This is a genomic window from Paracoccus halophilus, assembly GCF_000763905.1.
GTDB lineage: Bacteria > Pseudomonadota > Alphaproteobacteria > Rhodobacterales > Rhodobacteraceae > Paracoccus > Paracoccus halophilus.
The window spans coordinates 1-57,671 of the sequence record NZ_JRKN01000011.1; the positions used below are offsets into that span (position 1 = coordinate 1).

Sequence of the window (57,671 nt, forward strand, 5' to 3'; positions counted from 1 at the left end):
GGCCCGGACGGCACAGCTCAAACCCGATCGCAACGCTGCGTAGAATACTGACTGTCACGCTGGCACGCAGATAGATGCGATGTCCATGCGGCACCCAGATTAACCCATCTCTTGTGACGCTGTAAGACAAGATGGCCGGGTCGAGCAAAACCCGCGAAACCTTTCGGGATAAGCCCGGAGGTTCACTTACGGCATGCTGTCGGGCGCAGAGCGCCCGGCAGCAGAGCGGTCGTAGCATCCGGCTTGCCGGATTACTGACCTGCCGGAGGCTCCTGCGGCACCACGCCCTCGGGCGTCTCGGCACCTTCGGGCGTCGTGCCCTCGCCCGCGGGCACCGCCAGCCGGTTGTCCTGCCATTCGCCCGAGGCGACCTCGCCCGTGGCATAGCGCATGACGCCGTCGCCCTGGCGTTTGCCCATCACGAAATGGCCGGTATAGACATCGCCATTGGCATAGGTCGCGACGCCTTCGCCGTCGATCTCGCCCTCTTTCCAGTTGCCCTCGTAGCGGAAACCGTCCGGCGCGATCAGCCGGCCGCGGCCGTGGCGCAGCCCGTCCACGAACGAGCCGTCATAGGTGGTGCCGTCGGCATAGGTCGCCTGCCCCTCGCCATGGCGCTGGCCGTCGCGCCAGGCGCCGTTATAGACGTAACCGTCGGGATAGGTCATGCGGCCCAGCCCCTCGTTCCGGCCGCGCTTGAAGCCGCCCTCATAGGTCAGGCCATTGGCGTATTTCGCCACGCCCTGTCCCTCGATCGCGCCGGCGAGCCATTCGCCGTCATAGCTGGAGCCGTCCGAATAGGTGATCAGCCCGCGCCCCTCGGGCAGGTCGTTGCGCAGCGCGCCCTCATAGACCGAGCCGTCGGGATAGGTGATCCGGCCAAGCCCCTCCATCCGGCCCTCGACCCAGTCGCCGGCATAGACATAGCCGTCCGTGCCGGTGAAGGTACCCACGCCCCAACGCTTGTCGGCGCGGAAATCGCCCTCGTAGCGGTCGCCATTGGCATAGGAGGCAATGCCGCGCCCCTCGCGCCGGCCATTGGCGAAACGGCCCTGATAGCTGTCGCCCGAGGGCTGGACCAGCTTGCCCTCGCCCGACATCTGGCCGGCGGCCCAGCCGCCCTCATAGCTCAGCCCGTCGGGCATGGTCAGCTTGCCCTGCCCGGCGCGCTGGTTGCCCTTCATCTGGCCGTCATAGGTGGCGCCGTCGGGATAGGTGATCCGGCCCGCGCCCTCCTTGACGCCCTGTACCCAGCCGCCTTCGTAGCGATAGCCGTTGGGCTGGGTCAGCACGCCGCGCCCGTCATGCAGCGCGTTCACGAAACCGCCCTCGTAGCTTGAGCCATTGGCGTAATGCGCGACGCCCTGGCCGGTGATCTGGCCCTCGAGCCAGTCGCCCTCATAGGTGCCGCCATCGGCATAGGTGATCTTGCCCTTGCCATGCGGCTTGCCGCCGGCAAAGCCCCCCTCATAGACCGAGCCGTTGGGGAATCTGGCTACGCCCTGGCCCAGGATCTCGCCCTCGACCCAGTCGCCGGTATATTCGTAACCCGAGGGCAGGCGATAGGTGCCGCGCCCGTGCTGCTTGCCGTTTCGGAACGTGCCCTCATAGACGCCGCCATCGTCATATTGCTTGGTCACGACGGCCTGCGCGCCGGCCATGCCCGCGCCGGCCAATATGACCGCGCAAGCGACAATGGCTGCTTTCATGGGTCCTGCCTCCGCCTTATCACGTCTTTTGCCAACGGGTTTACCGCAAGGGGATGACGGGCGCAAAGGGCGACTTTCCCTTGGCCGCTTCCTCGCCTATCACATGGGCGACATCCGGAAAAGGAGCGCGCCATGGCCGAAAAATTCCGCATCACGCTTGCCCAGCTGAACCCGACCGTCGGCGATCTGCCCGGCAATGCCGCCAAGGCGCGCGCGGCATGGGAACGGGCCCGCGATGCCGGTGCCGCGATGCTGGCCCTGCCCGAGATGTTCATCACCGGCTACCAGACCCAGGATCTGGTCCTGAAACGCGCCTTTACCGAAGATGCGATGGCCCGGATCGAAAGCCTGGCGCGCGATTGTGCCGATGGCCCGGCGATCGGCATCGGCGGCCCCTGGGCCTCGAGCGACAAGCTCTATAACGCCTGGTGGATCCTGCATCGGGGCCAGGTGGTGACGCGGGTGCTGAAACACGACCTGCCCCACAAGCAGTTGTTCGACGAATTGCGCCTGTTCGATCAGGGTCCGCTGCAGGGCCCCTACAGCATCGGCGGCATCCGCATCGGCAGCCCGATCTGCGAGGACGCCTGGTGGCCCGAGGTGGCCGAAACCCTGGCCGAGAGCGGCGCCGAGATCCTGATCGTCCCGAATGGCAGCCCCTACCATCGCAACAAGCTGGACCTGCGCATGGGCCACATGGTCGGGCGCGTCGTCGAGACGGGCCTGCCGCTGGTCTATCTGAACTCGGTCGGCGGGCAGGACGATCAGCTTTACGACGGCGCCAGCTTCGTGCTGAACCCCGGCGCGGACGGGGGCGCCGACAAGGTGGTGCAGCTGGCCCCCTTTGACGAGGTGATCGAGCATGTCGATTTCACCCGCAGCCCCGAGGGCTGGCGCGCCACGCCCGGCCGCATGGATCACCAGCCCGATGAATGGGAACAGGATTACCGCGCCATGACCGAGGGCTTGCGCGACTACATGCGCAAATCCGGGTTCAAGCGGGTGGTGCTGGGCCTGTCGGGCGGCATCGACTCGGCGCTGGTCGCGGCGATCGCCGGCGATGCCATCGGCCCCGACAACCTGCGCTGCGTGATGCTGCCCAGCGAATACACCTCGCAACCCAGTCTGGACGATGCCGCCGATTGCGCGACCCGGCTGGGCGCCCGGCTGGACACGGTCGGCATCGAGGGCCCCCGCGACGCCGTCACCCGGGCGCTGGCGCATCTGATGGCGGGCACGAAACCCGACACGACCGAGGAAAACATCCAGTCCCGCCTGCGCGGCGTCATGCTGATGGCGATTTCCAACAAGTTCGGCGAATTGCTGCTGACCACCGGCAACAAGTCCGAGATCGCGGTGGGTTATGCCACGATCTATGGCGACATGGCGGGCGGCTACAATCCGATCAAGGATCTGTACAAGACCCGCGTCTTTGAAACCTGCCGCTGGCGCAACGCCAACCATCGCGACTGGATGCTGGGCCGCAGGGGCGAGGTGATCCCGCCGCGGATCATCAGCAAGCCGCCCTCGGCCGAGCTGCGCCCCGACCAGAAGGATCAGGACAGCCTGCCCCCCTATGAGGTGCTGGACGCGATCCTTGAAGGGCTGGTGGAAAAGGACCTGGCGCTCAAGGATCTGGTCGCGCATGGCTTTGATGCCGACACGGTCAGGCAGGTCGAAAAGCTGCTCTATAACAGCGAATGGAAACGCTATCAGGCCGCCCCCGGGCCGCGGATTTCCCCCCGCGCCTTCTGGCTGGACCGGCGCTATCCGCTGGTCAATCGCTGGCGCGATCAACTCTAGATGGAGTAAGGCACCGGCCAGGGCCCGGAATCCCGGGTGATGCGAGGTCACCACGGAAAAGGTCATCTTATTGTTATCATTCTATAATTTCTTCAAATATGCAAAGAATACTATCTATTTAGGCAGGTTCATTTTCCGGTTTTGTAGCTTATGCTTGTCGGGCGGCGGTATAATTGAATCGTGCCGCAACCCGGCGCCGATGCGGCAGCCCTGCCGATGACAGCACCGGATACAGCCGATCTCTTTCCGCACCCTGCGGGGTAACCAGTAGTAAGGGTCTGAAATGCCGACTTCCACAGATGTCCGGGCGATCGCCCTGGGAACCCACCGCACACTTGACACCAATGAATTCCGGATCGGGGCGGAGCGCGCCGGCGAACTGGTCGGAATGACGTTCGGCAGCGTCGACGACCCGCTTGCCGTCAACATCTTTTCGACCACGCTCTACGATGGAAACGACGACGGCACGATCAGATTTGACGGTCCTTCCGGCCCGCGTCCCAATGAATACGCGGTCGTCGACGGGGATCCGCATTACATCGATACCGGCATCCTCTATGTCGGGACCGTCACCTATATGGACGGGACCAGCGCCAGCAACGTGCCGCTGCGCATCCTGCAGGATACGGACGGCAATCTTGCGCTTGCCCCGCCGCCCGCCAGCGCCTCGGCATATGAAATCGACTCGATGACGACCCTTCCCATCGAATCGATCACCATTACCGGCGTCCTGCAGAACAATTTCAACACGCTCGACAGTTCGCGTTACGGGCTTGAGGATGCGCCGACCTTTGTCTGTTTCCGCCGTGGCACGCTGATCCGGACCCCGCGCGGCGATGTCGCGGTCGAGGATCTGCAGCCGGGCGATCTGGTCATCACCCGCGATCACGGCCCGCAGCCGCTGCGCTGGATCGGCTCGAAACGGGTCGATTCCGCCTTGCTCCAGGCCTTCGCGACCATGCGCCCCGTGCGCATCGGCGCCGGCGCGCTTGGCAAGAACCTGCCCACGCGCGATCTCTATGTCTCGCAGCAGCACCGGGTTCTGGTCCATTCCCCAATCGCGCGCCGCATGCTTGGCGAGACCGAAGTGCTGATCGCCGCCAAGGAGCTGACCGGCCTTGACGGGATCGAGATCGACGACAGCAACGAGGCGCTGGAATATTTCCACCTGCTGTTCGACGCGCATGAAATCCTCTGCTCGGAGGGGGCGCTGACCGAGTCCCTGTTCACCGGCCCCGAAGCCCTGAAATCGGTCGGCGCGGAGGCACGCGCCGAAATGATGGCGCTGTTCCCGCAACTGTTTGACGACCGCGCGCCCGCGCGGCGGATCGGCAAGGGGGCAAAAGCGCGGCAACTCGTCCGGCGTCACGGCAAGAACCGGCGCGAGCTGCAGGAAATGGCGCTGTAAGCGCCTGCATTGTCAGACCCCGGACCACCACCATGCCGGGGTCTGACAGTCGCAGCCGGATGCCCCCTGCCCGCCGCAGGCCGGCATCAGACCAGCACTTCCATCCGTTCTTGCGCGCCGACACCGAAAACACGGCGATACCGTTCGATATCGGCCTGCGGGCCAGTGGCCTTTTCGGGATTGTCCGACAGCTTGACGGTCGGCCGGCCATTGGCCGCCACGGCCTTGCAGACCAGCGAAAACGGCGCCAGCCCGTCATCCGGCGCCAGATTTCGAAAGTCATTGGTCAGCAGCGTGCCCCAGCCAAAGCTGATCTTGGCGCGGCCGCGGAACTGCTGGAACAGTTCCCGGATCTTGTCCACATCCAGCCCGTCGGAAAAGATGATCAGCTTCTGCCGGGGATCCTCGCCGCGATCCTGCCACCAGCGGATCGCGATCTCGGCGCCTTGGGCGGGGTCGCCGCTGTCGACGCGGATGCCGGTCCAGCCCGCCAGCCAGTCCGGCGCACGGTCCAGAAACCCCTTGCTGCCATAGGTATCGGGCAGGATGATGCGCAGCATGCCGTCATGTTCCTCGTGCCAGTCGGCAAGCACGCGATAGGGCGCCTGGCGCAATTCCTCGTCGTTCTCGGCCAGCGCGGCATAGACCATGGGCAGCTCATGGGCATTGGTGCCGATCGCCTCGATGTCGCGGCGCATGGCGATCAGGCAGTTCGAGGTGCCGACGAAACGCCTGTCGCCCAGCCCCTCGACCATGGCCTGCACGCACCAGTCCTGCCACAGGAATCCGTGCCGCCGGCGGGTGCCGAAATCGGCAATGCGCAGATCGGGGCCAAGCTTGCGCAATTCCTCGATCTTTTCCCACAGCCGGGCCATGGCGCGGGCATAGAGCACCTGCAGCTCGAACCGCCCCATATCGCGCAGCACGGCGCGCGAGCGCAGTTCCATGATCACCGCCAGCGCCGGGATCTCCCACAGCATGACCTCGGGCCAGCTGCCCTCGAAGGTCAGTTCGTACTGGCCGTCCCGCTTTTCCAGATGATAGGCGGGCAGCCGCAGGTTTTCGAGGAACTCCATGAAATCGGGGCGAAACATCTGGCGCTTGCCGTAAAAGGTATTGCCCCGCATCCAGGTGCTTTCGCCGCGTGTCAGGCGCAGCCCGCGCACATGGTCCAGCTGCTCGCGCAGCTCGCCTTCGTCGATCAGCTCGGCCAGCCGGATGCGCCTGGTCCGGTTGATCAGGCTGAAGGTGACCTGCGTATCGCGCCGGTTGCGGAAAACCGACTGGCACATCAGCAGCTTGTAGAAATCGGTATCGATCAGAGAACGTATGATCGGGTCGATCTTCCAGTTATGGTTATAGACGCGCGTGGCGATATCAACCGTCTGGGTCATCATGCCAGGACCACCCCCGCCTCGCGCATGGTCGCGCGCGCCGCCTCGCGCGAGCCGTTCAGGTCGATGGCACGGGTCGCCTCTTCGATCACGATGGCACGGAAGCCCAGCCTGACCGCATCGACCGCCGACCAGGCAACGCAGAAATCATGCGCCAGCCCGACCAGGAACAGATCCGTCAAATCGCGGTCGCGCAGGTAACCGGCCAGCCCGGTCGGCGTCCGGTGGTCATTCTCGAAAAACGCCGAATAGCTGTCGATCTCGGCCCGGAACCCCTTGCGGATCACCAGATCGGCGCGATCCGCGGCCAGCTGCGGATGCAGCCCGGCGCCCGGGCTGCCGATCACGCAATGGGCAGGCCAGAGCACTTGCGGGCCATAGGGCATCTGGATGGTCGAAAAGGGCTCGGCCCCGGGGTGGTTCTCGGCAAAGCTGGCATGGTCCGGCGGATGCCAGTCCTGGGTCAGGACCACGGCGTCGAAATCGGCCATCATCTCGTTGATCGGGGCCACCAGCTCATCGCCCCCGGCGACGGCCAGCCGTCCGCCGGGGCAGAAATCCGGCTGCATGTCGATGACGATCAGGGCCTTTGCCATCAGCGCCTCCTTTTCCCGGCACGCGTGAGGGCCGACGGTAGGGCGCGGCGGCATATCCGTCAATGCCTGCAATCCCTTGCGACAATATGCGGGGCGCGCGTAAGCTGAAGACATATCATTCATTAAAGGGGCTCGTTTTGTCATGGCTGAGGAAAACCTTCCCGAAGACCTGCACCAGCAGGGCGAATTCGACGAATACGATACCGGCCCCGGGCGTCCGCCCGCCCTGCTCTGGGGGCTGCGCGCCGCCGGGCTGATCGTCGCGGCCCTGGTCTGGCTGCTGCTGGGCGCCTCCGAGGGGCTGTCCCCCGACGGCCGCGTGGTCGCCGCCATCGGCACGTTGATGGCGATCTGGTGGATGTCCGAGGCGATCCCGCTTTCGGCCACCTCGCTGCTGCCGATCGTGCTGATCCCCATGCTGACCGAGCGCACGGTCAGCGAAGCGACCGCACCCTATGCCAACCCCATCGTGTTTCTGTTTCTGGGCGGTTTCCTGATCGCCATCGCGATGGAGAAATGGAACCTGCATCGCCGCATCGCGCTGTTGACCCTGCGCCGCGTCGGTGTGCAGCCCAAGCGCATCATCCTGGGCATGATGCTGGCCACCGGCTTTCTGTCCATGTGGGTGTCGAACACCGCCACCACCCTGATGATGCTGCCGATCGGCCTGTCGGTCCTGACCCTCGTGGTCGAGCGCAGCCAGGGCGCCGCGCATGGCGCCAGGGTGGCCGAGCATCTGGCCTCGGGCGGCAATATCAGCGCCGTGGTCCAGGACGACAATATCCGCCGCTTCGGCATCTGTCTGGTGCTGGCCATCGCCTGGTCGGCGACCATCGGCGGGCTGGGCACATTGCTGGGCAGCCCGCCCAATGCCATCGTCGCGGGCTATGTCGCGGATGAGCTGGACCGCGAGATCGGCTTTCTGCAATGGATGCTGATCGGCGTGCCGCTGTCCCTGGTGTTCACCCTGATCGCATGGTTCCTGATGACCAATGTGCTTTACCGCTTCAAGCTGGACGAGGTGCCGGGCGGCCAGCGCATGATCGACGACGAGATCGCCGCGCTCGGCCAGGTCAGCCAGGGCGAACGCATGGTGCTGATCGTCTTTGGCTCGGCCGCCTTTCTCTGGGTGGTGCCGGGTCTGCTGACCAGTCTCACCGGCTCGAATCTGGGCTTTCTGGGCAGCCTGAACGACACCGCCATCGCCATTGCGGCGGGGATCGCGATGTTCATCCTGCCCGGTCGCGGCCGGACCGAGATGGTGCTGGACTGGAAAGACGCCGAGAACGGCCTGCCCTGGGGCGTGCTGCTGCTGTTCGGCGGCGGGCTCAGCCTCGCCAGCGCGGTCGCGGCCAGCGGGCTGGATCAGTGGTTCGGCCAGCAGGTCCAGGGGCTGGGATCGCTGACCCCGATCATGCTGATCGTCGCCGTCACCACGCTGATCCTGTTTTTGACCGAGATCACCTCGAACACCGCCACCGCCGCGACCTTCATCCCGATCCTGGGCGGTGTGGCCCTTGGCATCGGCGTCGATCCGATGGCGCTGCTGATCCCGGCCGCGTTCGCCGCGACCTGCGCCTTCATGCTGCCGGTCGGCACGCCGCCCAATGCCATCGTCTTCGGCACCGGCGCGGTGACCATCGGCCAGATGGCGCGCGGCGGCTTCGTGCTGAACATCGTCGGCATCATCCTGATCACCATGTTCATCTACCTGCTGGGCGGCTTTGCAATGGGGATCGCCTTCGGGTGATTTGACGCGAACCGGCGCGGCGGCTATGGCCAGCACATGCTGACCGTCGCCGCGCTTTACCATTTCACCCGCTTTCCCGACCCCGCCGCGATCAAGGGGCCGCTGGCCCGCATCGCCTGCGCCCATGGCGTGCGCGGCACGCTGCTGCTGGCGCCCGAGGGGATCAACGGCACCATCGCCGGCAGTCGCGCGGGCATCGACGCGGTGCTGGCCCATATCCGCGCCCTGCCCGGCTGCGCCGCGCTGGAATGGAAGGAAAGCACGGCCGAGACCATGCCCTTCGGCCGCATGAAGGTCCGCCTGAAACGCGAGATCGTCACCATGGGCCAGCCCGACGTGGACCCGACCGCCGCCACCGGCCGCTATGTCGAGCCGGGCGACTGGAACGCGCTGATCAGCGCCCCCGATGTCGCGGTGATCGACACCCGCAACGATTACGAGGTGCAGATCGGCACATTCGCCGGCGCCGTCGATCCCGGCACGGCCAGCTTTCGCGATTTCCCCGCCTGGTGGCGCGAGAACGCGCATCGCTTTCACAACAAGCGCATCGCGATGTTCTGCACCGGCGGCATCCGCTGCGAGAAATCCACCAATTTCCTGCTGGGCGAAGGCGTGCCCGAGGTCTTTCACCTCAAGGGCGGCATCCTGAAATACCTCGAGGAGGTGCCCGAGCAGGACAGCCTCTGGCAGGGCGAATGTTTCGTTTTCGACAAGCGTGTCAGCCTGGGCCATGGCCTGCGCCCGGGCGATCACGTCCTTTGCCACGCCTGCCGCCGCCCGCTGGCGCCCGGGGATCGCGACCGCCCCGAATACGAAGAGGGCGTGTCCTGCCACCGCTGCGCCGGAGAATATTCAGATGCCGACCGCGCGCGCTTTCGCGAGCGTCAGCGACAGGTCAGGCGGGGCGAGTGCTTCGGCGAAGGATAGCAGGCCCCTGCCCCCCGGGCGGGATCAGGCCCCCTTTGGCAGCGGGAAAACCTGATCATAGACCCAGTTGAAGACAAAGGCATAGATCACGTAGAAGACCACAAAGGCCACATCCAGCACGAAGGCCTGCCACAGCCCGATCTGAAGATACCAGGCAAAGAAGGGCAGCGTGAACACAAGCAAACCCAGTTCGAACAGCACCGCATGCGCGGCGCGAATGGGCATGGTCTTGTGAACGGTTCCCCGCCAGCGCTTCATCGCCCGGTCGAAACCCAGATTATAGAGATAGTTCCACAGCGTCGCGATGGTCGCACCAAAGATGACGACGACGCCCATGTCCTGGACATGCATGCCGAACCCCATCGCCCCCAGGGGTACAAGGATCAGGATGCCGATAATCTCGAAGCTGATGGCATGACGGATACGGTCGCCGGAGGTGCGCATTGATTTCCCCAATTGTCAATCGGGTCGTCCCGTAAACTGCTTGCCCCGGTCAGGGGTGAGGTCGTCCTCACCGCCGCCATATAGGAAATCCGCGGCCCCCTGTCCATGTCGGGGGCGCAGTTTCGGCAAATGGTTGCCGGCCGGCTGGCACGGCACATCAGGGTTGGCCATGATAGGATTACCCGGTTGGATCGGGGAATTGGCGAAAAATGGCGTATTTAGGTCATGTTGACAAAAGGGATTCCACTGGCGCGCAACCTGATATCCGACGACGCGTGGGCATTCGTCGGAAGCTTCATCCGTGCTGTCCGGCATCCGAACGGGCGCAAGCCTTCGGATCATCGTCTTGTTCTGGATGGGATTTTCTGGATTGCGCGCACCGGCGCACCTTCGCGTGACCTGCCGGAAGAGTTCGACAAGTGGTCGTCGGTCTACCGTCAGTTCCGCCGCTGGACGCTCGCGGGGCTATGAGAGGACATCCTGGACGCGCTGAACAACGCCGGGGTTGCCCCCAACAAGCTCCAGATGGTCGACATGAAGCCGGTAAGCGCCACCGGTTCGAGCGAACCGGCAAGGGTGATCCGCGTCCACCTCCATGCGGCGGGCGCTGTTTGAGGCAAAAAACCTGTGGTAGAGGTTTCGACCCGAAAACGGCGACTCCGAAAGAGGCTCATGGCCGTTCGAGAGGTGGGCTCTCGACCACGATCCAGCTCCGCGTCAACGGTGCTGGCCTCCCGATCAGGACCGAAATCACGCCCGGCCGGGATTCCGACTATACCGGCTATGATCTGGTGATGGCCGACAACCTCCCGCAACCGGCGGTTCTGTCGCTGACCGAGGCTATGGCTCTGATAAAATTGGCGAAGATATCGAGAGCCGCAACGCAGTGCCGATGATACCGATGCGCAAGAACCGAAAGGTGCGCAAGGTTGTCGACATGACCATCCACACCCTGCGCAACATGGTCGAGCGTTGTTGCAACAAGCTGAAGAACAGCCGTCGGCTGGCAACCCGCTACGATCAAACCGCAGACAGTTTCTTGGGCTTCGTCGACATCGCCTGCGTCAGGCTATGGCTGCGCCATTTGTCAGCATGACCTAGCAACTGTATCCGCCACGCGCCTTGAGGGTCCCATACTTTGCGGGTTCTGCCTGGAGCGTCAGCGATGGTGACGAGCCTGCGGGCGACAGCAGTGATGATGGCCTTGTGCGGTTTTCCAGCGTCGCGCAATCGCTGTGCGAATGCCTTGGGCATGGGGTTGCGATGTGCGGCGACGAGCGCCGCCTGGAACAGGACATGCCGCAAAGCGCGCCGTCCTCCAGCGATCGTCCGTTTGCCGCGCGAGGCACGCCACCTGGGCACGACCCGCCTGTGCCTTCGGCAAACGAAGGCGCTTCCCATCGGGCAGGAAACAGATGTCCAGCCAGTCGCGCGAAACGTCTGTGCCGATGACCTGTTCGGATGACACCGTGTTCAGGCTCTCGTCCTTCTGCTTCGGGGTCCTTGTCGGCCGCATTCAACTGTCCGGGATAATGAAAGAGAGACGGTGCCAGATCGCTGGCAAACCGGGTCAGGCCACAAGGCCCAGACGCCATACCCCCCCGTCACCAACCTCGGCCAAGGAAGGTGACCGGGACGGAATGGCAAAGCCGAGATACAGAAGGGTCAGGACTCGTTCTCGGGTGATGACCAGAACAGAACGGTTGCGGCGAGTGCGATGGCGGAAAAGAATGTCACGGGGCAGCGGTCGTATCTGGTGGCGACGCGCCTCCAGTCCTTGAAGCGGCCGAACATGATCTCGATGCGGTTGCGCTGTTTGTCGTATCTGATAGCCTTCCTGCGAGACTTCCGGCCGGGGATACAGACCTTTATCGCCTTGTCTTTCAACGCTTCTCTGAACCAATCGGCGTCACGGCCCTGTCGGCCAACAGCCAGGCCGCCTTCGGCAGGCTGCCCATCAGAGCCGCCGTGCCGGTGTAATGGCTGACCTGGCCAGCCGACATGAAGAACCCGATCGGCCGCCCCCTGGCATCGGCGACGGCGTGGAGCCTGGTGTTCATGCTGCCTCATGCCGCCTTTGGTTCGCCCGATCCGGCGCCCGCGCCCCCCCTTTTTTACCCGCAGGTTCGATGTCGTGCGGTACGCCCTGAGACAGGTCGCGTCGATCATGATTGTCTTGTGCTCGGCGCTCTTGGCGGCCAGCCGTTTTGCGCTTACGCCATTTGGCCACCGTCTTGGGATTGACCCCAAATTCCCGGCTCAACTCCGCGATCTAAGCTTGCAATCGCTGCATGTGAGCTCGGATAGCGTGCGTGGTCGAGGCGCTGTCATGACGAATTTGTCCCATAGCGCTTCCTTCCATTCTTGCGAAGGGATCACACCATCAAACCGTGGGATCAAACACCTACTGCCTGACGGAGCCGGCATTGTGATCGGGCCGGGGGCGCGTTGTTCCGGTCCAGCAGATCCGCGATCCGATGCCGCGTTCCGGTCCATATCCGGGGCGGCAGCGCCATGAAGGGGTTCAGGATGCCGGACCGAAACACCTCCGCATCGCCGCCGGGACGCAACAGGCCCTGCCGCTCCAGCACGGTCAGATCGAGGATCTGCCTGCCGATGGCGACGCCGATATGGACCGGGCCGCCCGCGACCGAGAAAGCGCCAAAGGGCAGGTTCTGGATCGGGAAATCGCCGCCGGCATCATCGGCGCCCTTGATCCAGCTGCGGCGGGTCGGGTCATGGCTGGCATCTGCCCCGGTCATGTCGGGATCATTCGCCATTCCAGACCGGGCGGTCACGGTCGAAATGATTGCGCAGCGGCTTCCAGACATCGGGATATCTGACCTGCAGCGTCGGCAGCCCGGCGGCATAGCGGGTCAGTTGCTGCGGGAAACGCGTCTCGAACATGAAAGCGATGGTGTTGTCCAGCTTCTCGGGGCGCAGTTCCTTGAGCGAGGCGGCATAGAAGGCATCGGCATCCGGACCGTGCGGCAGCATCATATTGTGGATCGACATGCCCCCGGGAACAAAGCCCTCGGGCTTGGCGTCATAGACCCCCTCGATCAGGCCCATGAATTCGGACATGATGTTCATGTGATACCAGGGCGGGCGAAAGCTGTTTTCGGCCACCAGCCAGCGCGGCGGAAAGATCACGAAGTCAATATTCGCCGTTCCCGGCTCGCCCGAAGGGGCGGTCAGCACGGTAAAGATCGAAGGATCCGCATGATCGTTACGGACCGGCCCGACCGGCGAGTAATGGCGCAGATTGTACTTGTAGGGCGCGTAATTGCCGTGCCAGGCCACCACGTCCAGCGGCGAATGGTTGATCTCGCAGGCATGGAACTGGCCGCACCATTTCACCGTCATCCTATGCGGCACGCCGTCCCTTTGCTCATAGGCCGCGACCGGGGTCAGGAAATCGCGCGGATTGGCCATGCAATTGGCGCCGATCGGGCCGCGTTCGGGCAGGCTGAAGGCGCCGCCGTAATTCTCGCAGATATAGCCGCGTGCCTTGTCGTCGCCGTTCAGCAGGACCTTGTATTTCAGCCCGCGCGGGATCACGACGATCTCACCCGGAGCTGCGTCGATCACGCCCATCTCCGTGAAGAAGCGCAGCTTCCCCACCTCGGGCACGATCAGCATTTCGCCGTCGGCATTATAGAACAGTTCGGTCTCCATGCTTTCCGTCACCGCATAGGTGTGGATCGCGTAGCCCACCTGGGTCAGCACATCGCCGCCGGTGGCAATCGTGCGGATACCCGCGAGCCAGTTGCCGGCATCGTCGGGGATCGGCGCCGGATCCCACCGCATCGGCGCCAGCGGCAGCCCGCTTTCACCCGCCGTCGGGGCCGAGCGGAAATGCGGCAGATCAATCCGCGCCATGTCCGAGATATGCTGCACGCTCGGGCGCATCCGGTAAAGCCAGGTGCGCTCGTTCGAGGCCCGCGGCGCGGTGAAGGGCGTGCCGGACAACTGTTCCGCATACAGCCCGTAGGGGCAGCGCTGCGGCGAGTTCTGGCCGATCGGCAGCGCGCTCTCCTCGGCCTCGGTCTCGAAATCATTGCCGAAGCCGGGCATGTAGCCTTCGTTGTATTTCGCCCGGCTGCGGGCGACGATGAAATCGGTTTGCGGCCTGTTCATTGCATCACCCCTCGGCCTTCAAGACGCCGCGCTGGATCTGGTCCGCTTCGATGGATTCGAACAGCGCCCGGAAATTGCCCTCGCCGAAACCGTCATCGCCCTTGCGCTGGATGAATTCGAAAAAGATCGGCCCGATCACGGTTTTCGAGAATATCTGCAGAAGAATCCGCGTCGTGCCGCCATCAACGACCCCCTCGCCATCGATCAGGATGCCGTGCTTCTGCATCCGCTCCAGCGGCTCTTCATGGCCCTGCACCCGCTTGTGCAACATGGCGTAATAGGTGGCGGGCGGCGGCGGCATGAAGTCAATGCCGTTCTCGTGGATCTGATCGACCGAGTCATAGATGTTTTCGGTCGCCACCGCGATGTGCTGGATGCCCTCACCCTTGTACTCCTGCAGATATTCCTCGATCTGGCTGTTGTCGTCGGCGCTTTCGTTGATCGGGATGCGGATCTTGCCATCGGGCGAGGTCAGCGCGCGGCTGAACAGCCCGGTCTGCTTGCCCTTGATGTCGAAAAAGCGGATCTCGCGGAAATTGAACGCCTTGGCGTAGAAATCGTACCAGGTCGACATGTTGCCGCGCTCGACATTATGCGTCAGGTGGTCGAGGTAATAGAAGCCCGCGCCCTTGGGCCGGGGATCGGGCTCGCCCAGCCATTCATATTCGTCCTCGTAGCAGGAGCCCGCCTCGCCGTATTTCTCGACGAAATAGAGAAGCGAGCCGCCGATGCCCTCGACGGCCGGCACGTCCAGCGACTTGTCGTCGCCGGTATATTCCGTGGCGCCGTAATCCAGCGCGCATTTCAGCGCATGCCGGGCATCGACGACGCGCCAGGCCATCGCCGGCGCGCAGGGGCCGTGCTGTTCGACAAAGCGCGCGGCATGGCTGTCCGGTTCGCGATTGACGACATAATTGATGTCGCCCTGACGATAGAGCGAGATGTTCTTGGTCTTGTGCCGCGCGACCTCCTTGTAGCCCATGCTTTCTAACAGGGCTTCCAGCACGCCGGGTTCGGGATGGGCGAATTCGACGAATTCGAACCCGTCCGTACCGGCCACGTTCACATCGTCGATCTTTGCCTTGGGGGCGTCATGCGGAAACGGACCCATGGTCTTTCCTCCTCGGATACTGGGCGTGCCTCTCGTGCCCTTCACGCCCCGATCAATCGCCCCGGCCCGCGGGGATGATGCGATCAGAATAGCGAACCATCGGGCATCTGAGAATGACAGTGTTTCCAGCGGATCGTTCCTGAAAACAGAACGCATGCCGCGCGAACCGATCTTGCGCCTTTGCAGGCGGTCGGTCGCCGATCGCGCCCGGGAATGCACAGATGCCCATGCAGCGCCGATCTTAGCAAAATCGGCGCGTCCGGGCCAGCCGGGCGCGCCGAAGCGCTATTTACCCTTGGGCCGAAAGGCCTTGATCCGCGCCGGATCGGTGTCGATCCAGGCCGCTCCGATCAGGTCGAGGCAATAGGGCACGGCGGCAAAGACCGCGTTCAGGCAGGTCGCGATGGCCGAGGGCTTTCCGGGGATGGTGATCATCAGCGTCTGGCCGCGAATGCCCGCCGTCTGGCGCGAGAGGATCGCGGTCGGCACCTCGCGCAGGCTGGCGCGGCGCATCTCCTCGCCAAAGCCGGGCAGTTCCTTGTCCATCACCTCGGCCATCGCCTCGGGCGTCAGGTCGCGGGGCGCGGGGCCGGTGCCGCCGGTGATCAGGATCAGGTCGGCGCCCTGCTTGTCGCAAAGATCGCGCAGGGTATCGGCGACCGTCTGGCGGCCATCGGGGATGATGCTGCGGGTGACGCGCATCGGCGTGGTGATGGTGGCGCGCAGCCATTCCTCGGCGCCGGGGCCGCCCTTGTCCTCGTATTCGCCACGGCTGGCGCGGTCAGAGACGGTGACGATGGCGATATGGGCGGGTCGGGACATGGCGGGCCTTTCGATCGATGCGCCGCCATTCTGGGCCGGAAGGCGGGCAAAGAAAAGCCGGGAGCAGGCGCGGGGGCCGCGGGAAACACCCCCGCAGCCCCGGCGATAGCTGACCTTCAGGCTATTTGAACCGGGCGTTGCGGTTCGCGAGCAGTTTCAGACGCAGCGCGTTCAGCCGGATAAAGCCTGCCGCGTCCTTCTGGTCATAGGCGCCGGCATCGTCCTCGAAGGTCACATGCGCTTCGCTGTAAAGCGAATGTTCCGACCAGCGGCCGACGCAATTCACGCTACCCTTGTAAAGTTTCAGGCGCACGGTGCCGGTGACATGTTCCTGGCTCTTGTCGATCGCGGCCTGCAGCATCTCGCGCTCGGGGCTGAACCAGAAGCCGTTATAGATCAGTTCGGCATAGCGCGGCATCAGGCTGTCCTTGAGATGGCCGGCGCCGCTGTCCAGGGTGATCTGCTCGATTCCGCGATGCGCCTCCAGCAGGATGGTGCCGCCCGGCGTTTCATAGATGCCGCGCGACTTCATGCCGACAAAGCGGTTTTCCACGAAATCCAGCCGGCCGATGCCGTGCCTGCGGCCATATTCGTTCAGATCGGTCAGGATGCTGGCCGGCGACAGCGTCACGCCGTTGATTGCCACGGCATCGCCCCGCTCGAATGTCACCTCGATATATTCGGGCGTATCGGGCGCCTCCTCGGGGCTGACGGTGCGCTGATAGACATGCGCGCCGGCTTCCTCGGCCGGGTTTTCCAGCGCCTTGCCCTCGCTCGAGGTGTGCAGCAGGTTGGCATCCACGCTAAAGGGCGCCTCGCCGCGCTTGTCCTTGGCGATCGGGATCTGGTTCGCCTCGGCGAATTCCAGCAGCTTCGTGCGGCTGGTCAGGTCCCATTCCCGCCATGGCGCAATCACCTTGATCGCCGGGTCCAGCGCATAGGCCGAAAGCTCGAACCGCACCTGGTCATTGCCCTTGCCGGTGGCGCCATGGGCCACGGCATCGGCGCCGTGCTGATGCGCAAGCTCGACCAGCCGCTGCGAGATCAGCGGCCGCGCGATCGAGGTGCCCAGCAGGTACATCCCCTCATAGAGCGCATTGGCGCGGAACATCGGAAAGACGAAATCGCGCACGAATTCCTCGCGCAGATCCTCGATATGGATATTCTCGGGCCGGATGCCCAGCAGTTCGGCCTTTCTGCGCGCCGGCTCCAGTTCCTCGCCCTGCCCCAGATCGGCGGTAAAGGTGATGACCTCGCAGCCGTATTCGGTCTGCAGCCATTTCAGGATGATCGAGGTGTCGAGCCCGCCCGAATAGGCAAGGACGACTTTTTTCGGCGCGTCGGACATGCGGTTGGCCCCTTGTGAGATTTCGCGCAGGGATAGGATCATTCGCAGGCTGTCACAAGGGGCGCGCCAAAGATAGTTGGGCGAAACGGCCGCCCATGGCAGGCAGCCGCGCCACTGAACGCTTGCCAAGCCGCGCATTTCGCGCGATGGGCAGAACATGGAAAACTTTGCCGCCTCTGTCCGCCAGGCAGAGGTCGCGTTGCGCGACCTCTTCGAGCCGACCCCGCTCCAGAAGAACGATCACCTGTCGGCCAAATACGGCGCCGAGATCTGGCTGAAACGCGAGGACCTGACGCCGGTGCGCAGCTACAAGCTGCGCGGCGCCTTCAACGCGATGCGCAAGGTCGCGGACGGGGCCAGCGGGCATTTCGTCTGCGCCAGCGCCGGCAATCACGCGCAGGGCATGGCCTTTGCCTGCCGCCATTTCGGTACGCGCGGGACGATCTTCATGCCGGTCACCACGCCGCGGCAGAAGATCGACAAGACGCGCATCTTTGGCGGCGGCGCGGTCGAAATCGTGCTGACCGGCGATTATTTCGACCAGACGCTGGCGGCGGCGCAGGAGTTCGCCACGGCGCAGCGGGCGAATTTCCTGTCGCCCTTTGACGATCCCGACATCATCGAGGGGCAGGCCACGGTCGGGCTGGAATGCCTGAACCAACTTGGCGGCGCGCCCGATCTGGTGGTGCTGCCGGTCGGCGGCGGCGGGCTTGCCGCCGGCGTCACCCGGCTGCTGGGCGAACTGGCCCCGGCGACCGGAGTGGCCTTTGCCGAACCCATGGGCGGCGACAGCCTGCGCGCGGCACTGGCCGCCGGTCAGCCGGTCACCCTGAACAAGATCGACAATTTCGTCGATGGCGCCGCCGTGGCGCGGATCGGCGAGCTGCCTTTCGGCGCGCTGCGCCGGTTCAAGCCGGAACAGGTGCTACTGGCGCCCGAGGATCGTATCTGCGCCACCATGCTGGAGATGCTGAACATCGAGGGCATCGTGCTGGAACCCGCCGGGGCGTTGGCCATCGACGTGCTACAGGATATCCCCGACCTGGCCGGAAAGCGCGTGGTCTGTATATGTTCCGGTGGCAATTTCGACTTTGAACGCCTGCCCGAGGTCAAGGAACGCGCGCAGCGTTTTTCCGGTCTCAAACGCTATTTCATCCTGCGCATGCCGCAACGCCCCGGCGCATTGCGCGACTTCCTGCAGCTTCTGGGCCCCGATGACGACGTCGCCCGCTTCGAGTATCTCAAGAAATCGGCGCGCAATTTCGGCTCGATCCTGATCGGCATCGAAACCAGCCAGCCCGAAAACCTGGACCGGCTTCGCGACAAGCTCGAGCAGAACGGGATCGGCTATCGCGACATCACACGCGACCCGGTGCTGGCGGAATTCCTGATCTGACCCCTTTCGCTACTGTGCCCTGCGGGCCGGATGCAGCGCCGCGTCCAGCCCCTGCATCATCACCTTCTTGGATTCGGAATAGGACCCGAGCAGATCCTTGATGATGACGCCGGCGGCATTGCCGTCATGGACCGATCGCTCACCCAGATCGCAAAGCGCGCCAAAGGCCGAAAAGCCCAGATTCCACGCACATCCCTTGAGGAAATGCAGATCCGTTTCCAGTTGCGCCGGATCGTCATGCGACAGGCGCATCATCACGCCCTCGACCTCGTCAAGGAACAGCTCCAGAATCAGCCGGAATTCGTCCTCGCCGACTTCCCCCAGCAATTCCTCGATTCGGCTCCAATCCAGCATATGCGGCCTTCGACAGTTTCGCCGCGCGAGCATAGCAGCGGATTCCCCAAGAACGCGTTAATCGCAAAAATTGTATCTATTAACGGAAGCTTCAATCAGGACGCGATAAACAGCCTGTATGAAGATTGTCGACAGCCAGAGCGTGAAATCCGTGCCGCGAAGCGCGCGGCTGGTTCTGCTTGTCGATGACAGCCGCGCCCAGCGGCGTACCCTGGCCGTGCAGCTGATCCGCGCCGGCTACCACGTGATCGAGGCATCGAGCGGGGACCAGGCGATGACCATCTGCATCGAGCGCCGACCCGACATCGTCATATCGGACTGGATGATGCCGGGCCAGACCGGGCTGGAATTCTGCCAATGGTTCCGCAACATGCAGGCGGATCGCTATGGCTATTTCATCCTGCTGACCTCGCGAAACGACAAGAAGGACATCGCCGCCGGGCTGCGCGCGGGGGCGGATGAATTCCTGACCAAGCCGGTTTCCGGCGCCGAACTGCTGGCCCGCCTGTCAGCCAGCGAGCGCATCCTGCGGATGGAACAAAGCCTGCGCGAAACCAATGCCCAACTCAATGACACCCTGGCCAAGCTGCGCGAAACACAGGCAGCCATCGACCGCGACCTGCGCGAGGCGCGGCGCCTGCAGCAAAGCCTGACGCGCGAACGAAACGGCCGCTTTGGCGAATTCGACCTGTCGCTGGTGATGCGACCGGCCGGGCATATCGGCGGCGACCTGGTCGGGTTCTTCCCGATAAATTCCACGCGGTTGGGCCTGTTCGCGCTGGATGTCGCGGGCCACGGCATCGCCGCCGCGCTGCTCAGCGCCAGGTTGGCGGCATTGCTGTCGGGGCCGACCGACCACAATATCGCGATGAGACTGACCGATAGCGGCCATTACGAGGCCCGCCCCCCGGCCGAGATCCTGCGTCATCTGAACAGCCTGATTCTGGACGAGTTGCGCACCGACACCTATTTCACCATGGTCTATGCCGATCTGGACTACCTGAACGGCGATCTGCGGCTGGCGCAGGCGGGCCATCCCCATCCGCTGGTGCAGCGGGCCGATGGCGGGATCGAACAGATCGGCCATGGCGGGCTGCCGGTGGGCGTCTTCGCCGATGCCGAATTCGAGGAGGTGCAACTGACGCTGCATGCCGGCGACCGGCTCTTCATCACCTCGGACGGGCTGACCGAGACCGAAAACAGGCACGGCGGGACACTGGGAAACGAGGGGTTGCAGGCGATCCTGCGCACCAATGCGACCCTGCATGGCGATGCGCTGCTGGAATCCATCTGCTGGTCCGCCGCCCATTATGCCGAGGGACGGCTGAACGACGATGTCTCGGCCGTGCTGGTCGAACGACGACCGCCCTCGCCACCCGCGGCGCAGACGGGCTGCTAGTCACGCGCGCGACGGACCGCGCGCAGAAAGGCGCGCGCGCCGGGCTCGGCCAGCACCGCCTCGGCACGGGCCAGCGAAAGCCAATGCGCCTCATGTCCCGGCTCGCTCGGCGGACCGATACGGGAAACCGGGCGGGCAAGCCAGATCGTGCACAGTTTTTCCGCCCAGAAGCCATATTCCGGCATATAGCAATAGCGCCGGTACACCCCCAGCCGCCGCGCCCCGCCGATGCTCCAGCCGGTTTCCTCGCGTACTTCGCGATGCAGGGCGGCCAGAAAGGATTCGCCGGGATCGACGCCGCCGCCGGGCAGCTGGAACTCGGGCTCGGGCTGTTGCTGAAAGGTCAGCAGCGCCCGCCCGTCACGGATCAGCACCGCATAGGCGCCGGGGCGCGCGCGATAGGCATGCCGTCCCGGTGGCGGTCCAAAACGTGGAATCATGCTGGCCCCCCCCACCTTATCGCCTTTGGCCGACCGGCACGGCAATGCAACGCCTGACTGCCGGTTACCCGCCCAATCCGCCCGCCGCAACGTCTGGAACAGCGCGCGAAAATGACAGAAGCCGCGCATCCCCGAAAGGTCGCGCGGCTTCCTGCCGAACAATGGTGCCCAGGAGAGGACTCGAACCTCCACGCCTTGCGGCACACGGACCTGAACCGTGCGCGTCTACCAATTCCGCCACCTGGGCAGGTCGCGTGAGCGGGGTGATTAAGCCCAGCCGCGGGGAGTGTCAACGGGGTTCGGAAAGAATTTCGCAGCCCGCAGGTTTTTCCCGACGCTCCGGATTTCCGCCACTCCTGCCCCGATGCGCAAGGCAAGCTGTATATTCGTCGAGCTTGCCGCGAACCATGCGGCGGGTTTATAACTTCCGAAGGGTCAACCTGTTGTTATGAGTTTCCTTTAGACTGGATTTCCATGGATGATTTAACTTCCCGCGAATGGGATGCCATCGTGATCGGAACCGGTGTCGGGGGTGGGTCCGTCGGTCGCAGCCTTGCCGAGGCCGGCCTTTCGGTCCTGTTTGTCGAAAAGGGGCCCGATCTGGGTGACGAGCCGCCGATGGCGCTGGAGATCGGCGACAGCGATCCCGCCCACCGCCTTGCCCGCGGGGCATGGCCGCGTCTGCTTGAATTCGAACTGGACGGCAGGCAGATCGAAACCGATGGCATGGTCGGCGCCGCCGTCGGCGGCACCTCTATATACTATGCCGCCACGCTGGAGCGCCCCGAACGCCACGACCTCGAGCCGGTCGAGGGGCGACCGCATCCGACGGGCGGCTGGGTCGTCGGCCATGACGCCTTTCGCCCATGGTTCGAGGCGGCCGAGCGGAATTTCCACATCAATGGCGAGATCGATCCGCTGGCCTCGGAGCGGGGCGAGTTGCCGCCGCCGCTAGAACCCCTGCCCGCCTCGGACGCCGCGCTGATCGCCGATCTGCGCCGCACCGGCATGCACCCCTATCGCACGCATATGGCGACGCGGCTGGCACCCGCCAGCGACGGCGCCGCGCCGCAGGTGCAGAAGATGCACGGGCGCTCGGCCGGGGTGACCCCGGCGCTGAAGACCGGGCGCGCGGCACTGATCGACCGCTGCACCGTCACCCGGATCGAGGCCGATGGCCGGGCGGTCACCGGCCTGACCTGCCTGCGCGACGGGCAAAGCCTGACCCTGCGCGCCCGGCGCTATGTCCTGTCGGCCGGCGGGCTGGGCTCGCCCACGCTGATGCTGCGTTCGGCCAGCGAATATTGGCCCGGAGGGCTGGGCAACCGCCATGATCTGGTCGGGCGCAACCTGATGTTCCACCTGAGCGAGATCCTGGCGCTGTGGACCCGCGACGCGCACAGGGACCTGACCGCGATGCGCTCGATCAGCATGCGCGATCTGTACTACATGCATGGCCAGCGTTTCGGCACGGTGCAATCCATGGGGCTGACGGCGGGCTACGGCGAAATCCTCTATGCGATGCAGAAGCGTTTCGACCTGTCATCGCTGCGCCGGGTCCGCATGCTGCGGCACGGGCTGCGCATCCCGGCCGTGGTCGCGACCCGGGCCATGGGCAAGGCGAAACTGTTCGTCGGCGTGCTCGAGGACCTGCCCTACAGCCATAACCGCGTCCTGCCCGACCCTGACGATGGCGAACGGCTGCGCTTTCACTATCACATCGCCGATGAACTGCATCAGCGGCGCGCGGCCTTTCGCGCCGCCTTGCGGCGGGCCTTCCAGCCGCATCGCGCAATGTTTACCACCACCGCCCCGGAGCTGAACTTCGCCCATCCCTGCGGCACGCTGCGCTTTGGCAAGGATGAGAAGGCCAGCGTTCTCGATGCCGATTGCAGGGTGCACGGGCTGGAGAACCTGTATGTGGCGGACAGTTCGTTCATGCCGACCTCGAACGGGGTCAATCCCAGCCTGACCATCGCCGCGAATGCGCTGCGCGTGGGCGCACGCATTGCCGCCGAGATGCAGCCGCGACTTGCCGCTGTCAGCAGCCTTGGCTATTGAACGGACGATCACCGCAACAGGGAACGACCGCCATGTCTGCAGCCAAGCTTGTGACCATCTACGGGGGATCGGGGTTCCTGGGCCGACAGATCGCGCGCATATTCGCCGCGCAGGGCTGGCGCGTCCGTGTCGCCGTCCGCCGCCCGAACCAGGCCGGCGTGGTGCGCACCTATGGCGTTCCTGGCCAGATCGAGCCGGTGCCCTGCAATATCCGCGACGATCTGTCGGTGACCGCCGCCATGGCGGGCGCCGATGCGGTGATCAACTGCGTCGGCATCCTGGTGCGCGAAGGCAGGAACACCTTCGACGCCATCCACGAAGAGGCTGCCGGCCGGATCGCGCGCATCGCCGCAGAGACCGGCGTCAGGCGGTTCGTCCATGTCTCGGCGCTTGGCGCGGACCCGGAATCGGACAGCCGCTATGCCGCCTCGAAAGGCCGGGGCGAGGCGCTCGTGCTGGCGCACCGCCCCGATGCGGTGATCCTGCGCCCCTCGGTCATCTTCGGCCCGGACGACAATTTCTACAACCGCCTCGGCGCCATGACCCGGTTCGGGCCGATCCTGCTTGTGCCCGGTGCCGAGACGCAGATGCAGCCGGTCTATGTGATGGATGTCGCCCAGGCGGCCTATCTGGCGGGCTCGGGTCAGGCGGAACCGGGTATCTATGAACTGGGCGGCCCCGATGTGCTGACCATGCGCGACATCGCGCGGCAGGTGCTGAAAGCGACCGGCCGCCGCCGCGCCATCATCGGCATGCCGCATTGGCTGGCCGGCGCCATGGGCCTGGTTCTGGATGCGGGACAGACGGTGACCGGCGGCTTGCTGACCAACCGCGTCATGACGCGCGATCAGGCCCGCACGCTGCGCGCGCCCAACCGCGTGACCGGGGAGGTCAGGACATTCGCCGATCTGGGGATCGCGCCCATCGCGGCGGCCGCAGTGATCGACGAATATCTCTGGCGCTTCCGGCCCTCGGGCCAATACGAGGCGATCACCGCATCGGCAAAGAACCTGCGCGACGACTGATGGACCGCAATACCCTTGTCGCCGCCGCCCTCGGACTGCTGGAAGGGCTGACTGAGTTCATTCCCGTGTCCTCGACCGGCCATGTGCTGCTGGCGGGCTATTTCCTGGGCTTCGATTCGCCCGGCCGCGCCTTCGAGGTGCTGATCCAGCTGGGCGCGATCATGGCGATCCTGGGCGTCTATGCGACGCGGCTGTGGACGATCTTTGCCAGCGCGCCGCGTGATCCGCGCGCCCGGCGCTTTATCGCCGCCGTGCTGCTGGCCTTTCTGCCCGCCGCGGTGATCGGGGTTCTGGCGCACCGGGTAATCAAGGAAATCCTGTTCGAGACCCCGGTGCTGATCGCCTCGATGCTGATCCTCGGCGGCGTGGTGCTGCTGTTCGTGGACCGGATGGCCACCCGGCCACGCTATCACGCGGCCGAGGATTTTCCGCTGCCGATGGCCCTTGGCATCGGCCTGATCCAGACGCTGGCGATGATTCCCGGCGTCTCGCGTTCGGGGGCGACCATCGTCGGCGCGCTGCTTCTGGGCGCGAACAAGCGCTCTGCCGCCGAGTTCAGCTTTTTTCTGTCGATGCCGACGATGCTGGGCGCTTTTGTCTATGACCTTTACAAGAATCGGGACATTCTGGACGTGGCGGCGGTGGGAAATATCGCCGTCGGCTTTGCCTGCGCCTTTGTGGCGGCGGTGATCGTGGTGCGCTGGCTGCTGAATTACGTCTCGGCGCATGGCTACGCGCTGTTCGCCTGGTGGCGAATCATTGTCGGAAGCGTGGTTCTGCTGGCCCTTTGGGTAGGTAGGTAATGATTTCTGACCTTTTTGTAGCCATTGCGGCCTGAGATTCACGGCGCCGGACCAAAAAATCGCTAATTACGTCAGCATTGCTTACTTTTATTTGACTGCCATCTGACTTATCACGCTGCTCAGACCCCTCGTCACCGAAGGAAGCGCAGCCATGGCCACGCAAAAGATGCTCAAATTCGTCACAGTCGGGCGCGAGATGCCTGAAAAGCGTGACGCGGCATCCCGGTCCGAGGATTTTCACGAAATCTATCGCGAATTCGCCGCGGCCAAGGCCAGCGAACAGGCCAGCCGTTGCAGCCAATGCGGCGTGCCCTATTGCCAGACCCATTGCCCGCTCCACAACAACATCCCCGACTGGCTGCGCCTGACCGCCGAGGGGCGCACACAGGAAGCCTATCTGCGCAGCCAGGAGACCAATACCTTCCCGGAAATCTGCGGCCGCATCTGCCCGCAGGATCGCCTGTGCGAAGGCAATTGCGTCATCGAGCAATCCGGCCACGGCACCGTCACCATCGGCGCGATCGAGAAATACATCACCGACACTGCATGGGAGGAAGGCTGGGTCCAGCCCATCGCCCCGCTTCAGGAACGCCCCGAATCCATCGGCATCATCGGCGCCGGGCCGGGCGGGCTGGCCGCCGCCGACCGGCTGCGCCGCATGGGCTTTCAGGTCACCGTCTATGACCGCCACGACCGCGCCGGCGGGCTGATGATCTATGGCATTCCCGGCTTCAAGCTGGAAAAACACGTGGTCGAGCGCCGCAACCGGCAGTTGGCCGATGGCGGCGTGGAATTCGTGCTGAACGCCAATGTCGGCGAGGATATCAGCTTTGACGCCATTCGCGGCAAGCATGACGCGGTGCTGATCGCGACCGGCGTCTACAAGACCCGCGATCTGGATATCGACAATGCCGAGGCGCGCGGCGTGGTCCGGGCGCTGGATTACCTGACCGCCTCGAACCGGGTCGATCTGGGCGACGAGATCCCCGATTACGAAGATGGCGAACTGAACGCCCGCGGCAAGCGCGTCATCGTCATCGGCGGCGGCGACACCGCCATGGATTGCGTGCGCACGGCGATCCGGCAGGGCGCGCAATCGGTGAAATGCCTGTATCGCCGCGACCGCGCGAACATGCCCGGCAGCCAGCGCGAGGTCCAGAACGCCGAGGAAGAGGGCGTCGAATTCGTCTGGCTCTCTGCCCCCGGCGCCTTTGCCGGCCATGTCACCGGCGAGGCGATGGCCGCGCAAGAGGTGGACGTGGACGGCGACCCGGCCATCGCCTCGGTCCGGGTGCAGAAGATGCGGCTGGGTCCGCCCGATGTCAGCGGCCGCCAGTCGCCCGAACTGATCGAGGGCGCCGATTACGACGAGCCCGCCGATCTGGTCATCAAGGCGCTTGGCTTCGAGCCCGAGGACCTGCCCCGGCTCTGGGGCGTCGAGGGGCTGGAGGTCACCCGCTGGGGCACGATCAGGGCCGATTACCAGACCCATATGACCAGCCTGCCCGGCGTCTATGCCGTGGGCGACATCGTGCGCGGCGCCTCACTGGTGGTCTGGGCGATCCGCGACGGGCGCGAGGCTGCCGACAGCATCGCAAACTGGCTGGTCGATTCCGCGCGTATCGCCGCCGAATAGGGGATGTGACCATGACGCATGATATCGACACGGCCCGCATGCAGCGCGCGCCAGGCCCGCGCGGCCTGACCGCGATGGCAGGCTTCGCGGGAATGGCAGTGCTGCTGACCATTTTCGCGCCGCCCGCCATGGCCGCGGTCTTCACCCCGCCCGAGGGCTGCACGCTGGAGATCACCATCCAGAACCGCGGCTGCACGGTTTCGCAGCATTACCGCTGCTCGGCCGACACGCCGGGCGATCAGCGCGTCACCATCTTTACCCCGGAAGGTCCGGTCTATCAGTCGCGCATCGACCGCGAGACGCGCTGGATGGAAAGCACCAACCTGCGCAACGGCATCCGCGACGTGCTGGAGGCGCGGGCGGCGGATCACGCCTCGTTCTCGACCCTGATCGAGACCGGGCGCGACGATTTCGATTTCTGGACCCTGTCGAATGACGGCCAGCGGCTGCGCCATGTCGGCCGGGACGAACTGCCCGGCGAAAGCGTGACCATCGACGGCGTGGCGCTGGAGATCACCCGCTTCGAGCTGACCACCTTCAGCGAAACCGGCGAGGCGCTGATCCGGCGCGAGGGGCAGCAGTTCATCAGCCGCGCCCATGGCCGCTTCTATGGCGGGGTCGAGCGCTCCGAGGACTGGACCGGCATGGTCGAGGAATCGAATGACAGCCCGGTCACCTTCAGCTTTCCAGGCGAGGCGGGCTTTGGCGCGACCACGCCGGAATATGATTGCGACCTGCAGATGGTCCACCTGCATCGCCCAGCCGAAACCGCCCGGATTGACGGGTAAGACCGACAACAAGACCACCAGTGCGCGACAGGGCGGCCTGCCCCGCATCAACGCATCTCTGGTTCAGGAGACAAGACCGTGACCCGACAGCCCCAAGACTGGCAAGCCAAGGAAGAAGCCCGCCGCGCCTGGATGGCGGAGCACAGCCTGTACCGCCCCGAGGACGAGCATTCCTCCTGCGGGGTCGGTCTGGTCGTGGCCATCGACGGCAAGGCCAGTCGCAAGGTCGTGGACAGCGGCATCAGCGCGCTGAAGGCGATCTGGCATCGCGGCGCGGTTGACGCGGATGGCAAGACCGGCGACGGCGCCGGCATCCATGTGCAGATCCCGGTGCCGTTCTTTTACGATCAGGTCCGCCGCACCGGGCATGAGCCCGACCGCGACAAGCTGATCGCGGTCGGCCAGGCATTCCTGCCGCGCACCAATTTCGCCCAGCAGGAGGCCTGCCGCACGATCGTGGAATCCGAGGTTCTGCGCATGGGCCATTACATCTATGGCTGGCGCCACGTGCCGGTGAACACCGCCGTTCTGGGCGAAAAGGCCAATGCCACCCGCCCCGAGATCGAACAGATCCTGATCCGCTGCGACAAGGATATCGACGAGGAACAGTTCGAGCGCGAACTGTACATCATCCGCCGCCGCATCGAAAAGGCCGCCGTGGCGGCGCAGATCAGCCAGCTTTACTTTGCCTCGCTGTCCTGCCGCTCGATCATCTACAAGGGCATGATGCTGGCCGAGCAGGTGGCGGAATTCTATCCCGACCTCAAGGATGAGCGGTTCGAAAGCGCCTTCGCCATCTATCACCAGCGCTATTCGACCAACACTTTCCCGCAATGGTGGCTGGCCCAGCCTTTCCGCATGCTGGCCCATAACGGCGAGATCAACACGCTCAAGGGCAATTCCAACTGGATGCGCAGCCATGAAATCCGCATGGCATCGAACACCTTCGGCGAGATGGCCGAAGAGGTGAAACCGATCATCCCGGCGGGTTCCTCGGATTCGGCGGCGCTGGATGCGGTGTTCGAGGTGATGGTCCGCTCGGGTCGTTCGGCGCCGATGACCAAGACCATGCTGGTGCCCGAAGCCTGGTCCAAGGCCACCACCGACATGCCAAAGGCATGGGCCGACATGTATGCCTATTGCAACGCGGTGATGGAGCCCTGGGACGGGCCGGCGGCGCTGGCGATGACCGACGGACGCTGGGTCTGCGGCGGGCTGGACCGCAACGGGCTGCGGCCGATGCGCTATGTGGTCACCGCCGACAACATGCTGATCGCCGGCTCCGAAGCGGGCATGGTGCCGATCAACGAGGCCGAGGTCCGCGCCAAGGGTGCCCTGGGGCCGGGCCAGATGATCGCCGTCGATATGGTCGAGGGCCGGCTCTACAGCGACCGCGAGATCAAGGACCTGCTGGCCGCCGCCCAGCCCTTTGGCGAATGGATCGAGAAGGTCATCGATCTGAGCCACATGATGAAGGATCTGCCCGAGAACGCGGCCTTTACCGGCGAGGCCCTGCGCCGGCGCCAGATCGCCGCCGGCTATACGGTCGAAGAGATCGAGCAGGTTCTGGCGCCGATGGCCGAGGACGGCAAGGAGGCGATCGCCTCGATGGGCGATGACACGCCGCCGGCGGTGCTGTCGGGTCAGTACCGGCCGCTGTCGCATTTCTTCCGCCAGAACTTCAGCCAGGTGACCAACCCGCCGATCGACAGCTTGCGCGAAACCCGGGTAATGAGCCTCAAGACGCGGTTCGGCAATCTCAAGAACGTGCTCGACGAATCCAGCAGCCAGACCGAAATCCTGGTGCTGGAAAGCCCCTTTGTCACAAATTCCGAATTGGCCGAGATGTGCGAGACCTTTGGCGAGGCGGTGACGCGGATCGACTGCACGATTCCGGCCGGCGACAGCCAGGAGGCACTGGGCCGCGAACTGGCGCGCATCCGGGCCGAGGCCGAGGATGCCGTGCGCTCGGGTGCCGGGCAGCTGGTGCTGACCGACGAGCATCAGGGGCCGGACCGCATCGCCATGCCGATGATCCTGGCGACCAGCGCCGTCCATAGCTGGCTGACGCGCAAGGGGCTGCGCACCTTCAGCTCGATCAATGTGCGCAGCGCGGAATGTATCGACCCGCATTACTTCGCGGTGCTGATCGGCTGCGGCGCGACCACGGTGAACCCCTATCTGGCGCAGGATTCGATCAGCGACCGGATCGAGCGCGGCTTGCTGCATGCCAATCTGTTCGACGCCATGAACAGCTATCGCGACGCGATCGACGCGGGCCTTCTGAAGATCATGGCCAAGATGGGGATCTCGGTCCTGTCCTCCTATCGCGGCGGGCTGAACTTCGAGGCGGTGGGCCTCTCGCGCGCCATGGTGGCGGAATATTTCCCCGGCATGCAAAGCCGCATCTCGGGGATCGGCCTGCACGGCATCCAGCGCCAGCTGGAACAGGTCCATGCGCGTGGCTTTGCCTCGCCGGCCAGCGAATTGCTGCCGGTGGGCGGCTTCTACAAGGCGCGGCGCTCGGGCGAAAAGCACGCCTGGGAAGCCAATACCATGCGGCTGCTGCAGATCGCCTGCGAAAAGGCCAGCTATGACGTCTGGAAGCAGTTCACCGGCGCCATGCGGGCGAACCCGCCGATCCATCTGCGCGATCTGCTGGACATCAAGCCGCTGGGCAAACCCGTCCCGCTGGAAGAGGTGGAATCGATCACCTCGATCCGCAAGCGTTTCGTGACCCCGGGGATGAGCCTTGGCGCCCTCTCGCCCGAGGCGCATATGACGCTGAACATCGCCATGAACCGCATCGGCGCGAAATCCGACAGCGGCGAGGGCGGCGAGGATCCGGCGCACAGCTCGCCCCTGCCCAATGGCGACAATCCCTGCGCCAAGATCAAGCAGGTCGCCAGCGGCCGCTTTGGCGTCACGGCGGAATATCTGAACGCCTGCGAGGAACTGGAGATCAAGATCGCCCAGGGCGCCAAGCCCGGCGAGGGCGGGCAACTACCCGGCATGAAGGTCACCGAACTGATCGCGCGGCTGCGCCACGCGACCAAGGGGGTGACGCTGATTTCACCTCCGCCGCATCATGACATCTATTCCATCGAGGATCTGGCGCAGCTGATCTATGATCTCAAGCAGATCAACCCGCGCGCCAAGATCACCGTCAAGCTGGTCGCCAGTTCCGGCGTCGGCACGATCGCGGCCGGCGTGGCCAAGGCCAAGGCCGACGTGATCCTGATTTCCGGCCATAATGGCGGCACCGGCGCCAGCCCCGCCACCTCGATCAAGTTCGTCGGCCTGCCCTGGGAAATGGGCCTGACCGAGGCGCATCAGGTACTGGCCATGAACCGGCTGCGCGACCGGGTGACGCTGCGCACCGACGGGGGCCTGCGCACCGGCCGCGACATCGTCATGGCGGCGATGATGGGGGCCGAGGAATACGGCATCGGCACCGCCGCGCTGATCGCCATGGGCTGCATCATGGTGCGCCAGTGCCAGTCGAACACCTGCCCGGTGGGCGTCTGCACCCAGGACGAAAAGCTGCGCGCCATGTTCACCGGCTCGGCCGACAAGGTGGTCAACCTGATCACCTTCTACGCCACCGAAGTGCGCGAGATCCTGGCCAGCATCGGCGCGCGCTCGCTCGACGAGGTGATCGGCCGCGCGGACCTGCTGACCCAGGTCAGCCGCGGCGACAAGTCGCTGGACGATCTGGACCTGAACCCGCTCCTGATCACCGTCGATGGCAGCGACAAGATCGTCTATGACCGCTCGCGCCCGCGCAATGCGGTGCCCGACACGCTGGATGCGGAAATCATCCGCGATGCCGAGCGTTTCTTTACCGATGGCGAAAAGATGCAGCTGAGCTATGCGGTCAGGAACACGCTGCGCACCATCGGCACGCGCACCAGCTCGATGATCGTTCAGGCCTTTGGCATGCGCAACAAGCTGCAGCCCGACCATCTGACCGTGCGGCTGACCGGCAGCGCCGGGCAGTCGCTGGGCGCCTTCGCCGCGCCGGGGCTGAAGCTCGAGGTGTCGGGCGACGCGAACGACTATGTCGGCAAGGGGCTGTCGGGCGGCACCATCACCGTGCGCCCGCCCATGGCCAGCCGGCTGGTCGCGGCCGAGAACACGATCATCGGCAATACGGTCCTTTATGGCGCCACCGCCGGCTATCTGTTCGCCGCCGGCCGCGCGGGCGAGCGTTTCGCGGTCCGCAACAGCGGCGCCACCGTGGTGATCGAGGGCTGCGGCTCGAACGGGTGCGAATACATGACCGGCGGCACGGCCGTGATCCTGGGCCGGATCGGCGCCAATTTCGGCGCCGGCATGACCGGCGGCATGGCCTATCTCTATGACCCCGAAGGCGTCGCGCGCGACTATATCAACGCCGAGACGCTGGTTCTCTGCCCGGTGACGCAGGCCCATTGGGAAGAGCAGCTCAAGGCCCTGATCGGGCGCCACCACCAGGAAACCCTGTCCCGCCGGGCCGAGGATATCCTGCAGAACTGGGAAGAGGAAAAGCAGCATTTCCTGCAGGTCTGCCCGAAAGAGATGCTGCCGCATCTGAAACACCCGATCGCCGAGACCGACGATCTGGCCGCGATCCCGGCCCAGTGACGGCCGGGACAGCGCGATTTCGCACCGGCCATTGGCCCTGATTGCAATGTTCCGGCTGACCCTTGCGATGCGCAGGCGCCCCCGTCCGGGGGCGTTTGCGGATCGCGCGCGGCTGCTATTCGATGGCCCAGTCGGTCCCTTCGAACATGACCATATCGCCGTCAATCGCCACGCTCTGGCATTCCGAGGGGAAAACGCGTTACGCCGTGTGAAGCGCATCCCCGAATTGCGTCCTGACCCGGACACGGTTCCGGGTTGGCCCGGACGACCGGCGCCGCTAGAAACGCCGGGCATCCGCCCAAGAAGGGGAAACCCATGTCCAGAACCGAACGGATCGCCATTGGCAGCATTCTTGTCGGCCTGGCGGTGCTGGCGCTGAAGACGCTGGCCTGGTGGCTGACCGGCTCGGTCGCGCTGCTGTCGGATGCGCTGGAAAGCACGGTGAACGTGGCGACGGCGCTCGCGGCGCTGGTCGCCATCCGCTATGCCGCGCGGCCGCCGGACGATACCCACCCCTATGGCCACCACAAGGCCGAATTCTTCAGCGCCGTGCTGGAGGGGGTGATGATCATCACCGCCGCGCTGCTGATCCTGCACGAAGCATGGCAAGGGCTGCGCGCGCCGCAGCCGCTGGACGCGCCCTTCCTTGGCCTGCTGGTGACCACGGTCGCCAGCCTTGGCAATGCGCTGTGGTGCCGGCTGCTGATCCGGCGGGGGCGGGCGCTGAAATCGCCGGCGCTGATCGCGGACGGGCATCACCTGCGGGCGGATGTGGTGACCTCGGCCGGGGTGGTGATCGGCGTGGCGCTGGTCGCGCTGACCGGCTGGGCGGTGCTGGATCCGCTGCTGGCGGCGCTGGTCGCGCTGAACATCCTGTGGTCCGGCTGGAAGGTCATGATCAGCTCGCTCTCCGGGCTGATGGACGAGGCCGTGGGCGAGGACATGCTGACCGATATCCGCGCCGCCATCCTGACCGCCGGCAATGGCGCGATCGAGGCCCACGACCTGCGCACCCGCCATGCCGGCCCGCGCACCTTCATCGACTTTCATCTGGTGGTGGACGGCCAGACCACGGTCGCGGCCGCCCATGACATCTGCGACCGGATCGAACAGGCGCTGAAGACCCGAGTGCCCGATGCGATGGTCACCATCCATGTCGAGCCCGAGCACAAGGCGGAAAGCCATAGCGGCGTGCTGGTCATCTGACGGCCAGATGCCAGCAGTTTCTGACCCATGGCGCGCCGCATCCCTATGCCTGACGGACAGTTCCGCCTCAGGCCCCGGCCAAAGCTGCCTTGCTGTGCCCGAGGAGATGTGTCTGCCATGCGGACTTTTCAGACATTCGCTGCATGTGTACCAATGTCTGGTCTGGTGAACCGTTCACCAAACGGTTGTTTTTGATTCGGTGAATGCGCTTCTATACTATTCCTACCCTGCTTGTTCTTATCACCGCACCGGCCTTGTTTTCGAGGTAATGCAGGGTTGTCGGCTAGCTCAGTATCGAAGGCAATTTTTTGAATGACAAATCAGGGTCGAAACGGTCAGTGGCGATTTGCGAGTTTGTGCACGGGACCTGATGTTTCGGTCGAAGCCGTGGTTAACCCAGCTTTGGACGACCAGCATGGTTGGGACCACATCCTGGAGATCACGCCGCCTCAGAACAATATCCTCCCGGCGGACCTTCAAACGCATCTCATTTCCTGTTTTGCGCAGATCAAGACAACCCGTGGCAAGAAGGCTGAAACGACGGTCAAGCTTTCGAACGCGGTGAAAGCCGCGAAATCGCCGCTGCCAAGCTTCGTATTCCTGTTCCACTATAACAAAACAGGCAAACCGGTCCTCTACGGCAAGCACATCTGGAAGGACGAAATACGTAATTACCTGAAGCGGGCACGGCAGGCGGGTGACGCGCCTCTCTACAAGAAGACGGTGACGGTGAAGTTCACAGCCGCAGATCGTCTATCGTGCAATCCGGTCGACTGGGTTCTCGCTGTGCTAGCGACCTGCGGTGGGGATGCCTACACACTGGAGAAGCGCAAACATGTAGATTCCGTCGGCTATGAGACGGAGACGCATACCGGAAATTTCGAGCTTGGTCCGCTGAAATCCCATGCGGACGTCGTGATGCATGAGATCGGTCTGCTCGCCGACCTTCCGGTTACGAGTTTCAAACTTTTCGATACCCGGTTCGGGATCAAAGCGAGCACTCCTCTACAGGAACTGACCGATGGCAGGGTCAGATTCACCCATGAAGGACGTCCGGTCACTGTAAAATTACGATCCAGCAACGGCGACGAGATCGAGTTGCCGGGTCTTGCATGGGCACCTTCGATGATACCCTTGGAGCACCCAGAATTCAGGATCAGGGTCAAGGCGGGGCATATCGACATCGTCACCGAGCCAGGAAACATCGACAACCACCAGACAGTACAACTGAATGTCCAGTTCGATCTTCAGGAAGAGCGGCCTTTCATTGAGCAAGCCGGACTGTTGGCACTGACCAACTGGAGTTCGTTCGGTCCGGTCTCTGTGAGTGTCGAGGTCGCGCAAGGCCAATTGTTCGGCGCAACGATTAATCTCGATGCACCGCTGGAGGCATGGGCGAAAGAGTGTTGGGTCTGCGCACAGTATTTTCTGAATATTCTTGGGAGTGATCGCTGCAAGACGACCAGTATCGCCTTGCTCGATTTCCACCGCTTCATGCGGGATTACTTTGCCCTGGCGTCGATTCAAGATAGCAATTCGATCCGTTTTGAGGGCCTGTTCGAGAGCGAGATGGCCGAATTTTCGAAGCTGGTGGGCTATAGCTACGGCCAGTTCGGAGACTGGACGTTCGGGGCCATTCATGAGTTCGAGGTGGTCTCGCAGTCGCAAGAGGGCAAGAAGTTCACAGTATATCTGACCAAACCAGAAATCACCCACAAGTTCGTGTTTGCAAGACCTTTGGCACAGTCGGTCGATCACATCGCTCGCGATTTCCAATCGTTTCTCGCTCGCCAGGCCGTGCCAGTCGCGACCTTCGATGATGGCGATCTTTTCGAATGGGGTAGATCTAACAAAAGCAACGGGACAGTAGCGATTCAAGTCCATGATCCGCTAGGGTCAGCGTGACCTAAACGCTCGTTTTTTGGAGCATGCGCAAACTACCTCATCGGAGGGTACCAAAAACCCCGGTCCAAACCCAGGACCTTGTTGAAGGTTTTGACCGCCTCCTGACAGCCAACATTCGCTGCGAAACAGAAATCGTGCAACATGGGCTCAAAGCGTCGATGGTGTGACCGCGGCTGAAAAATCGTTCGGGCCAGAACTCCGACGGAAAGCCAGAGATACCCGACAGACGAAACTGGCGGTTGCACCAGCCGCCAATGATTCGCCGCATCGCGGCAACCGCCCCCTTCCGGGCTGCGCGACATGGGCAATATTGCCCGGTGACGGCACGAAATTGGCCCGCCTTGCCGGATTCCCGGCCGTGATCGCAACTCGGCACTTGACCGGCGGGTAGGGATCGCGGTGCAATCGACACCCTGAAAGAAAACCGGCCCCCGCAAGCCGTCGAAACGCCTGCCGGGGGCACGGCAGTGCCACGACAGACAGATAGGCAACACAACAGCGGGGTTAACCAAGCCATGACGGAAACGATACCGAAGTTCAACGGCATGTCGCTGACAAGCAAGATCATGCTGGGCATGGTCGGCGGGCTGGTGCTTGGCGCGATCCTGAACATGACCGGCTCGGCAAGCCTGAATGCCTGGCTGGTGGACGGGATCTTCTACATGATCGGCACGGCCTTCGTGAACGGGCTCAAGATGCTGGTCGTGCCGCTGGTCGTGTTCTCGCTGATCTGCGGCGTGCTGGGGATCGGCGATATCCGGGTGCTGGGGCGGGTCGGCGGCAAGTCCTTCGTGCTTTATATCCTGACCACCGCCATCGCCATTGCCACCGCGATCCTGCTGGGCCTGCTGATCGGCCCGGGCGAGGGCTTCGTCATGGAGGGCGTCGACACATCCGGCGTCACCGCGGCCGAGGCGCCCTCGGTCTGGCAGGTCTTCGCCAATATCGTACCCTCGAACCCGGTGGCGGCGCTGGCGACCGGCGACATGCTGCAGATCATCTTCTATGTCATCGTCGTGGGCATCGCCGCGCTGATGCTGGGCGAGCAGTCCGAGGGCTTCGCGAAAGCCTGCGAATACATGAACGACCTGATGATGAAGGTGGTCAGCATCGTCATGGCATTCGCCCCCTACGGCGTCTTCTGCCTGATCGCGCGGGCCTTCGCCAAGGAGGGGATCGACCTGTTCATCCCGGTGCTGGCCTATGTGGTGACGCTGACCGGGGCGCTGCTTCTGCACCTGTTCGTGACCCTGATGCTGATCCTGCGGCTGGTATCGGGGCTGAACCCGCTGACCTTCATCACCAAGATCCGGCCGGCGCAGATCTTTGCCTTTTCCACCGCCAGTTCCAACGCGACCATCCCGGTGACCTATCGCTGCACGACGCAGCGGATGGGGGTGGACAATTCGGTCGCATCGTTCACCGTTCCCTTCGGCGCCACGATCAACATGGACGGCACGGCGATCATGCAGGGCGTGGCCACGGTGTTCCTGGCCAATGTCTATGGCGTCGATCTGGGCATGTCGGGCTATCTGACGGTGATCGCCATGGCGGTTCTGGCCTCGATCGGGACAGCGGGCGTGCCGGGGGTCGGGCTGGTCATGCTGACCATGGTGCTGACCCAGGTCGGCCTGCCGATCGAGGGGATCGCCCTGATCCTGGGCGTCGACCGGCTGATGGACATGATCCGCACGGCGGTGAACATCACCGGCGACGCGGTGGTGACCACCATCGTCGCCAAATCCGAGGGCAAGCTGGATCATGCCGTCTATGACGACCCCGATGCCGGCATCGGCACTGACGATCTGGAAATCGACGAGGCCGCCGAGGCGCGGCTGGCCGAACTGGCGCGCCACAGCCACTAACGCGCCCCCGAAGGTATAGCCCGCCCCCGCCGCATCCGCGCGGCGGGGGCTTTCCGGTCCGGCCCTGACGCATCATGCGGGCGCGTGACAGCCAGCTATCCGCGCCCGGCCCTTCGTGGCATCGTAGCGGAAACCGCCCAGATGCAGCCAGCCGGGACGCCGCGCCGGCACGCGAAAGGAAGACCGCATGAGCCAGACCCACATGGCCCGCGAAGTGGCCGAGATCCCCGCCGCCGCCGCCCGCTTTCTGGACAGGTCCCGCGAGGCGGTGCAGGAGGCCGCCGCCGCGCTGCGCCGCAAGGATCCCGCGCTGGTGGTGACGGTCGCGCGCGGCTCGTCGGACCATGCGGCGACCTATCTGAAATACGCCTATGAGCTGGAGGCGGGGGTACCGGTGGCCTCGGTCGGGCCGTCCATCGCCTCGGTCTATCGCCGGCCCCTGCGGCTGGGCAAGGCGGTCTGCATGGGGATTTCCCAATCCGGCCGCAGCCCCGACGGGGTCGAGATGATGCGCGCCTCGGGTCAGGGGGGCGCGCTCTCCATCGCGATCACCAATGCCGAAAACAGCCCGATGGCGCGGGCCTCGGCCCATTGCCTGCCGCTGCAGGCGGGCGAGGAAAAAAGCATCGCCGCCACCAAGACCTTTGTCTGTTCGGTGCTGGCCGGGCTGTCGCTGCTGGCCGAATGGTGCGACGACCATGTCCTGCAGGATGCCATCGCCGCCCTGCCCGAGGCATTCGAGCAGGCGATCGGGCTGGACTGGTCGCCGCTTTCGGCGCGGATGGCGCGGGCCGATTCCGCCTATGTGCTGGGCCGCGGCCCCGGCTTCGCCATCGCCTGCGAGGCGGCGCTGAAATTCAAGGAAACCTGCGGCATCCATGCCTCGGCCTATTCGGCGGCCGAGGTGCTGCATGGCCCTTCGGCCATCGTGCAGGCGCATTTCCCGGTGCTGGCTCTGGGGATCGAGGACGCCGCCCTGTCGCAGTTGAAAGCCACCGCCGGGCGGCTGGCGGCACAGGGCGCGGATGTGTTCCTGACCGGCGCCGAGGTGGCGGGAACGGTACGGCTGCCGCAGGTCGAGGGGCTGCACCCGCTGGTCGCGCCGCTGGTTTCGATGGCGGGTTTCTACGGCTTCATCGAGGCGCTGGCGCGGCGCCGCGGGCTTGATCCCGACAAGCCGCCGCATCTGAGCAAGGTGACCCGGACGATCTGACGGGCATGACGGAACGGGCTAAAGATCGCGCGCGATCACCAGGCGCTGGACCTCGCTGGTGCCTTCGTAGATCTGGGTCACGCGGACATCGCGATAGATGCGCTCGACGGGGTAATCCGCCAGATAGCCATAGCCGCCATGGATCTGGATCGCCTGCGAACACACCTGCTCCGCCATTTCCGAGGCGAACAGCTTGGCCATGCTGGCCTCGCGCAGGCAGGGCTTGCCGGCCTCGCGCAGCATGGCCGCGCGCAGCACCATCAGGCGGGCGGCGTCGATCTGCGTCGCCATGTCGGCCAGCTTGAAGGCCACGGCCTGATGTTCGGCGATCGGGCGGCCAAAGGCGATGCGGTCGCGGGCATAGGCCAGCGCGGCCTCATATGCGGCGCGCGCCATGCCGACCGCCTGCGCGGCGATGCCGATGCGCCCGCCCTCAAGATTGGCCAGCGCGATCCGGTAGCCCTGCCCTTCCTCGCCCAGACGGTTTTCGACCGGAATGCGCATGTCGGCGAATGCCAGCGCGCAGGTGTCCGAACTGTGCAGGCCCATCTTTCTTTCCACCCCGACCACCTCGTAGCCCGGCGTGTCGGTGGGCACGATAAAGGCCGAGATGCCCTTTTTGCCGGCTTCGGGATCGGTGACCGCAAAGACGATGATCATCTGCCCGTTCTTGCCCGAGGTGATGAACTGCTTGGCCCCGTCGATCACATAATGATCGCCATCGCGCCGGGCACGGGTCTTCAGCGCCGAGGCGTCCGAGCCGGCCTGCGGCTCGGTCAGGGCAAAGCCGCCGATCCATTCGCCCGAGGCAAGGCGCGGCAGGAAACGCGCCTTTTGATCCTCGGTCCCGTATTTCAGGATCGGCACGCAGCCCACGGATGAATGCACCGACATGATGGTGGAGCAGGCCCCGTCGGCGGCGGCGATTTCCTCGATCGCCAGCGCATAGGCGGTGGTGCCGGTATCCGATCCGCCATGCGCTTCGGGGACCAGCATGCCAAGAAAGCCCAGCTCACCCATCTGGCGCAGCTCGTCGCGCGGGAATGCGCTTTCGCGGTCGCGCATCGCGGCGCCGGGGGCCAGCACCCCCTGGGCAAAATCGCGGGCGGCGTCGCGGATCTGTTCCTGTTCCCCGGTCAGCATCAGTTCAGCCTTTCGATGGCGATGGCGGTGGCCTCGCCGCCGCCGATGCAGAGCGAGGCGACGCCGCGGCGCAGGCCGTGGGTTTCCAGCGCAGCCAGCAGCGTCACCATGACGCGCGCGCCGGATGCGCCGATGGGATGGCCAAGCGCGCAGGCGCCGCCATGGATGTTCACCGCGTCATGGGACAGGCCAAGATCGCGCATGGCGGCCATGGCAACGACGGCGAAAGCCTCGTTCACCTCCCACAGGTCGATATCGGCGCGGCTCAGGCCGGTGCGGTCCATGAGCTTGCCGATGGCGCCGATGGGCGCGGTCGGGAACAGGCTGGGCCTGTCGGCATGAGTGGCATGGCCAAGGATGCGCGCACGCGGGGTCAGGCCGCGCCGCTCGGCCTCGGACGCGCGCATCAGGACCAGCGCCGCCGCCCCGTCCGAGATCGAGGAACTGTTCGCCGCCGTCACCGTGCCGCCGTCGCGAAAGGCTGGCTTCAGCGTCGGGATCTTGTCCAGCCGCGCCTTGCCGGGCTGTTCGTCGATCGCGACCGTAACCTCGCCCTTGCGGGATTTCACCGTGACGGGCGTGATTTCGGCGGTGAAATGGCCGGCCTCGATGGCCTTTTGCGCGCGGGTGAGCGAGGTAATGGCATATTCGTCCTGCGCCTCGCGCGTGAACTGATAGGACTGGGCGCAATCCTCGGCGAATGTGCCCATCAGGCGGCCCTTGTCATAGGCGTCCTCAAGCCCGTCCAGAAACATGTGATCCATGACCTGACCGTGACCCATGCGGTAGCCGCCGCGCGCCTTGGGCAGCAGATAGGGCGCGTTCGACATGCTTTCCATGCCGCCCGCGACGACGATATCGGCACTGCCCGCCAGAATCGCGTCATGGCCCAGCATCGCGGCCTTCATCCCCGAGCCGCACATCTTGTTCACCGTGGTCGCGCCCGCCCCAAGCGGCAGTCCGGCCTGCAGCGCCGCCTGACGCGCCGGGGCCTGACCCTGCCCGGCGGGCAGCACGCAGCCCATGAGGATTTCCTGCACGGCATCGGCATCCAGCCCCGCGCCCGCCAGCGCGCCGCTGATCGCCGCGGCGCCCAGATCGGCGGCGGGAACGCCGGCCAGATCGCCCTGAAACCCGCCCATGGGCGTGCGCGCGGCGCCGGTAATGACGATGGGATCGTGATCCATGGGGTTACTCCTTGTTTCGGGGCCTATTTCGGGGCCATGCGGATGGCGCCGTCCAAGCGGATGACTTCGCCGTTCAGCATCTGGTTTTCGGCGATATGGCGCACCAGCGCGGCATATTCCTCGGGCTCGCCCAGGCGCGGCGGAAAGGGAACGGCGGCGCCAAGGCTGTCCTGCACCTCCTGGCTCATGCCGGCCATCATCGGTGTCCTGAATATGCCGGGCGCGATGGTCATGACCCGGATGCCGAACCGCGCCAGCTCCCGCGCGGCGGGCAGGGTCATGGCGGCGACACCGCCCTTGGAGGCCGCATAGGCCGCCTGCCCGATCTGCCCGTCAAAGGCCGCGACCGAGGCGGTGTTGACGATCAGCCCGCGCTCGCCGCCCTGCCCCGGCTCGTTCCTGGCCATGGCATCGGCGGCCAGACGCAGGATGTTGAATGTGCCGATCAGGTTGATCTGGATCGCGCGGGTGAAGCTGTCCAGATCGTGCGGGCCTTCGCGGCCGACGATGCGTTCGCCCGGGGCGACGCCGGCGCAGTTCACCGCGATGTCGATGCCGCCAAAGGCGTCAAGGGCTGCGCGGATCGCGGCCTGCCCCTGCTCGGCGCTGGTGACATCGGCGTGGACAAAGATCGCCGCCGCGCCCAGTTCGTCAGCCAGCGCCTGCCCGGCATCGGCATTCACGTCCAGCAGCACGGCGCGCGCGCCCGCGCCCACCGCCATGCGCGCCACCGCCGCGCCAAGGCCGGAGCCGGCGCCGGTGATCAGAAAGGTGCTGTTCTCGATCCGCATTCATCCGTCCTTATGCTTGCGCCTGTTTCTCGACCTCGGCCTTGCGCAGGATAAAGCGCTGAATCTTGCCGCTGGGCGTCTTGGGCAGATCGGCCACGAAATCGATCAGTTTCGGATAGGCATGCGCCGAAAGGCGCTTTTTCACATGGGCGCGCAATTCCTCGGCCAGAGTTTCGCTGCCCTCGAAGCCCTTGGCAAGGATGACGAAGGCCTTGACGATTTCGGTCCGTTCGGGATCGGGCACGCCGATCACTGCGGCCTCGACCACGGCGGGATGTTCGATCAGCGCGCTTTCCACGTCGAACGGCCCGATCCGGTAGCCCGAGGATGTGATCACATCGTCCGAACGCCCGATGAAGCTGATCGAGCCGTCGGGCTCAAATTCCACGCTGTCGCCGGTGCGGTAATAGCCCCCCGCCAGCGCCGGCGTCGCCTGGTTCAGATAGCCCGAGAACCACATCAGCGGCGATTTCGCCATGTCGATGGCCAGCACGCCCGGCTGGTTCGGGCCAAGCTCGCGCCCGTCATCGTCCAGCACCACGACGCGATAGCCCGGCATGGCCAGCCCCGAGGACCCCGCCCGCACCGGATGCTCCAGCCCGTGATGGTTGTTGACGCACATGCCCATCTCGGTCTGGCCGTAATGGTCGTGGATCGGCGCGCCCAGATTTTCCGCGAACCAGCGGATGATCTCGGGGTTCAGCGGCTCGCCCGCCGAACTGACCACGCGCAGCCTTCCCTTGACCGGCTCCGCCGCCTCTGTCCCCGCCGCGATCAGAAGCCGGAAGGCGGTCGGCGACCCGGCCAGGCTGGTCACGCCCAGCCGGTCGATGATGCGATAGGTCGATTCGGCGGTGAACCCGCCCTCGTAAAAGATCGTCGGCTGGCCCAGCAGCAGCGGCCCGGTCAGCGCATAGTAAAGCCCGTAGGCCCAGCCCGGATCGGCGATGTTCCAGAACGTATCGGTTTCGTTCAGCCCGATGGCGTCGCGCATATAGGCGCCAAAGGCCAGCAGCGCGCGCAGCGGCACCGGCACCCCCTTGGGCAGGCCGGTGGTGCCCGAGGTGGACATCATCATGAACAGATCCTCGCCCCGGCGCATCACGGGGTCGAATTCGGGGCTGGCAGCGTCCAGCGCGGCGCGGAAATCGACATCGCCCGGGGCCGGCGCCGCATCCGCGCCGATCACCGCGACGGGCGGGCAGCCGGGGATTTCGTCCAGCTTGGCGCGCTGCCCGTCAATGGTCACCACCAGCTTCGCGCCCGAGGTCGCCAGCCGGTGCTCGATCGCCTTGGGGCCGAAGGCGGTGAACAGCGGCTGATAGACCGCCCCCAGCCGCCATGCGCCCAGTACGGTGGCGACCAGTTCGACCCGGCGCGGCAACAGCCCCGCGATCACGTCGCCGGGCCGGATGCCCTGGGCGTGAAAGACATTGGCGGCGCGCGCCGACAGATCGCGCAGATCCTCGAACGTGTATTCGGTCAGTTCCTCGTCAGCCGTCAGGCAGCGCAGCGCCACGCGACCCGCGCCGGCATGGCGGTCGCAGCATTCCACGCAGGCGTTCAGCCCGGTTTCCAGATCGCCCTGCAAGCCGGCCATGGCTTCGTGAATGCTGAACCGCGCAACGGCGTCGTGATAGCCGGGACGCGCCCGGGCCGTGATCGTCTGGGTCATGATCGCTCCTCCTGCCGACTCTCCGCCGGATGCGGCCTCCGTGAGTCTGGCCGCAGGGTAGCGGGTTTCATATTGCAGACAATGACATTGCCGGACAGAATATCTGATCGGATTTGCAATATGGGGCGCGATGGAACGGCGCATCATCTCGGCCGGTTTCGTGCAGGACGCGCTGGCGGCCCTGACGCGGCGGGGGCTGGATCCCGCGCCGGCACTGGCGGCGGCGGGCATCGCCTCGGGCAACGAGCGGGTCTCGAACCTGCAATACGGGCGCATGTGGCTGGCCATCACCGCCATGATCGAGGATGAATTCTTCGGCCTTGCCGCGCGGCCGATGCGGCCGGGCAGTTTCAACCTTTTGTGCCAGGCCGTCCTGCACGCGCGCACGCTGGAGCATGCCCTGCGGCGCGCGCTGAGCTTTCTGCGCGTGGTGCTGGACGATCCGGCGGGCGAATTGCTGCAAAAGGACGGGCTGGCCGAGATCGTGCTGACCGACCGCGACCGGCCCCGGCTGGCCTTCGCCTATCGCGCCTATTGGCTGATCCTGATGGGGGTGATGTGCTGGCTGGTCGGACGGCGGATTCCGCTGATGCGGGTCGATTTCGCCTGCGCCGCGCCGGAAAACCGCAGCGATTACCACCAGTTCTTTGGCGCGCCGGTGCATTTCGACCAGCCGCGCAGCCGGCTGGTCTTTGCCGCGCATTACCTGTCGCTGACCCCGATTCGCAGCGAAAAGGCGCTGCAGGGCTTTCTGCGCGCCGCCCCGGCCAATATCCTGATCCGCTATCGCCACGATCAGGGCCTGTCCGCGCGCCTCCGCGCCCGGCTGCGCGCCACCCCGCCCGAGGACTGGCCGACCCTTGACCGGCTTGCCGCCGATCTGCGCCTGTCGCCCGCCACCCTGCGCCGCCGGCTGCGCGCCGAGGGGCAGAGCCTTTCCGCCATCCGCGACGAGATCCGGCAGGCGCAGGCGCGCATCATGCTGGCCGAAGGCAGGCTGAAGGTCGCGGAAATCGCCGCAAGGCTGGGCTATGCCGAACCAAGCGCCTTTCACCGCGCCTTTCTGAAATGGACCGGCACCAGCCCCGCCGCCTATCGCACCGACAAGCAGGGCTGACCGCCCGGAGCGAGGACGTCGGGGAACTCCGCCCATGGGCAAGAAAAGCGTTGCGATGCGGCGAGGGTTTGGCGCAGGCTGGAATTCCATATACTTACCCGCATCGGTGTGCGCCGTCAGGCCGCTGATGCGCATTTTTCTTGAGAAGGAGGCAAGATGTCGGCACTGAGCATCCTTTCATTCATCGGCTTTACCGGCCTTGTCGCGCTGCTGTCCTATTACCGGACGCGCGACACCGACGAGAATCAATCCGAGGGCTATTTCCTGGCCGGGCGTTCGCTGACCGCGCCGGTCATCGCAGGCTCGCTCTTGCTGACCAACCTCTCGACCGAGCAGATGGTCGGGTTGAACGGTCAGTCCTATTCCGAGGGCGTGCTGGTCATGGCCTGGGAAACGCTGGCCGCCATCGCCATGGTGGTCACCGCGCTTCTGCTGATCCCGCGCTATCTGCGCAGCGGCATCAGCACCATCCCCGGCTTTCTCGAAGAACGCTATGACACGCAGACCAAGGTCATCACCTCGATCCTGTTCCTGTCGGGCTATGTGATCGTGCTGATGCCGATCGTGCTCTATTCCGGCGCGCTGGCCCTTGCCACCATGTTCGACGTGCCGGGCACGCTGGGCGTTTCCAACACGGTGGCGCTGTGGCTGACGGTCTGGGCCATCGGCTCCATCGGCTCGATCTACGCGATCTTCGGCGGGCTCAAGGCGGTCGCGGTCTCGGACACGATCAATGCCATCGGGCTGATGATCGGCGGCGTCCTGATCCCGGTGTTCGGCCTGCTGGCCATCGGCAATGGCAGCCTGGTCGAGGGGATCTCCACGCTCTACAGCGAAAACCCGGACAAGTTCGTGGCCGCGGGCGGGCCGGACAGCTCGGTCCCGCTGGCCACCATCTTTACCGGCATGATGCTGGTGCAGCTGTTCTACTGGGGCACCAATCAGGCGATCATCCAGCGCGCATTGGGCGCCAAGAACCTGGTCGAGGCGCAAAAGGGCCTGCTTTACGCCGCCTGCTTCAAGATCCTCGGGCCGCTGATCGTGGTGCTGCCCGGCATCATCGCCTGGCATCTGTTCCAGGGCGATCTGGACATGGCCGACCAGGCCTATCCGCGACTGGTGAACGAGGTGCTGCCGGTCTGGCTGCGCGGCTTTTTCGCCGCCGTGCTGTTCGGCGCGATCCTCAGCTCCTTCAACTCGGCGCTGAACAGTTCGGTGACGCTGTTCGGGATGGATATCTATCGCCGCTTCTTCCGGCCCGAGGCGACGGATCCGCAGGTGGTCAGCGCCGGCAAGGCCTTTGGCATGGTGCTGGCGGTTGCCGCCATGCTGATCGCCCCCTCGATCGCCCATGCGCCGCAGGGCCTGTTCGGCTATCTGCAAGAGGTGAACGGCGCCTATTCGATCCCGATCCTGACCATTGTCGTGGTCGGCATATTGTCGAAAACCGTGCCGCCGATCGCCGCCAAGATCGGCCTGGCCTCGGGGGTGGTGCTCTATATCCTCAGCCAGTTCGTGCTGAAGCCGTCACTGGGCGAGGACGGCTATCCGCATTATCTGCATGTGATGTTCGTCCTGTTCGTGCTGAATGTCAGCATCATGCTGCTGATCGGCCGGATGCGGCCGATGGACCGGTCCTGGACGCCGCCCGGCGACAGCCCGGTGGACATGACGCCCTGGCGGATGGCAAAACCCGTCGGCCTTATGGTGGTGCTGGTCGTGCTGTCGACCTATGTGATCTTCCGCTAGGCGCGCGCGGGTTGCGGGCGGGCACGGCGCCCGCCCGGCCGTTCATTGCAGGTCGCCGAACGCCTCTTGCAGGCGTGCCACCGCCTCGGTCACGCGGGCGCGCGGGGTGGCGAGGTTGAAGCGCAGGAAGCTTTCGCCACCCAGCCCGAAGCTGGTGCCATGGTTGGCCGCGATACGGGCGTTCTTCTCGACCCGGCGGGTGAATTCGTCCCGCGCCATGCCAGTGCCGGCGAAATCGACCCAGGCCAGATAGGTCGCCTGCAAGGGCATCGAGCGCAGCCCGGGAATCGCGTTCACGCCCCGGTCGAATATCTGCCGGTTGCCGTCCAGATATTGCACCAGCGCATCGACCCATTCGGCGCCTTCGGGCGAATAGGCGGCGGCGACCATGCCCAGCCCGAACAGGCCCGGAGAGATGCCCAGGGCCGACATCCTGTCCCGGATGCGCTTGCGCAGGCCCGCATCCTCGATGATGAGATTGCCGATATGGGCGCCGGCGATATTGAAGGTCTTGGTCGCGGCGGTCAGCGTGATCAGGCGCGGCGCGGCATCGGGGGCCACCTTGGCCAGCACCGAATGGCGCGGCGCCCCGGGCAGGACCAGATCATGGTGAATTTCGTCCGAAACCAGGATCAGGTCGCGCTCGGCGCAGAAATCCGCGACCTCGCGCAGTTCCTGCGCGCTCCAGACCCGGCCGCCGGGATTATGCGGCGAACACAGGATCAGCATCCGCTCGCGCCCGGTCAGGCGGCCGGCCCAGCCCTGCCAGTCCATGCGGTATTCGCCGTCCCGCAGGGCCAGCGGCAATTCCACCACCTCGCGGCCCGAGGCACGGATGACGCGGGCAAAGGCGTGATAGACCGGGGTCATCAGGATCACCCCGTCGCCCGGCGCGGTCAGCGCATCGACACAAATCGCGGTGCCGTTGACCAGCCCATGCGCGGTCAGGATCCAGTCCGGCGCGATCTCCCAGCCGTGGCGGTTCGCCATCCACCAGCGGATCGCGTCGTCATAGCCCGCATGCGCGCCCGGATAGCCATAGACGCCATGGTCGGCCATCTGCTCGACCGCGCGCTGGACCGAGGCCGGCGGGCGGAAATCCATGTCCGCCACCCACATCGCGATGCCATCGCCCGGCGCCACGCCATAGGTCGCCTGCATGTCGTCCCATTTGGAACAGGCGGTGCCGGTGCGGTCGATGATCTCGTCGAAATCGGGTCTGGCCATGAGGATCCCTTTCCTGCTGCCCGCCGCAGCATAGCGACTTGTTGCGCAACGCCAAGGCTTGCCCTAGATCAACGCCATGACATTGCGCAGCATCATCCTCCATCCCGATCCGCGGCTGAAAAAGCCCTGCGCGCCCGTGGCCCGCATCACCCCCGAGATCGAGACCCTGGCCGCCGACATGCTGGCCACCATGTATGACGCGCCGGGCGTGGGCCTGGCGGCGCCGCAGGTGGGCGTGCTGTCGCGGCTTTACGTCATGGACTGCAACAAGGACCCCGAGGCCGAGCCGCAGCCCATGGTCATGGTGAACCCGGAAATTACCTGGCAGTCCGAAGGGCTGAACACCTATGAGGAAGGCTGCCTGTCGATCCCCGAGCATTATGGCGAGGTGACCCGGCCGGCCGAGGTGCGGGTGCAATGGCTGGGTCTGGACGGCAGGACGCATGAGCGCGAATTCGACGGTCTCTGGGCGACCTGCGCCCAGCACGAGATCGACCATCTGGATGGCAAGCTGTTCATCGACTATCTGGGCCCGATCCGGCGGCAGATGATCACCCGCAAGATGGTCAAGCTGAAGCGCGAGCGCGCCCGTGCCTGAGTGCGCTCGCCGCGCGGCGCGGATCTGGCTTCAAGGGGCGGGCCGATGACCGTGCGCGCCTTTATCCCCTATGGCGACCGCAGGCTGCACATGGCGGCCGAGCCGGTTGCCGCGATCACCGAAACCGTGCGGATGATCTGGGACGACATGATCGACACGATGGAGGCGATGCCGGGCGTGGGCCTTGCCGCGCCGCAGATCGGTATCGTGCAGCGGCTGGCGGTGGTCGATGCCTCGGAAAGGCGCGGGCAGGCGGTGCGCATGGCCAATCCCGAGGTGCTGCATGCCAGCGTGCAGCTGCGCGCCCATGACGAGGCCAGCCCCAATCTGCCCGGCGTCTTTGCCCGGATCGAGCGGCCCCGCGCGGTGACGGTGCGCTTCCTCAATGACGCCGGCGAGATCGAGGAGCGGGATTTCGTCGGCCTCTGGGCGACCTCGGTCCAGCACCAGATCGACCATCTGGACGGCAGGCTTTACGTCGATCACCTGTCGCCCCTGCGCCGCAAGATGCTGGTCGCGAAATCGGCCAAGCTGGCGCGGCGTTGAGGGCAGCCCGGGGGCGCTTCGCCCCCCGGACCCCCAGAGGATATTTGACATGAAAGAGAGGCTGTCATGCGCGTGATCTTCATGGGAACGCCGGATTTCTCGGTCCCGGCGCTGCGCGCGATCGCGGCGCGGCACGAGGTGATCGCCATCTATTCGCAGCCGCCGCGCGCCGCCGGGCGCGGGCAGAAGCCACGCCCCTCGCCCGTGCAGCGCGCAGCCGAGGAGCTGGGCCTGCCGGTGCGGGTGCCCGAGCGGCTGAACTCATCCGCGGAACAGGCGGCCTTGGCGGAGCTGGGCGCCGATGTGGCCGTCGTCGTGGCCTATGGGCTGATCCTGCCGAAGCCGGTGCTGGCGGCGCCGCGTCTGGGATGCCTGAACATCCACGCCTCGCTTTTGCCGCGCTGGCGGGGGGCGGCGCCGATTCATCGCGCGGTCATGGCTGGCGATGCCGAGACCGGCGTCGCCATCATGCAGATGGAGGCCGGGCTCGATACCGGCCCGGTTCTGGCCGAGGCGCGCACCGCCATCGGCGCGCAGGACACCACCGCCGATCTGCATGACCGGCTGGCCGGGATGGGGGCGGCGCTGATCGTCGAGACGCTGGAGCGGCTGCCCTTGCCCGCCACGCCGCAACCCGCCGAAGGGGTCACCTATGCCGCCAAGATCGACAAGGCCGAGGCGCGCATCGACTGGTCCCGCCCCGCGGCCGAGATCGACCGGCTGATCCGGGGGCTGTCGCCCTTTCCGGGCGCCTGGTGCATGGTCGGCGATGAGCGGGTGAAGCTGCTGCGGTCGCGGCTTGTGGCAGGGTCGGGTTCAGCTTCGGGCCGGGCCGGGCAGGTGCTGTCGGGCTTTGTCATCGCCTGCGGCGAAGGCGCCATCGAGGTGCTGGAGGCGCAACGCCCGGGAAAGCGGCCGATGCCCGCCGACGAGATCCTGCGCGGCATGAACCTGCCCGCGCGGCTGACGTGACCGGGCCGCGATGGCGGGCAAGGCCGCACACCCTTGACGCGCGGCGCGGCGCGGGGCCCTATCGAGGCTGAGGGATCGCGGGGCGCGCAGGTCGGAATCCACGAAAAAGGCATCAACATGGAAGATATGGCGAGACTGGTCCGGGTCATGGCGGCGAACTGGTGGGTGGTGCTGCTGCGCGGCATCGCCGCGATTCTGTTCGGCCTTCTGGCGCTGATCTGGCCCGGTCTGACCGTCTATGCGCTGCTGCTGGTCTTTGGCGGCTATGCCATCTTTGACGGAATCATGGCAATCACCGTCGGCTTTCAGCGCAGGACCGCGGACGAGGGCTGGTGGAGCTGGGCGCTGGACGGGTTCCTGTCCATCGTCATCGGGCTGATGGCGCTGTTCTGGCCGGCGGCGACGGCGCTGGTCTTTGTCATCTGGATGGCGGCCTGGGCGGTGATCGCCGGCATATTCCGGATCATCGCCGCGATTCGCCTGCGCAGGGATATCCAGGGCGAATGGGCCCTGGGGCTGAGCGGGCTGCTGCTGGCGGTCTGGGGGATCCTGATGGCGATGATCCCGGCCGCTGGCCTGCTGAGCATCGCCTGGCTGATCGGGACCTTCGCGCTGCTGATCGGCGTGGCGATGATCGTGCTGGCCTTGCGACTGCGCGGCATGAGGCAGGGCTGAGCGGGGCCAGCCGGGACCGCGCCGCGCGCGCCAATGGCGCAATCGCCGCTCAGGTGCCGCGCGGCTTGGCGCGCAGGGTCGGATCGGCCTCGAGCGGGTTCTCGGGCCAGAGGTGGCGGGGATAGCGGCCGCGCATCTCCTTGCGCACATCCGCGTAGCCGCCCATCCAGAAGCCCGGCAGATCGGTGGTCACGGCGATGGGTTTCTGCCCCGGCGACAGCATGGTGATGCGCAGCGGCCGCCCGGCCACGACCGGATGGCGCGCAAGGCCGAAAAGCTCTTGCAGTTTCAACTCGATCGAGGGGGTTTCATGGTCGTAATCGATCGCTACCCTGCGGCCCAGCGGCGTCACGAAATGCGCCGGCGCCGCGCGGTCGAGCCGCTGCTGGCCGTCCCAGCCGATGCGGGCGCGCAGGGCCTCGGTCAGGTCCAGCGCGCGCAGGTCGGCAAGCGTGCGCGCGCCGCCAAGGTAAGGCAGCAGCCAGTCGGGATCGGCCAGCAGGCTGTCGTCATCGACCGGCCCGAGTTCCGGGATCAGCGCGATACGGGCGCGCAGCCGGGCGGCCCCCGCGCTCCAGTTCAAGCCGTTGGCGCGCAGCCCGTCAAAGGCGGCGCGGGCCAGTGCCTGCGGGTCAGGATCGTCCAGCGCGCGGTCGGCCAGCACCAGCGCGCCCAACCGCTCCTGCCGGCGCGCAGAGACGCGGTTATCGCGGCGCGACCATTCGACCGTCTCGACGGTTTCGATTTGGTCGGCGAACAGCGCGCGCAGGTCGGATTCATCGACCGCGACGGCCATGCGGATACGGGCCTCGCGCGCGTCGCCATCCAGATCGGTCGCGACGATCAGGCGCTGCGCGGCCAGATCGTCGCCCTCGGGCAGGATCGCGCCCTTGCCGCCCGACAGCACATAGCGCGGCTGGTCGCCCTTGCGCCGCAGCCCGATCCGGTCGGGATAGGCCAGCGCGGCCATGGCGCCGGCGCTCAGGCCCGGGTCGCCCTTCGGAGCCATGCGGCGCAGGCGTTTCGCTTCGTCCCGGATACGGTGCAGCGCGCCGGGATTGACCGGCCAGGGGTGGCGGTCCTGATAGGCGCGCAGGTCGTGGATCGCGCGCAGCCGCAGGGTCAGGTCGGCGGGCGCGCCGGTCAGCGGATCGCGTTCACCGATCAGCGCCGCCAGATCGGCCGCGTCGCTGCCCGCCACGGCCAGCATATGCGCCAGGCGCGGATGCAGGGGCAGCGCCGCCAGCGCCCGGCCGTGGTCCGTGATGCGGCCCCCGGCATCCAGCGCGCCAAGATCGCGCAAGAGCGCGCGCGCCTCGACCAGCGCGCCTTCGGGCGGCGGCGTCAGAAAGGCCAGATCGGTCCCGTCCGAGCCCCAATTGGCCAGCTCCAGCGCCAGCCCGGCCAGATCGGCCACGGCGATCTCGGGCGGGGCAAAGGCGGGCAGTGCGCCCTCTTCGGCGCGGGCCCACATGCGATAGCAGATGCCCGGCGCGACGCGACCGGCGCGGCCGCGACGCTGTTCGGCCTCGGCCCGGCTGACGCGTTCGGTCACCAGCCGGGACATGCCGCTGCCGGGATCGAAGCGCGCCCGCCGCGCCCGCCCGGCATCGACCACCACGCGCACATCGGGAATGGTCAGCGAGGTTTCCGCGATCGAGGTCGCCAGCACGATCCGCCGCCGCCCCTGCGCCGGTTGCAGCGCGGCGCGCTGCGCCTTGAAATCCATGGCACCGAACAGCGGCACGATATCGCCGTCCAGATCGAGCGCGGCGGCCACGCGCCGGATCTCGCCCTCGCCGGGCAGGAAGGTCAGCAGGGTGCCGCCGGTCTCGCGCGTCTCGAGCGCGGCGCGGGTGACCAGCCGCGCTGCCTCGGGGATCAGGCGGTGGCCGGCGGGCAGCGGGCGGTCCAGCCAGCGCGTCTCAACGGGAAAGGCGCGACCTTCACTGCGGATCACCGGGGCCGCGTCCAGCAATGCGGCGACGGGTTCGGCGTCCAGCGTCGCGGACATTACCAGCAGGGCCAGATCGGGACGCAGCGCGGCGCGGGCCTCCGACGCCAGGGCAAGGCCCAGATCGGCATTCAGGCTGCGTTCGTGAAATTCGTCGAAGATGACGCAGCCGATCCCGTCCAGCCCCGGATCGGACTGGAGCATGCGGGTCAGGATGCCCTCGGTCACCACCTCGATGCGGCTGCCGGGCACGGATTCGCCCCGGATGCGATAGCCGACGGTCCGGCCAAGCGGTTCGCCCAGCGTCTCGGCCATACGCTCGGCCGCGGCGCGGGCGGCAAGGCGGCGCGGCTCAAGCATCACGATCCGGCCGGCGATCACCGGCAAAAGCGCCAGCGGCACCCGCGTCGTCTTGCCCGCGCCGGGCGGCGCCATCAGCACGGCGCGGCCATGCGCGGCAAGCGCGGCGGTCAGCTCGGGCAGGGCGTCGTCGATCGGCAGTCGCATCCGGGCGTTATGGCAAATGCGGCCCGGCCGCGCCAGAGACGGGTTTCGCAACGTCCGGGAACCCTTGTCCGGGCTTTTGCGCTTGTCTCTACACAAGGGCATCGGGGCTGCATATCTTGACCCCCGAAGATGAACCGGGGACAGGATGAGTATCGCAGACGATCTGATGCAGGGGCTTGGCCTGTCCGACCCGGTGATCCGGCTGGGCGTGACCGGGCTGTCGCGCGCCGGCAAGACCGTGTTCATCACCTCGCTGGTGGCCAACCTGCTGGACCGCGGGCGGATGGCCGGGCTGCGCGCGGTGGCCGACGGCTCGGTCACCGCCGCATGGTTGCAGCCGCAGCCCGACGATACCGTGCCGCGTTTCGACTATGAGCGGCATCTGGCGGCGATGACCGGCCCCGACCCGCATTGGCCCGAGGGCACGCGCCATGTCAGCCAGCTGCGCCTGTCCATGCGCATCCAGTCGCGCGGCATGCTGTCCGGGCTGCGCGGCCGGCAGGTCCTGCATCTGGATATCGTCGATTATCCGGGCGAATGGCTGCTGGACCTGCGCCTGATGGACAAGGATTTCGACGAATGGTCGCAAGAGGTGCTGGACCGCATGCGTGGCCGGCCCGGCGCCGATATCTTCCTGGCGGCGCTGGCCGGTGCGGAACCCGCGCGCTTCGCAGAGGCCTCGGCCCAGACCCTGGCCGAGGCCTATACCCGGCACCTGCATGACGCGCGCGAGGCGGGCTGGTCGGATTGCACGCCCGGCCGTTTCCTGATGCCGGGCGAGCTTGAGGGCTCGCCGGCGCTGACCTTCACGCCGCTGCCGCACGAGATGCGCGCAACGCCGCTGGGCCGCGAATTCGCCCGCCGCTTCGGCGCCTACAAGTCGCGGGTGGTCAAGCCCTTCTTTCGCGACCATTTCGCGCGGATCGACCGGCAGGTGGTGTTGATGGACGTGCTGGGCGCGATCCATGCCGGCCCGCCCGCGGTCGAGGACATGCGCCGCGCCATGGCCGATATCCTGGGCGCCTTTCGCCCCGGCCGGGCGGGCTGGCTGGCGCAGCTTCTGGGCTCGCGCCGGGTGGGGCGGATCCTGTTCGCGGCCACCAAGGCCGATCACCTGCACCATATCCAGCACCCGCGCCTGACCGCGATCACCGCCGCCATGCTGCGCGAGGCGCGCGACCGCGCCGATTTCTCGGGCGCCCGGACCGAGGCCATGGCCATCGCCAGCCTGCGCACCACCACCGAAGAGGTGATCCGCCAGAATGGCGAGGAACTGCCGGCCGTGCGCGGCACGCTGATGGACGGGCGGCGCGCGGCCCTTTACCCGGGGGAACTGCCGGCAAATCCCGCCGAATTGCTGCTGCCCGCGCAGCAAGGCGCAACGAGCTGGCTGGACGGCGATTACGCGATCATGGATTTCGCGCCCGCGCCCGATACGCTGCGCCCGGGCGACGGGCCGCCGCATATCCGGCTGGACCGCGCCGCCGAATTCCTGATCGGCGACAGGCTATAGGGGTCAGGTATGGCAGAGACTCCGAAACGTCGCGGCCCGGTGCTGCTGGAAATGGAGGCGCCGCCGCCCCGCGCGGGCGACGCAGCCCCCGGCGATGCCGAGGGGCGCGCGGCGGCACCTGCGCCAGAGCGCCCCGCCGGCCGGCCCGCCGATCAGCGCGAACGCAAGGCGCCCCGCGCCGAGCTGCGCGAGGGCGAGGCGGCGCCCTCGCCCGCCGATGCGCCGGCCATTCAGGATGATGCGCTGACCGGCCTGCCGCAGCCGCGCACCATGCAGCTTGTCGCGCGGCTGGTCGGGCGCGGTCCGTCGAAGCTGACCCGGTTCTTCATCAATAGCGGCGTGGCGCTGTTTACCTTTCTGATGTCGGTGGCGGCGCTGCGCTATCTGGGCGGGCTGCTGGCCAGCTATCCGCTGCTGGGCTGGGTCGGCATCGCGCTGATGGGGCTGTTCTGCTTCGCGGCGCTGGCCATGGCCTGGCGCGAATACCGCGCCTGGTCGCGCTTTGCCGCGATCGACGCGATCAACCGGCAGGCGGGCGCGGCGCTGGCCTCGGGCGATGTCAAGGCGGCGCAGCAGGTGGTCACGCGGCTCGAGGGGCTGTATCGCGGCCGGCCGGAACTGGAATGGGGCCTGGGCAAGCTGCGCGAACACAAGGCCGAGGCCTATGATTCGCACACCCTGATCGCCATGGCGGAAGGCCATCTGCTGGCCGATCTGGACCAGCAGGCCCGGCGCGAGATCGAGGCCGCCGCCCGCACCGTCGCCACCGCCACCGCGCTGATCCCGCTGGCGCTGGCCGATGTGATCGCGGCGCTGGCGGCGAACCTGCGCATGATCCGCCGCATGGCCGAGATCTATGGCGGGCGCGCCGGCGCGGTTGGCGGCTGGCGGCTGGCGCGCACCGTGATGACGCATCTGATCGCCACCGGCGCCGTGGCGGCCGGCGACGACCTGATCCAGACGGTGGCCGGCGGCGGTATGCTCGCCAAACTGTCCAGACGTTTCGGCGAAGGCGTGGTGAACGGCGCGCTGACCGCGCGTGTGGGCATCGCGGCGATGGAAGTGTGCCGGCCGCTGCCCTTTCTGCACCAGCCCCGGCCCAGGGTCGGCAATCTGGTCGCCCGCGGCCTGAAGGGGCTGTTCGGCGAGGAAGAGGCAGAACCGGCGCCCGAATGATCCGCCGCATGGATATTTGGATGAAGAAGAAGGTGCAGAGCCGTTCTGTCCCGCGCTGCGCCGGGCTATCCTGAGGCCATGAGATCGCATCGCCTGGCCATGTCCATTTTCGCGCTGGCCCTGATCCTGGGGGTCGGGGCCGGGCTGCGCGACCGGCTGGACCTTTGGGTGGCGGGGACGGAGCTGCCCTCGCTGGAGGTTGCCGTCGGGGCCGAGGTTCTGGCCCGGGACGGATCGCTTCTGCGCGCCTTTCAGGTCGCCGACGGGCGCTGGCGGCTGGATGCCGGGTCCGTCGATCCGCTGTTTCTGGACATGCTGCTGCTGTGGGAGGACAGGCGCTTTCAGGATCATGACGGCGTCGATGCGCGCGCCATGCTGCGCGCCGGCTGGCAGGCGCTGCGACATGGGCGGGTCGTCTCGGGCGGCTCTACCCTGACCATGCAGGTGGCGCGGCTTCTGGAAGAGGGGCCGACCGGGGAATGGGCCGGCAAGGCGCGGCAGGTCAGGCTGGCGCTGGCGCTGGAGCGGCGGCTTGGCAAGTCCGGGATTCTGGATCTGTATCTGCGCCTTGCCCCCTATGGCGCGAATGTCGAGGGCATCCGCGCCGCCAGCCTGCAATGGTTCGGCAAGGAGCCGCGGCGGCTGACCCCGGCGCAGGCCGCGCTGCTGGTGGCGCTGCCGCAATCGCCCGAGCGGCGGCGCCCCGACCGTTTCCCCGAGGCGGCCCGGGCGGCGCGGGACCGGGTGCTGGCGCGCGCCGCCCGCGCCGGTCTGATTTCCGGCAGCGACGCGCAGGCGGCGGTGGCCGAGCCGGTGCCGCGCGAGCGCCGCGCCTTTCCGGCACTGGCACCGCTGCTGGCCGCGCGGCTGGTCAACGCCCATCCCGGCGCCTTGCGGATCGAGACCACCATAGATTCGCGCCTGCAACGCCGGGCCGAGCAGCTTGCCGCCCGCGCGGTCCGGGGGCGCGGTCCGCGACTGTCGGCGGCGATCGTTCTGGCCGATCACCGCAGCGGCGAGATCCTGGCCGAGGTCGGCGCGGCGGACTGGACGGATGTCGGCTCGGGCGGGTTCGTGGACATGGCGCGGGCCTGGCGCAGCCCCGGCTCGGCGCTGAAGCCCTTTGTCTATGGGCTGGCCTTTGATGATGGCCTGGCGCATCCCGAAACCCTGATCGAGGACCGCCCGGCGGTCTTTGGCAACTGGCAGCCGCAGAATTTCGACAATGCGTTCCGTGGCACCGTGTCGCTGCGCAATGCGCTGATCTGGTCGCTGAACATTCCGGTGGTCAGGCTGGCCGAGATCGCCGGCCCGAACCGGATCGCACAGGCGCTGCGGCGTGGCGGGATCGCGTTGCAACTGCCCGGAGACGCGCCCGGTCTGGCGATCACCCTGGGCGGCGTCGGCGTGACGCTGGAAGGCCTGACCGAGGGCTATGCCACCCTGGCCCGGGGCGGCCGAGGCATTGCCCTGTCGCCGCTGCCCGGCGGTGCCGAGCCGCATCGCACGCAGATGATCGGTCCCGTCGCAGCATGGCAGGTCGGCGATATCCTGGCGCAGAACCCGGCCCCGAACGGCGCGCGGCAGCGGCCGCTGGCCTACAAGACCGGCACCTCCTACGGGCATCGCGACGCGCTGGCGGTGGGGTTTGACGGCGCGCATGTCGCCTCGGTCTGGCTGGGACGGCCGGACGGAACCCCGGTGCCGGGCGTCTTTGGCGGCGATCTGGCGGCGCCGGTGCTGTTCGACCTGTTCGACGCGCTGCCCCCGGCCCCGCTGCCGCCGCCACCGCCACAGACGCTGACCCTGCCAAATGTCGCCCTGCCCCTGCCGCTGCGCCGCTTCGCGCCACCGGGCAAGGCCAGCGCCGTCGCCGCCAGCCCCGCCGCGCCCGACGCGCTGCGGCTGACATTCCCACCCGACGGGGCCGAGCTGCGGACCGATGCGCCGCTGATCGCCAAGGCACGCGGCGGGCGCGGGCCATGGACCTTTCTGCTGAACGGCATCCCGGCAGCGATTGCCCAGGCACAGCCGGTTGCAACCCTGCCCAATCCGGGCATAGGGTTCTCACAACTTACAGTTGTCGATTCCGAGGGCGCCTCGGATACTGCGGCAATCCGGCTGCACTGAAAAAATTTGCGTGACCCAAGCGGGGCTGGATCTTTTATTAACCAATGATTGTTACATATCTGCCCCATGTTGCGCATCAACGACACGATTTCGATTCAGGAATGGGAGCTGTCCGAACAGTTCACCCGGTCGCAGGGACCGGGCGGACAGAACGTGAACAAGGTTGAAACCGCGGTGGAATTGCGTTTTGAAGCAGAGCGTTCGCCAAGCCTGCCCGGCCCGGCAAAGGCGCGCCTGCGCCGGCTGGCGGGGCGGCGCTGGACCCTGGACGGGGCGGTGATGATCCGCGCCGAAGAGACGCGCAGCCAGGCGCGCAACCGCGAAATCGCGCGCGAGCGGCTGGCGGAACTGATCCGCCAGGCGCTGGTCGCGCCGCGCAAGCGCATTGCCACGCGCCCGACGCTGGGCAGCCAGCGCCGGCGCCTGGCCGCCAAGACGCGGCGCGGCACGGTCAAGGCGCTGCGCGGCCGGATCGGCGATGCGGAGGGTTCCGAGTGATCGTCGAGTTCCGCGACCGGCTGGCGCGCATGATCGGCAGACGG

Annotated in this window: 44 protein-coding genes, 1 tRNA gene and 3 pseudogenes (1 of these 48 running past the window's edge); 28 read left to right on the forward strand and 20 right to left on the reverse strand. The window is 66.0% G+C overall.

Translation table 11 applies throughout. The annotated features are described in order from the left end of the window. Positions 1-251: 251 nt before the first annotated feature. A complete protein-coding gene (locus IT41_RS09700; RefSeq protein WP_036740731.1) occupies positions 252-1,709 on the reverse strand; it encodes a 2-isopropylmalate synthase in 1,458 nt (485 codons plus the stop codon). A gap of 132 nt (positions 1,710-1,841) precedes the next feature. Here IT41_RS09700 and IT41_RS09705 point away from each other — a divergent pair, with 132 nt between their 5' ends. Together IT41_RS09705 and IT41_RS21570 are read left to right on the forward strand one after the other, a co-directional pair. After that, a complete protein-coding gene (locus tag IT41_RS09705) occupies positions 1,842-3,512 on the forward strand; it encodes an NAD+ synthase (RefSeq protein WP_036740732.1) in 1,671 nt (556 codons plus the stop codon). A gap of 283 nt (positions 3,513-3,795) precedes the next feature. Further along, positions 3,796-4,920, forward strand: a complete 1,125-nt coding sequence (locus IT41_RS21570; RefSeq protein WP_036740733.1) for a Hint domain-containing protein — start codon at positions 3,796-3,798, stop codon at positions 4,918-4,920. Positions 4,921-5,006: 86 nt separating this feature from the next. Here the strand turns inward: IT41_RS21570 and pncB are convergent, their stop codons facing one another. Both pncB and pncA read right to left on the reverse strand, forming a co-directional pair. Next, complete coding sequence (gene pncB, locus IT41_RS09715) at positions 5,007-6,317, reverse strand: nicotinate phosphoribosyltransferase (protein WP_081967514.1); 1,311 nt, start codon at positions 6,315-6,317, stop codon at positions 5,007-5,009. Next, positions 6,314-6,910: a bifunctional nicotinamidase/pyrazinamidase gene (pncA, locus tag IT41_RS09720; protein ID WP_036740837.1), complete on the reverse strand. Its 597-nt coding sequence runs from the start codon at positions 6,908-6,910 to the stop codon at positions 6,314-6,316. Before pncA ends, pncB begins: the two co-directional genes overlap by 4 nt. A 142-nt stretch (positions 6,911-7,052) precedes the next feature. Between pncA and IT41_RS09725 the strand changes: the two genes are divergently transcribed. Together IT41_RS09725 and trhO are read left to right on the forward strand one after the other, a co-directional pair. Continuing rightward, positions 7,053-8,660, forward strand: coding sequence for an SLC13 family permease (locus tag IT41_RS09725; RefSeq protein ID WP_036740734.1), 1,608 nt, complete (start codon positions 7,053-7,055; stop codon positions 8,658-8,660). A gap of 36 nt (positions 8,661-8,696) precedes the next feature. Further along, complete coding sequence (gene trhO, locus IT41_RS09730) at positions 8,697-9,587, forward strand: oxygen-dependent tRNA uridine(34) hydroxylase TrhO (RefSeq protein ID WP_036740735.1); 891 nt, start codon at positions 8,697-8,699, stop codon at positions 9,585-9,587. Between the two features lie 24 nt (positions 9,588-9,611). Here the strand turns inward: trhO and IT41_RS09735 are convergent, their stop codons facing one another. Next, complete coding sequence (locus IT41_RS09735; protein ID WP_036740736.1) at positions 9,612-10,031, reverse strand: PACE efflux transporter; 420 nt, start codon at positions 10,029-10,031, stop codon at positions 9,612-9,614. A 240-nt stretch (positions 10,032-10,271) separates the two neighbouring features. Here IT41_RS09735 and IT41_RS19910 point away from each other — a divergent pair. Then, a pseudogene (locus IT41_RS19910) lies at positions 10,272-11,127 on the forward strand (IS5 family transposase). 569 nt (positions 11,128-11,696) lie between these two features. Here the strand turns inward: IT41_RS19910 and IT41_RS09745 are convergent. From IT41_RS09745 to IT41_RS09770, 7 genes and pseudogenes are all read right to left on the reverse strand, one after another. After that, positions 11,697-12,266, reverse strand: a pseudogene (locus tag IT41_RS09745) (IS5 family transposase); the annotation flags it as partial. Then, a pseudogene (locus IT41_RS22175) lies at positions 12,235-12,378 on the reverse strand (IS481 family transposase); the annotation flags it as partial. The pseudogenes IT41_RS22175 and IT41_RS09745, both read right to left, overlap by 32 nt. Positions 12,379-12,427: 49 nt before the next feature. Beyond that, positions 12,428-12,793, reverse strand: coding sequence for a hypothetical protein (locus tag IT41_RS09750; protein ID WP_175496413.1), 366 nt, complete (start codon positions 12,791-12,793; stop codon positions 12,428-12,430). Between the two features lie 7 nt (positions 12,794-12,800). Next, positions 12,801-14,171, reverse strand: coding sequence for a homogentisate 1,2-dioxygenase (gene hmgA / locus IT41_RS09755; RefSeq protein ID WP_036740738.1), 1,371 nt, complete (start codon positions 14,169-14,171; stop codon positions 12,801-12,803). 4 nt (positions 14,172-14,175) lie between these two features. Further along, positions 14,176-15,282, reverse strand: a complete 1,107-nt coding sequence (gene hppD / locus IT41_RS09760) for a 4-hydroxyphenylpyruvate dioxygenase (RefSeq protein ID WP_036740739.1) — start codon at positions 15,280-15,282, stop codon at positions 14,176-14,178. A gap of 285 nt (positions 15,283-15,567) precedes the next feature. After that, positions 15,568-16,104 carry a molybdopterin adenylyltransferase gene (mog, locus tag IT41_RS09765; protein WP_036740740.1) on the reverse strand — a complete coding sequence of 179 codons (537 nt, stop codon included), beginning with the start codon at positions 16,102-16,104 and terminating at the stop codon, positions 15,568-15,570. Between the two features lie 121 nt (positions 16,105-16,225). Next, positions 16,226-17,452, reverse strand: a complete 1,227-nt coding sequence (locus IT41_RS09770; RefSeq protein WP_036740741.1) for an argininosuccinate synthase — start codon at positions 17,450-17,452, stop codon at positions 16,226-16,228. A gap of 157 nt (positions 17,453-17,609) precedes the next feature. On the opposite strand from IT41_RS09770, the gene ilvA reads away from it, so the two are divergent. Then, positions 17,610-18,848 (forward strand): threonine ammonia-lyase IlvA, encoded by a 1,239-nt coding sequence (ilvA, locus tag IT41_RS09775; RefSeq protein WP_036740742.1) that lies wholly within the window; start codon positions 17,610-17,612, stop codon positions 18,846-18,848. Positions 18,849-18,857: 9 nt separating this feature from the next. On the opposite strand, the gene IT41_RS09780 is transcribed toward ilvA, so the two are convergent. Beyond that, positions 18,858-19,202, reverse strand: coding sequence for an Hpt domain-containing protein (locus tag IT41_RS09780; protein ID WP_036740743.1), 345 nt, complete (start codon positions 19,200-19,202; stop codon positions 18,858-18,860). Positions 19,203-19,320: 118 nt separating this feature from the next. Between IT41_RS09780 and IT41_RS09785 the strand changes: the two genes are divergently transcribed. Next, positions 19,321-20,601 (forward strand): PP2C family protein-serine/threonine phosphatase, encoded by a 1,281-nt coding sequence (locus IT41_RS09785; protein ID WP_036740744.1) that lies wholly within the window; start codon positions 19,321-19,323, stop codon positions 20,599-20,601. On the opposite strand, the gene IT41_RS09790 is transcribed toward IT41_RS09785, so the two are convergent. Beyond that, positions 20,598-21,041 carry an NUDIX domain-containing protein gene (locus IT41_RS09790; RefSeq protein WP_036740745.1) on the reverse strand — a complete coding sequence of 148 codons (444 nt, stop codon included), beginning with the start codon at positions 21,039-21,041 and terminating at the stop codon, positions 20,598-20,600. The two genes, IT41_RS09785 and IT41_RS09790, sit on opposite strands and share 4 nt — an antisense overlap. Before the next feature lie 162 nt (positions 21,042-21,203). Next, a tRNA-Leu gene (locus tag IT41_RS09795) sits at positions 21,204-21,288 on the reverse strand. A 227-nt stretch (positions 21,289-21,515) separates the two neighbouring features. Between IT41_RS09795 and IT41_RS09800 the strand changes: the two genes are divergently transcribed. From IT41_RS09800 to IT41_RS09845, 10 genes are all read left to right on the forward strand, one after another. After that, positions 21,516-23,102 carry a GMC oxidoreductase gene (locus IT41_RS09800; RefSeq protein ID WP_036740746.1) on the forward strand — a complete coding sequence of 529 codons (1,587 nt, stop codon included), beginning with the start codon at positions 21,516-21,518 and terminating at the stop codon, positions 23,100-23,102. A 32-nt stretch (positions 23,103-23,134) separates the two neighbouring features. Further along, on the forward strand, positions 23,135-24,127 hold the full coding sequence (locus IT41_RS09805) for a complex I NDUFA9 subunit family protein (protein WP_036740747.1): 993 nt from the start codon (positions 23,135-23,137) through the stop codon (positions 24,125-24,127). Next, positions 24,124-24,930: an undecaprenyl-diphosphate phosphatase gene (locus tag IT41_RS09810; protein ID WP_175496414.1), complete on the forward strand. Its 807-nt coding sequence runs from the start codon at positions 24,124-24,126 to the stop codon at positions 24,928-24,930. Before IT41_RS09805 ends, IT41_RS09810 begins: the two co-directional genes overlap by 4 nt. Before the next feature lie 151 nt (positions 24,931-25,081). Then, entirely contained in the window at positions 25,082-26,566 is a 1,485-nt protein-coding gene (locus tag IT41_RS09815) for an NAD(P)-dependent oxidoreductase (RefSeq protein ID WP_036740750.1), read from the forward strand. Between the two features lie 11 nt (positions 26,567-26,577). Continuing rightward, entirely contained in the window at positions 26,578-27,354 is a 777-nt protein-coding gene (locus IT41_RS09820; protein ID WP_231564726.1) for a hypothetical protein, read from the forward strand. 132 nt (positions 27,355-27,486) lie between these two features. Then, a complete protein-coding gene (gene gltB, locus IT41_RS09825) occupies positions 27,487-31,980 on the forward strand; it encodes a glutamate synthase large subunit (protein WP_052081377.1) in 4,494 nt (1,497 codons plus the stop codon). A gap of 315 nt (positions 31,981-32,295) precedes the next feature. Next, entirely contained in the window at positions 32,296-33,186 is an 891-nt protein-coding gene (locus tag IT41_RS09830; protein WP_036740752.1) for a cation diffusion facilitator family transporter, read from the forward strand. 312 nt (positions 33,187-33,498) lie between these two features. Continuing rightward, the gene (locus tag IT41_RS09835; RefSeq protein WP_139221672.1) at positions 33,499-35,091 is read left to right on the forward strand and encodes a hypothetical protein; all 1,593 of its coding nucleotides are present in this window, start codon (positions 33,499-33,501) and stop codon (positions 35,089-35,091) included. A gap of 515 nt (positions 35,092-35,606) precedes the next feature. Further along, the gene (locus tag IT41_RS09840; protein ID WP_036740757.1) at positions 35,607-36,956 is read left to right on the forward strand and encodes a dicarboxylate/amino acid:cation symporter; all 1,350 of its coding nucleotides are present in this window, start codon (positions 35,607-35,609) and stop codon (positions 36,954-36,956) included. Positions 36,957-37,143: 187 nt separating this feature from the next. After that, the gene (locus IT41_RS09845) at positions 37,144-38,169 is read left to right on the forward strand and encodes an SIS domain-containing protein (protein WP_036740759.1); all 1,026 of its coding nucleotides are present in this window, start codon (positions 37,144-37,146) and stop codon (positions 38,167-38,169) included. Positions 38,170-38,187: 18 nt separating this feature from the next. Here the strand turns inward: IT41_RS09845 and IT41_RS09850 are convergent, their stop codons facing one another. From IT41_RS09850 to IT41_RS09865, 4 genes are read right to left on the reverse strand one after another with little or no spacing between them, the layout of a single operon-like run. Continuing rightward, a complete protein-coding gene (locus tag IT41_RS09850) occupies positions 38,188-39,312 on the reverse strand; it encodes an acyl-CoA dehydrogenase family protein (protein ID WP_197055987.1) in 1,125 nt (374 codons plus the stop codon). After that, complete coding sequence (locus tag IT41_RS09855) at positions 39,312-40,499, reverse strand: acetyl-CoA C-acyltransferase (protein WP_036740763.1); 1,188 nt, start codon at positions 40,497-40,499, stop codon at positions 39,312-39,314. The genes IT41_RS09850 and IT41_RS09855 overlap by 1 nt, the downstream gene beginning before the upstream one ends. A gap of 23 nt (positions 40,500-40,522) precedes the next feature. Continuing rightward, entirely contained in the window at positions 40,523-41,290 is a 768-nt protein-coding gene (locus tag IT41_RS09860; protein WP_036740764.1) for a 3-hydroxyacyl-CoA dehydrogenase, read from the reverse strand. A gap of 10 nt (positions 41,291-41,300) precedes the next feature. After that, positions 41,301-42,965 carry an acyl-CoA synthetase gene (locus tag IT41_RS09865; RefSeq protein WP_036740766.1) on the reverse strand — a complete coding sequence of 555 codons (1,665 nt, stop codon included), beginning with the start codon at positions 42,963-42,965 and terminating at the stop codon, positions 41,301-41,303. A 130-nt stretch (positions 42,966-43,095) separates the two neighbouring features. Here IT41_RS09865 and IT41_RS09870 point away from each other — a divergent pair, with 130 nt between their 5' ends. Then, positions 43,096-44,082 carry an AraC family transcriptional regulator gene (locus tag IT41_RS09870; RefSeq protein WP_036740768.1) on the forward strand — a complete coding sequence of 329 codons (987 nt, stop codon included), beginning with the start codon at positions 43,096-43,098 and terminating at the stop codon, positions 44,080-44,082. A gap of 156 nt (positions 44,083-44,238) precedes the next feature. Further along, positions 44,239-45,831: a solute:sodium symporter family transporter gene (locus IT41_RS09875; RefSeq protein ID WP_036740769.1), complete on the forward strand. Its 1,593-nt coding sequence runs from the start codon at positions 44,239-44,241 to the stop codon at positions 45,829-45,831. 42 nt (positions 45,832-45,873) lie between these two features. Here IT41_RS09875 and IT41_RS09880 read toward each other — a convergent pair whose 3' ends face one another. Beyond that, positions 45,874-47,058 carry a MalY/PatB family protein gene (locus tag IT41_RS09880; RefSeq protein ID WP_036740772.1) on the reverse strand — a complete coding sequence of 395 codons (1,185 nt, stop codon included), beginning with the start codon at positions 47,056-47,058 and terminating at the stop codon, positions 45,874-45,876. A gap of 76 nt (positions 47,059-47,134) precedes the next feature. Here IT41_RS09880 and def (IT41_RS09885) point away from each other — a divergent pair, with 76 nt between their 5' ends. The 4 genes from def (IT41_RS09885) to IT41_RS09900 all read left to right on the forward strand — a co-directional run bounded on the left by def (IT41_RS09885) (position 47,135) and on the right by IT41_RS09900 (position 49,849). Beyond that, a complete protein-coding gene (def, locus tag IT41_RS09885) occupies positions 47,135-47,656 on the forward strand; it encodes a peptide deformylase (RefSeq protein ID WP_036740774.1) in 522 nt (173 codons plus the stop codon). Between the two features lie 45 nt (positions 47,657-47,701). Next, positions 47,702-48,202 carry a peptide deformylase gene (gene def, locus IT41_RS09890; RefSeq protein WP_036740839.1) on the forward strand — a complete coding sequence of 167 codons (501 nt, stop codon included), beginning with the start codon at positions 47,702-47,704 and terminating at the stop codon, positions 48,200-48,202. Between the two features lie 66 nt (positions 48,203-48,268). After that, the gene (gene fmt / locus IT41_RS09895) at positions 48,269-49,174 is read left to right on the forward strand and encodes a methionyl-tRNA formyltransferase (RefSeq protein ID WP_036740776.1); all 906 of its coding nucleotides are present in this window, start codon (positions 48,269-48,271) and stop codon (positions 49,172-49,174) included. 126 nt (positions 49,175-49,300) lie between these two features. Beyond that, positions 49,301-49,849 carry an HdeD family acid-resistance protein gene (locus IT41_RS09900; RefSeq protein WP_052081387.1) on the forward strand — a complete coding sequence of 183 codons (549 nt, stop codon included), beginning with the start codon at positions 49,301-49,303 and terminating at the stop codon, positions 49,847-49,849. 49 nt (positions 49,850-49,898) lie between these two features. Here IT41_RS09900 and hrpB read toward each other — a convergent pair whose 3' ends face one another. After that, a complete protein-coding gene (hrpB, locus tag IT41_RS09905) occupies positions 49,899-52,310 on the reverse strand; it encodes an ATP-dependent helicase HrpB (protein ID WP_036740778.1) in 2,412 nt (803 codons plus the stop codon). A 145-nt stretch (positions 52,311-52,455) separates the two neighbouring features. Between hrpB and IT41_RS09910 the strand changes: the two genes are divergently transcribed. The 5 genes from IT41_RS09910 to IT41_RS09930 all read left to right on the forward strand — a co-directional run. Then, a complete protein-coding gene (locus IT41_RS09910) occupies positions 52,456-53,823 on the forward strand; it encodes a YcjX family GTP-binding protein (protein WP_036740780.1) in 1,368 nt (455 codons plus the stop codon). Positions 53,824-53,832: 9 nt separating this feature from the next. After that, complete coding sequence (locus IT41_RS09915) at positions 53,833-54,999, forward strand: YcjF family protein (protein WP_074948095.1); 1,167 nt, start codon at positions 53,833-53,835, stop codon at positions 54,997-54,999. A gap of 78 nt (positions 55,000-55,077) precedes the next feature. Continuing rightward, positions 55,078-57,129, forward strand: coding sequence for a penicillin-binding protein 1C (pbpC, locus tag IT41_RS09920; protein ID WP_036740782.1), 2,052 nt, complete (start codon positions 55,078-55,080; stop codon positions 57,127-57,129). Positions 57,130-57,195: 66 nt separating this feature from the next. Then, on the forward strand, positions 57,196-57,627 hold the full coding sequence (arfB, locus tag IT41_RS09925) for an alternative ribosome rescue aminoacyl-tRNA hydrolase ArfB (protein WP_036740783.1): 432 nt from the start codon (positions 57,196-57,198) through the stop codon (positions 57,625-57,627). After that, positions 57,624-57,671: the 5' portion of an NUDIX hydrolase gene (locus IT41_RS09930; protein ID WP_036740785.1), read on the forward strand. It continues 411 nt past the right edge of the window; only the first 48 of its 459 coding nucleotides appear in the window; its start codon is at positions 57,624-57,626; the stop codon falls past the right edge of the window. Before arfB ends, IT41_RS09930 begins: the two co-directional genes overlap by 4 nt.

Excerpts from the sequence above, each read along its gene's own strand:
- IT41_RS09700 (WP_036740731.1), bottom strand. The coding sequence starts at position 1,709 with ATGAAAGCAGCCATTGTCGCTTGCGCGGTCATATTGGCCGGCGCGGGC.
- IT41_RS09705 (WP_036740732.1), top strand. The coding sequence starts at position 1,842 with ATGGCCGAAAAATTCCGCATCACGCTTGCCCAGCTGAACCCGACCGTC.
- IT41_RS21570 (WP_036740733.1), top strand. The coding sequence starts at position 3,796 with ATGCCGACTTCCACAGATGTCCGGGCGATCGCCCTGGGAACCCACCGC.
- pncB (WP_081967514.1), bottom strand. The coding sequence starts at position 6,317 with ATGATGACCCAGACGGTTGATATCGCCACGCGCGTCTATAACCATAAC.
- pncA (WP_036740837.1), bottom strand. The coding sequence starts at position 6,910 with ATGGCAAAGGCCCTGATCGTCATCGACATGCAGCCGGATTTCTGCCCC.
- IT41_RS09725 (WP_036740734.1), top strand. The coding sequence starts at position 7,053 with ATGGCTGAGGAAAACCTTCCCGAAGACCTGCACCAGCAGGGCGAATTC.
- trhO (WP_036740735.1), top strand. The coding sequence starts at position 8,697 with ATGCTGACCGTCGCCGCGCTTTACCATTTCACCCGCTTTCCCGACCCC.
- IT41_RS09735 (WP_036740736.1), bottom strand. The coding sequence starts at position 10,031 with ATGCGCACCTCCGGCGACCGTATCCGTCATGCCATCAGCTTCGAGATT.
- IT41_RS09750 (WP_175496413.1), bottom strand. The coding sequence starts at position 12,793 with ATGACCGGGGCAGATGCCAGCCATGACCCGACCCGCCGCAGCTGGATC.
- hmgA (WP_036740738.1), bottom strand. The coding sequence starts at position 14,171 with ATGAACAGGCCGCAAACCGATTTCATCGTCGCCCGCAGCCGGGCGAAA.
- hppD (WP_036740739.1), bottom strand. The coding sequence starts at position 15,282 with ATGGGTCCGTTTCCGCATGACGCCCCCAAGGCAAAGATCGACGATGTG.
- mog (WP_036740740.1), bottom strand. The coding sequence starts at position 16,104 with ATGTCCCGACCCGCCCATATCGCCATCGTCACCGTCTCTGACCGCGCC.
- IT41_RS09770 (WP_036740741.1), bottom strand. The coding sequence starts at position 17,452 with ATGTCCGACGCGCCGAAAAAAGTCGTCCTTGCCTATTCGGGCGGGCTC.
- ilvA (WP_036740742.1), top strand. The coding sequence starts at position 17,610 with ATGGAAAACTTTGCCGCCTCTGTCCGCCAGGCAGAGGTCGCGTTGCGC.
- IT41_RS09780 (WP_036740743.1), bottom strand. The coding sequence starts at position 19,202 with ATGCTGGATTGGAGCCGAATCGAGGAATTGCTGGGGGAAGTCGGCGAG.
- IT41_RS09785 (WP_036740744.1), top strand. The coding sequence starts at position 19,321 with ATGAAGATTGTCGACAGCCAGAGCGTGAAATCCGTGCCGCGAAGCGCG.
- IT41_RS09790 (WP_036740745.1), bottom strand. The coding sequence starts at position 21,041 with ATGATTCCACGTTTTGGACCGCCACCGGGACGGCATGCCTATCGCGCG.
- IT41_RS09800 (WP_036740746.1), top strand. The coding sequence starts at position 21,516 with ATGGATGATTTAACTTCCCGCGAATGGGATGCCATCGTGATCGGAACC.
- IT41_RS09805 (WP_036740747.1), top strand. The coding sequence starts at position 23,135 with ATGTCTGCAGCCAAGCTTGTGACCATCTACGGGGGATCGGGGTTCCTG.
- IT41_RS09815 (WP_036740750.1), top strand. The coding sequence starts at position 25,082 with ATGGCCACGCAAAAGATGCTCAAATTCGTCACAGTCGGGCGCGAGATG.
- IT41_RS09820 (WP_231564726.1), top strand. The coding sequence starts at position 26,578 with ATGACGCATGATATCGACACGGCCCGCATGCAGCGCGCGCCAGGCCCG.
- gltB (WP_052081377.1), top strand. The coding sequence starts at position 27,487 with ATGGCGGAGCACAGCCTGTACCGCCCCGAGGACGAGCATTCCTCCTGC.
- IT41_RS09830 (WP_036740752.1), top strand. The coding sequence starts at position 32,296 with ATGTCCAGAACCGAACGGATCGCCATTGGCAGCATTCTTGTCGGCCTG.
- IT41_RS09835 (WP_139221672.1), top strand. The coding sequence starts at position 33,499 with ATGACAAATCAGGGTCGAAACGGTCAGTGGCGATTTGCGAGTTTGTGC.
- IT41_RS09840 (WP_036740757.1), top strand. The coding sequence starts at position 35,607 with ATGACGGAAACGATACCGAAGTTCAACGGCATGTCGCTGACAAGCAAG.
- IT41_RS09845 (WP_036740759.1), top strand. The coding sequence starts at position 37,144 with ATGAGCCAGACCCACATGGCCCGCGAAGTGGCCGAGATCCCCGCCGCC.
- IT41_RS09850 (WP_197055987.1), bottom strand. The coding sequence starts at position 39,312 with ATGCTGACCGGGGAACAGGAACAGATCCGCGACGCCGCCCGCGATTTT.
- IT41_RS09855 (WP_036740763.1), bottom strand. The coding sequence starts at position 40,499 with ATGGATCACGATCCCATCGTCATTACCGGCGCCGCGCGCACGCCCATG.
- IT41_RS09860 (WP_036740764.1), bottom strand. The coding sequence starts at position 41,290 with ATGCGGATCGAGAACAGCACCTTTCTGATCACCGGCGCCGGCTCCGGC.
- IT41_RS09865 (WP_036740766.1), bottom strand. The coding sequence starts at position 42,965 with ATGACCCAGACGATCACGGCCCGGGCGCGTCCCGGCTATCACGACGCC.
- IT41_RS09870 (WP_036740768.1), top strand. The coding sequence starts at position 43,096 with ATGGAACGGCGCATCATCTCGGCCGGTTTCGTGCAGGACGCGCTGGCG.
- IT41_RS09875 (WP_036740769.1), top strand. The coding sequence starts at position 44,239 with ATGTCGGCACTGAGCATCCTTTCATTCATCGGCTTTACCGGCCTTGTC.
- IT41_RS09880 (WP_036740772.1), bottom strand. The coding sequence starts at position 47,058 with ATGGCCAGACCCGATTTCGACGAGATCATCGACCGCACCGGCACCGCC.
- def (WP_036740774.1), top strand. The coding sequence starts at position 47,135 with ATGACATTGCGCAGCATCATCCTCCATCCCGATCCGCGGCTGAAAAAG.
- def (WP_036740839.1), top strand. The coding sequence starts at position 47,702 with ATGACCGTGCGCGCCTTTATCCCCTATGGCGACCGCAGGCTGCACATG.
- fmt (WP_036740776.1), top strand. The coding sequence starts at position 48,269 with ATGCGCGTGATCTTCATGGGAACGCCGGATTTCTCGGTCCCGGCGCTG.
- IT41_RS09900 (WP_052081387.1), top strand. The coding sequence starts at position 49,301 with ATGGCGAGACTGGTCCGGGTCATGGCGGCGAACTGGTGGGTGGTGCTG.
- hrpB (WP_036740778.1), bottom strand. The coding sequence starts at position 52,310 with ATGCGACTGCCGATCGACGACGCCCTGCCCGAGCTGACCGCCGCGCTT.
- IT41_RS09910 (WP_036740780.1), top strand. The coding sequence starts at position 52,456 with ATGAGTATCGCAGACGATCTGATGCAGGGGCTTGGCCTGTCCGACCCG.
- IT41_RS09915 (WP_074948095.1), top strand. The coding sequence starts at position 53,833 with ATGGCAGAGACTCCGAAACGTCGCGGCCCGGTGCTGCTGGAAATGGAG.
- pbpC (WP_036740782.1), top strand. The coding sequence starts at position 55,078 with ATGAGATCGCATCGCCTGGCCATGTCCATTTTCGCGCTGGCCCTGATC.
- arfB (WP_036740783.1), top strand. The coding sequence starts at position 57,196 with ATGTTGCGCATCAACGACACGATTTCGATTCAGGAATGGGAGCTGTCC.